Annotated in this window: 49 protein-coding genes, 1 tRNA gene and 2 pseudogenes (1 of these 52 only partly in view); 25 read left to right on the top strand and 27 right to left on the bottom strand. The window is 62.8% G+C overall.

Annotated features, from left to right (window positions below):
• From FEV53_RS11465 to mmsB, 7 genes are all read left to right on the top strand, one after another.
• A protein-coding gene (locus FEV53_RS11465; RefSeq protein ID WP_142834940.1) for a CoA-acylating methylmalonate-semialdehyde dehydrogenase crosses the window boundary here: on the top strand, positions 1–1,468 show its 3' portion. 32 nt of this gene lie to the left of the window's left edge; only the last 1,468 of its 1,500 coding nucleotides appear in the window; its start codon lies beyond the left edge, outside the window; the stop codon is at positions 1,466–1,468.
• Between the two features lie 3 nt (positions 1,469–1,471).
• A complete protein-coding gene (locus FEV53_RS11460; protein WP_246100792.1) occupies positions 1,472–2,257 on the top strand; it encodes an esterase/lipase family protein in 786 nt (261 codons plus the stop codon).
• A gap of 70 nt (positions 2,258–2,327) precedes the next feature.
• Entirely contained in the window at positions 2,328–3,467 is a 1,140-nt protein-coding gene (locus FEV53_RS11455) for a glycosyltransferase (protein WP_246100791.1), read from the top strand.
• 97 nt (positions 3,468–3,564) lie between these two features.
• A complete protein-coding gene (locus FEV53_RS11450) occupies positions 3,565–4,695 on the top strand; it encodes a carboxylate-amine ligase (RefSeq protein ID WP_142834938.1) in 1,131 nt (376 codons plus the stop codon).
• An 11-nt stretch (positions 4,696–4,706) separates the two neighbouring features.
• Positions 4,707–5,846 carry an acyl-CoA dehydrogenase family protein gene (locus tag FEV53_RS11445; RefSeq protein ID WP_142834937.1) on the top strand — a complete coding sequence of 380 codons (1,140 nt, stop codon included), beginning with the start codon at positions 4,707–4,709 and terminating at the stop codon, positions 5,844–5,846.
• Positions 5,843–6,871: an enoyl-CoA hydratase/isomerase family protein gene (locus FEV53_RS11440; protein ID WP_142834936.1), complete on the top strand. Its 1,029-nt coding sequence runs from the start codon at positions 5,843–5,845 to the stop codon at positions 6,869–6,871. Before FEV53_RS11445 ends, FEV53_RS11440 begins: the two co-directional genes overlap by 4 nt.
• Entirely contained in the window at positions 6,868–7,737 is an 870-nt protein-coding gene (gene mmsB / locus FEV53_RS11435) for a 3-hydroxyisobutyrate dehydrogenase (protein ID WP_142834935.1), read from the top strand. Before FEV53_RS11440 ends, mmsB begins: the two co-directional genes overlap by 4 nt.
• Here the strand turns inward: mmsB and FEV53_RS11430 are convergent, their stop codons facing one another.
• The gene (locus tag FEV53_RS11430) at positions 7,738–8,586 is read right to left on the bottom strand and encodes a metal ABC transporter substrate-binding protein (protein ID WP_185962173.1); all 849 of its coding nucleotides are present in this window, start codon (positions 8,584–8,586) and stop codon (positions 7,738–7,740) included.
• 42 nt (positions 8,587–8,628) lie between these two features.
• Between FEV53_RS11430 and FEV53_RS11425 the strand changes: the two genes are divergently transcribed.
• Genes FEV53_RS11425 through FEV53_RS11415 form a run of 3 tightly spaced genes read left to right on the top strand, consistent with a single transcriptional unit; the run spans position 8,629 to position 10,602 of the window.
• A complete protein-coding gene (locus tag FEV53_RS11425; RefSeq protein ID WP_142834933.1) occupies positions 8,629–9,096 on the top strand; it encodes a transcriptional repressor in 468 nt (155 codons plus the stop codon).
• Complete coding sequence (locus FEV53_RS11420) at positions 9,093–9,824, top strand: metal ABC transporter ATP-binding protein (RefSeq protein ID WP_142834932.1); 732 nt, start codon at positions 9,093–9,095, stop codon at positions 9,822–9,824. The genes FEV53_RS11425 and FEV53_RS11420 overlap by 4 nt, the downstream gene beginning before the upstream one ends.
• The gene (locus tag FEV53_RS11415) at positions 9,817–10,602 is read left to right on the top strand and encodes a metal ABC transporter permease (RefSeq protein ID WP_142834931.1); all 786 of its coding nucleotides are present in this window, start codon (positions 9,817–9,819) and stop codon (positions 10,600–10,602) included. Before FEV53_RS11420 ends, FEV53_RS11415 begins: the two co-directional genes overlap by 8 nt.
• Positions 10,603–10,665: 63 nt before the next feature.
• Here FEV53_RS11415 and FEV53_RS11410 read toward each other — a convergent pair whose 3' ends face one another.
• Together FEV53_RS11410 and FEV53_RS11405 are read right to left on the bottom strand one after the other, a co-directional pair.
• Positions 10,666–11,970: a DEAD/DEAH box helicase gene (locus FEV53_RS11410; protein ID WP_142834930.1), complete on the bottom strand. Its 1,305-nt coding sequence runs from the start codon at positions 11,968–11,970 to the stop codon at positions 10,666–10,668.
• A 278-nt stretch (positions 11,971–12,248) separates the two neighbouring features.
• Positions 12,249–12,998 (bottom strand): M48 family metallopeptidase, encoded by a 750-nt coding sequence (locus FEV53_RS11405; RefSeq protein ID WP_142834929.1) that lies wholly within the window; start codon positions 12,996–12,998, stop codon positions 12,249–12,251.
• Positions 12,999–13,114: 116 nt separating this feature from the next.
• Here FEV53_RS11405 and FEV53_RS11400 point away from each other — a divergent pair, with 116 nt between their 5' ends.
• The gene (locus tag FEV53_RS11400; RefSeq protein WP_142834928.1) at positions 13,115–13,342 is read left to right on the top strand and encodes a hypothetical protein; all 228 of its coding nucleotides are present in this window, start codon (positions 13,115–13,117) and stop codon (positions 13,340–13,342) included.
• Between the two features lie 6 nt (positions 13,343–13,348).
• On the opposite strand, the gene FEV53_RS11395 is transcribed toward FEV53_RS11400, so the two are convergent.
• The gene (locus FEV53_RS11395) at positions 13,349–14,506 is read right to left on the bottom strand and encodes a deoxyguanosinetriphosphate triphosphohydrolase (RefSeq protein ID WP_142834927.1); all 1,158 of its coding nucleotides are present in this window, start codon (positions 14,504–14,506) and stop codon (positions 13,349–13,351) included.
• Between the two features lie 78 nt (positions 14,507–14,584).
• Between FEV53_RS11395 and FEV53_RS11390 the strand changes: the two genes are divergently transcribed.
• Complete coding sequence (locus FEV53_RS11390) at positions 14,585–14,908, top strand: HesB/IscA family protein (protein ID WP_142834926.1); 324 nt, start codon at positions 14,585–14,587, stop codon at positions 14,906–14,908.
• A gap of 12 nt (positions 14,909–14,920) precedes the next feature.
• Here FEV53_RS11390 and FEV53_RS11385 read toward each other — a convergent pair whose 3' ends face one another.
• The 10 genes from FEV53_RS11385 to FEV53_RS11340 all read right to left on the bottom strand — a co-directional run bounded on the left by FEV53_RS11385 (position 14,921) and on the right by FEV53_RS11340 (position 29,525).
• Complete coding sequence (locus tag FEV53_RS11385; RefSeq protein WP_142834925.1) at positions 14,921–15,967, bottom strand: ornithine cyclodeaminase; 1,047 nt, start codon at positions 15,965–15,967, stop codon at positions 14,921–14,923.
• 112 nt (positions 15,968–16,079) lie between these two features.
• Positions 16,080–18,986, bottom strand: coding sequence for an isoleucine--tRNA ligase (gene ileS, locus FEV53_RS11380; RefSeq protein ID WP_142834924.1), 2,907 nt, complete (start codon positions 18,984–18,986; stop codon positions 16,080–16,082).
• Between the two features lie 157 nt (positions 18,987–19,143).
• Positions 19,144–20,313: an AI-2E family transporter gene (locus tag FEV53_RS11375; RefSeq protein WP_142834923.1), complete on the bottom strand. Its 1,170-nt coding sequence runs from the start codon at positions 20,311–20,313 to the stop codon at positions 19,144–19,146.
• A gap of 85 nt (positions 20,314–20,398) precedes the next feature.
• On the bottom strand, positions 20,399–21,421 hold the full coding sequence (locus tag FEV53_RS11370; RefSeq protein ID WP_142834922.1) for a YcjF family protein: 1,023 nt from the start codon (positions 21,419–21,421) through the stop codon (positions 20,399–20,401).
• A gap of 28 nt (positions 21,422–21,449) precedes the next feature.
• Entirely contained in the window at positions 21,450–22,853 is a 1,404-nt protein-coding gene (locus FEV53_RS11365; protein ID WP_425465484.1) for a YcjX family GTP-binding protein, read from the bottom strand.
• 130 nt (positions 22,854–22,983) lie between these two features.
• Positions 22,984–23,724, bottom strand: coding sequence for a squalene/phytoene synthase family protein (locus FEV53_RS11360; RefSeq protein ID WP_142834921.1), 741 nt, complete (start codon positions 23,722–23,724; stop codon positions 22,984–22,986).
• A complete protein-coding gene (gene cimA / locus FEV53_RS11355) occupies positions 23,721–25,337 on the bottom strand; it encodes a citramalate synthase (protein WP_142834920.1) in 1,617 nt (538 codons plus the stop codon). The genes FEV53_RS11360 and cimA overlap by 4 nt, the downstream gene beginning before the upstream one ends.
• Before the next feature lie 74 nt (positions 25,338–25,411).
• Entirely contained in the window at positions 25,412–26,863 is a 1,452-nt protein-coding gene (cysS, locus tag FEV53_RS11350) for a cysteine--tRNA ligase (RefSeq protein ID WP_142834919.1), read from the bottom strand.
• 77 nt (positions 26,864–26,940) lie between these two features.
• On the bottom strand, positions 26,941–28,758 hold the full coding sequence (locus FEV53_RS11345; protein ID WP_142834918.1) for an ABC-F family ATP-binding cassette domain-containing protein: 1,818 nt from the start codon (positions 28,756–28,758) through the stop codon (positions 26,941–26,943).
• A 38-nt stretch (positions 28,759–28,796) separates the two neighbouring features.
• Positions 28,797–29,525 (bottom strand): GNAT family N-acetyltransferase, encoded by a 729-nt coding sequence (locus tag FEV53_RS11340; RefSeq protein ID WP_142834946.1) that lies wholly within the window; start codon positions 29,523–29,525, stop codon positions 28,797–28,799.
• Between the two features lie 119 nt (positions 29,526–29,644).
• Here FEV53_RS11340 and msrB point away from each other — a divergent pair, with 119 nt between their 5' ends.
• Complete coding sequence (msrB, locus tag FEV53_RS11335; RefSeq protein WP_142834917.1) at positions 29,645–30,037, top strand: peptide-methionine (R)-S-oxide reductase MsrB; 393 nt, start codon at positions 29,645–29,647, stop codon at positions 30,035–30,037.
• A gap of 3 nt (positions 30,038–30,040) precedes the next feature.
• Here the strand turns inward: msrB and FEV53_RS11330 are convergent, their stop codons facing one another.
• Positions 30,041–30,490 (bottom strand): outer membrane protein assembly factor BamE, encoded by a 450-nt coding sequence (locus tag FEV53_RS11330; protein WP_142834916.1) that lies wholly within the window; start codon positions 30,488–30,490, stop codon positions 30,041–30,043.
• 96 nt (positions 30,491–30,586) lie between these two features.
• Between FEV53_RS11330 and FEV53_RS11325 the strand changes: the two genes are divergently transcribed.
• The gene (locus FEV53_RS11325; RefSeq protein WP_142834915.1) at positions 30,587–31,135 is read left to right on the top strand and encodes a YceD family protein; all 549 of its coding nucleotides are present in this window, start codon (positions 30,587–30,589) and stop codon (positions 31,133–31,135) included.
• Between the two features lie 6 nt (positions 31,136–31,141).
• Here the strand turns inward: FEV53_RS11325 and FEV53_RS11320 are convergent, their stop codons facing one another.
• Both FEV53_RS11320 and FEV53_RS11315 read right to left on the bottom strand, forming a co-directional pair.
• Entirely contained in the window at positions 31,142–32,194 is a 1,053-nt protein-coding gene (locus FEV53_RS11320; RefSeq protein ID WP_142834914.1) for a dipeptidase, read from the bottom strand.
• A gap of 83 nt (positions 32,195–32,277) precedes the next feature.
• Positions 32,278–32,353: transfer RNA gene (locus FEV53_RS11315), tRNA-Ala, on the bottom strand.
• Between the two features lie 76 nt (positions 32,354–32,429).
• Between FEV53_RS11315 and FEV53_RS11310 the strand changes: the two genes are divergently transcribed.
• Positions 32,430–33,686, top strand: coding sequence for a DUF2254 domain-containing protein (locus FEV53_RS11310; protein WP_142834913.1), 1,257 nt, complete (start codon positions 32,430–32,432; stop codon positions 33,684–33,686).
• 50 nt (positions 33,687–33,736) lie between these two features.
• Here the strand turns inward: FEV53_RS11310 and gcvP are convergent, their stop codons facing one another.
• The 7 genes from gcvP to ugpB all read right to left on the bottom strand — a co-directional run bounded on the left by gcvP (position 33,737) and on the right by ugpB (position 42,625).
• Positions 33,737–36,571 carry an aminomethyl-transferring glycine dehydrogenase gene (gene gcvP / locus FEV53_RS11305; protein ID WP_142834912.1) on the bottom strand — a complete coding sequence of 945 codons (2,835 nt, stop codon included), beginning with the start codon at positions 36,569–36,571 and terminating at the stop codon, positions 33,737–33,739.
• A 93-nt stretch (positions 36,572–36,664) separates the two neighbouring features.
• Positions 36,665–37,030, bottom strand: a complete 366-nt coding sequence (gcvH, locus tag FEV53_RS11300) for a glycine cleavage system protein GcvH (protein WP_142834911.1) — start codon at positions 37,028–37,030, stop codon at positions 36,665–36,667.
• Positions 37,031–37,042: 12 nt separating this feature from the next.
• The gene (gene gcvT / locus FEV53_RS11295; protein ID WP_142834910.1) at positions 37,043–38,155 is read right to left on the bottom strand and encodes a glycine cleavage system aminomethyltransferase GcvT; all 1,113 of its coding nucleotides are present in this window, start codon (positions 38,153–38,155) and stop codon (positions 37,043–37,045) included.
• A 305-nt stretch (positions 38,156–38,460) separates the two neighbouring features.
• Entirely contained in the window at positions 38,461–39,504 is a 1,044-nt protein-coding gene (locus FEV53_RS11290) for a sn-glycerol-3-phosphate import ATP-binding protein UgpC (RefSeq protein ID WP_142834909.1), read from the bottom strand.
• A 3-nt stretch (positions 39,505–39,507) separates the two neighbouring features.
• Positions 39,508–40,344 (bottom strand): sn-glycerol-3-phosphate ABC transporter permease UgpE, encoded by an 837-nt coding sequence (ugpE, locus tag FEV53_RS11285; protein ID WP_142834945.1) that lies wholly within the window; start codon positions 40,342–40,344, stop codon positions 39,508–39,510.
• Positions 40,345–40,364: 20 nt separating this feature from the next.
• On the bottom strand, positions 40,365–41,246 hold the full coding sequence (gene ugpA / locus FEV53_RS11280; protein ID WP_142834908.1) for a sn-glycerol-3-phosphate ABC transporter permease UgpA: 882 nt from the start codon (positions 41,244–41,246) through the stop codon (positions 40,365–40,367).
• 74 nt (positions 41,247–41,320) lie between these two features.
• Positions 41,321–42,625, bottom strand: coding sequence for a sn-glycerol-3-phosphate ABC transporter substrate-binding protein UgpB (gene ugpB, locus FEV53_RS11275; protein ID WP_142834907.1), 1,305 nt, complete (start codon positions 42,623–42,625; stop codon positions 41,321–41,323).
• A gap of 149 nt (positions 42,626–42,774) precedes the next feature.
• Here ugpB and FEV53_RS11270 point away from each other — a divergent pair, with 149 nt between their 5' ends.
• The 4 genes from FEV53_RS11270 to FEV53_RS11255 all read left to right on the top strand — a co-directional run bounded on the left by FEV53_RS11270 (position 42,775) and on the right by FEV53_RS11255 (position 49,145).
• A complete protein-coding gene (locus FEV53_RS11270) occupies positions 42,775–43,674 on the top strand; it encodes a LysR substrate-binding domain-containing protein (protein ID WP_142834906.1) in 900 nt (299 codons plus the stop codon).
• A 266-nt stretch (positions 43,675–43,940) separates the two neighbouring features.
• Positions 43,941–45,839: a hybrid sensor histidine kinase/response regulator gene (locus tag FEV53_RS11265; protein ID WP_185962172.1), complete on the top strand. Its 1,899-nt coding sequence runs from the start codon at positions 43,941–43,943 to the stop codon at positions 45,837–45,839.
• Positions 45,840–45,897: 58 nt separating this feature from the next.
• The gene (locus tag FEV53_RS11260) at positions 45,898–47,217 is read left to right on the top strand and encodes an ABC transporter substrate-binding protein (RefSeq protein ID WP_185962171.1); all 1,320 of its coding nucleotides are present in this window, start codon (positions 45,898–45,900) and stop codon (positions 47,215–47,217) included.
• Positions 47,214–49,145: a hypothetical protein gene (locus tag FEV53_RS11255; RefSeq protein WP_142834903.1), complete on the top strand. Its 1,932-nt coding sequence runs from the start codon at positions 47,214–47,216 to the stop codon at positions 49,143–49,145. Before FEV53_RS11260 ends, FEV53_RS11255 begins: the two co-directional genes overlap by 4 nt.
• Before the next feature lie 5 nt (positions 49,146–49,150).
• Here the strand turns inward: FEV53_RS11255 and FEV53_RS11250 are convergent, their stop codons facing one another.
• Entirely contained in the window at positions 49,151–49,750 is a 600-nt protein-coding gene (locus FEV53_RS11250; protein ID WP_142834902.1) for a DUF1190 domain-containing protein, read from the bottom strand.
• Position 49,751: 1 nt separating this feature from the next.
• On the bottom strand, positions 49,752–50,909 hold the full coding sequence (locus tag FEV53_RS11245; protein WP_142834901.1) for a glutathionylspermidine synthase family protein: 1,158 nt from the start codon (positions 50,907–50,909) through the stop codon (positions 49,752–49,754).
• A gap of 190 nt (positions 50,910–51,099) precedes the next feature.
• Here FEV53_RS11245 and FEV53_RS11240 point away from each other — a divergent pair, with 190 nt between their 5' ends.
• Positions 51,100–52,605 (top strand): fumarate hydratase, encoded by a 1,506-nt coding sequence (locus FEV53_RS11240; protein ID WP_142834900.1) that lies wholly within the window; start codon positions 51,100–51,102, stop codon positions 52,603–52,605.
• 84 nt (positions 52,606–52,689) lie between these two features.
• Positions 52,690–53,325: a CDGSH iron-sulfur domain-containing protein gene (locus FEV53_RS11235; RefSeq protein WP_142834899.1), complete on the top strand. Its 636-nt coding sequence runs from the start codon at positions 52,690–52,692 to the stop codon at positions 53,323–53,325.
• 225 nt (positions 53,326–53,550) lie between these two features.
• Here the strand turns inward: FEV53_RS11235 and FEV53_RS11230 are convergent.
• A pseudogene (locus FEV53_RS11230) lies at positions 53,551–53,742 on the bottom strand (transposase); the annotation flags it as partial.
• Between the two features lie 340 nt (positions 53,743–54,082).
• Here FEV53_RS11230 and FEV53_RS11225 point away from each other — a divergent pair.
• The 4 genes and pseudogenes from FEV53_RS11225 to FEV53_RS11210 all read left to right on the top strand — a co-directional run.
• Complete coding sequence (locus FEV53_RS11225; protein WP_142834898.1) at positions 54,083–55,276, top strand: N-acetyltransferase DgcN family protein; 1,194 nt, start codon at positions 54,083–54,085, stop codon at positions 55,274–55,276.
• On the top strand, positions 55,273–56,394 hold the full coding sequence (locus FEV53_RS11220; RefSeq protein WP_142834897.1) for an alanine/ornithine racemase family PLP-dependent enzyme: 1,122 nt from the start codon (positions 55,273–55,275) through the stop codon (positions 56,392–56,394). Before FEV53_RS11225 ends, FEV53_RS11220 begins: the two co-directional genes overlap by 4 nt.
• A gap of 49 nt (positions 56,395–56,443) precedes the next feature.
• Entirely contained in the window at positions 56,444–56,674 is a 231-nt protein-coding gene (locus tag FEV53_RS11215; protein WP_142834896.1) for a hypothetical protein, read from the top strand.
• Positions 56,675–56,903: 229 nt separating this feature from the next.
• A pseudogene (locus FEV53_RS11210) lies at positions 56,904–57,255 on the top strand (transposase); the annotation flags it as partial.

The raw sequence follows: 57,255 nt of genomic DNA, 5'->3' as shown, positions 1-57,255 counted from the left end.
TGCCGTCGAAGGCCGCTCGGGCCGACATTCCGACGTGTTCAACCCGGCCACGGGTGAGGTGCAGGCGCGGGTGCCGCTGGCCTCCACCGACGAGGTGAACGACGCCATCGCCCGCGCCGCCGCGGCCCAGCCCGCCTGGGCCGCCACCAACCCCCAGCGTCGCGCCCGGGTGATGATGAAGTTTGGCCAGCTCCTGAACGAGCGCATGGACGACCTCGCCGAGGCCATCAGCCGCGAGCATGGCAAGACCATTCCCGATGCGCGTGGCGATGTGCAGCGCGGCCTCGAAGTGGTCGAGGTCTGCATGGGCGCCCCCCATATGCTGAAGGGCGAATACACCAATGACGGCGGCCCCGGCATCGACCTTTATTCCATGCGCCAGCCGCTGGGCGTCGTCGCGGGAATCACGCCGTTCAACTTCCCGGCCATGATCCCCCTGTGGAAAATGGCCCCCGCGCTGGCCTGTGGGAACGCGATGATTCTCAAGCCCTCAGAGCGTACGCCCACCACTGCCAATATGCTGGCCGAGATCATCCAAGAGGCGGGCCTGCCCAACGGGCTGTTGCAGGTGGTCCATGGCGATAAGGAAGCGGTGGACGCGATCCTCGACAACGAGACAGTGCAGGCCGTGGGCTTCGTCGGCTCGACCCCGATTGCCCAGTATATCTACGGCCGGGCCTGCTCGAACGGGAAACGCGCCCAGTGCTTCGGCGGCGCCAAGAACCATATGATCATCATGCCCGACGCGGATCTGGACAAGGCCGCTGACGCGCTGGTGGGCGCGGGCTACGGCGCGGCAGGCGAGCGCTGCATGGCGATTTCCGTGGCCGTTCCCGTGGGTCAGGAAACCGCCGACCGGCTGGTGGATAAGCTCCTGCCCCGGATCGAAAAACTGAAGGTCGGCCCCTATACCGCAGGCGATGATGTGGATTTTGGCCCACTGGTCACCGCCGAGGCCCATCAGCGGGTCTCCGGCCTCATAGACAGCGGCGTCGAAGAAGGAGCCAAGCTGGTCGTGGACGGGCGCGGGTTCTCCATGCAGGGCTATGAGAACGGGTTCTTCATGGGCCCGAGCCTCTTTGACAATGTGACCCGCGATATGCGAATCTATCGCGAAGAGATCTTTGGCCCGGTGCTGAGCCAGGTCCGCGCCGAGAGCTATGACGAGGCGCTCGATCTGGTGATGAGCCACGAATATGGCAACGGCACCGCCATCTTCACCGCCGATGGCGACACGGCGCGTGATTTCGCCCATCGGGTGAATGTGGGCATGGTGGGGATCAACTTCCCGATCCCGGTGCCGCTCAGCTACCACACCTTTGGCGGCTGGAAAAAATCGAGCTTCGGCGATCTGAATCAGTTCGGCCCCGACGCCTTCCGGTTCTACACGAAGACAAAGACCGTCACCGCCCGCTGGTTCTCCGGCATTAAAGATCAGGCGGAGTTTAACTTCAAACCTATGGACTAAGGCATGAGATACAGCAGGACAGGCAAATCACCGGGTCATGGCGCGCGATGGCGTCTCCGGGGGCTGCTCGCCCTGCTGGCTCTTCTGCTGGGCACTCCAGCCGGGGCGATGCATTTCGCCCCGGCCTGTGTGATTCTCATCCACGGTCTGGCGCGCGGTCCGGCCTCCCTGTCGCAACTGGCCGACGCGCTGGATGAGAAGGGTTATACTGTGGTCCGTGCGCAGTATCCCTCGACCTCCGCCCCCGTCGCCGAGCTGAGCCGTCAGACCCTCCCGCCTCTCATCGCCCAATGCCCGGCACGGGCGCGAATCGATGTCGTCACTCATTCCATGGGCGGCATCCTCCTGCGGCACTGGCTATCGGAGAATCCTCTGCCCCGCTTGGGCCGCGTGGTCATGCTGGCACCACCCAATCATGGCAGTGAAATCGTTGATGACCTTGCCAATCTCGCAACGTTCCAGCAGATTTTTGGACCCGCAGGGCTCGAGCTCGGAACAGGGCCCGACGATTTGCCAGCGCGCCTGCCCCCGGTCACCTTTGAACTTGGGATCATCGCCGGGAACCGTTCGGTGAACCCACTGGGCTCCTCTCTGATCCCGGGGCCCGACGATGGGGCTGTGTCGATCGCCTCCACCAAGGTAGGTGGCATGAAGCAGCATCTCACGTTGCCCGTGACCCACACCTTCATGATGTACAACCCCCGCGTCATTGAGCAGACTCTCAACTTTTTGCAGGATGGCACCTTCGAAATTTCGTCCCAACCCGCGCGGCGGACGCGGCGGTACTAGGAATTGTCTCCACGACCCACGCTGGGCTAGACGGAAGGAAACGCCGTTGGCCCTCGAAAGGACATATTCCGTGAAAGCCGCCCTGATCCTTGGTCGCCACCCGGTTCCGGGTCAGACCTTCGTGAATCGCCACATCGAGCGGCTGTTCGACGGCAACACAATCCTCGCTTGTACTGGCCGGACGAAGACATCCCCTTATGGCAAGCCGGTCTTTGACCGGCGTCACGTCGCGATGCCGCTGACCGACAGCCTGCGCGCGCCGGTGGTGATGGGATGGAATGCGTGGCGCCATGGCACTTCGCGGATCACTTTCGGCGCGCGGCGGCAAGCGCTGCGAACCTTTCTCAAGGAGCATCGCCCCGATGTGGTTCTGGGCGAGTTCGGCACCGATACGCTGGCCTTTTACGATGTGCCTGTGGAAATGGGGCTGCCGGTGTTCACCTATTTTCGGGGCAAGGACGCGAGCACAGCACTCAGACGCCCGGCCCGCGTGCGTGGCTACGCGACAATGCTGCCCCGACTCTCCGGGATCATTGCGGTGAGCCAGTTCCTCGTGGACAACCTCGCCGCGTCGGGCCTCACCCACGCGAACACCCATGTCCTGCCCTCGGGCGTCGATACGGCGCGCTTCCTGCCCGGCGAGAAACGCCCGGGCCATTGCGTCGCCGTGGGAAGGATGGTGGAGAAGAAGGCCCCGCTCCTGACTCTTCGCGCCTTTGCCGAAGCCACCCGAGACCGTCCCGACGCGCATCTGACGATGGTCGGGGATGGGCCGCTCCTGCCGGAGCTAGAGGCGCTGGCCAGGGAACTCGGAGCAGCCGACCGGATCACCCTGCCCGGCGCCCTGCCCCATGACGAGGTCCGCGCCGCGCTGGCCGGGGCCGAGCTATTCCTGCAACACTCCGTCACTGCGGCCAATGGCGACACCGAGGGCCTGCCCAGCGCCATTCAGGAAGCCATGGCCACCGGATGTGTCGTGGTCTCCACCCGCCACGCCGGGATCCCTGAAGCTGTGATCGAGGACGAGACCGGCTACCTCGTCGAGGAACATGACGCTGACGGGTTTCGGGATCGCATCGCCAAAGCCCTCTCCGACGATACCGCGCAGATGGGACAGGCCGCCCGGGCAAGAGCGGTCGAACAGCTCGATACATGGCAGCTCATGGCCCGACTAGAGGACGTGCTGCGTGCCGCGGTCCCGCACAGCTAGAGGCTGCAAACGACGCGCCCCCAGGCATCCTCTCTTGGCAAGCCCGCGATCTGCCGCAATGATACCCGACAAAGGGATCATGCGAGGATAGAGCCATATGGCTGATGATATGTTCTCAATCGGGATCGAAGAGGAATATCTGCTCGTCAACGCAGAGACTCTGGAGCTGGCCGACACACCCGACGAGATGATCGACGACTGCCGCGGGATCATTGGAGATCAGGTCTCGCCCGAATTTCTCCGCTGCCAGATCGAGATCGGCACGAAGGTCTGCGCTAATGTGACTGAGGCCCGCGCCGAACTCCTGCATCTGCGCCGGACGATCTCCGACACGGCCGCAAAGCACGGGCTCCGCCCTATCGCCGCCGCCTGTCATCCCTTTGCTGAATGGGCGAAACAACATCGCAGTCCGAAGGATCGTTATGACCAGTTGCACCGCGATCTCGGCGGGGTCAGCGACCGTATGCTGATTTGCGGGATGCATGTGCATGTGGGCATCCCGGGCGAAGATGACCGCATCGACCTGATGGCGCAGCTCTCCTACTTCCTGCCGCATCTGCTGGCGCTGTCCACCTCGTCGCCCTTTTGGCAAGGGCGCGAGACGGGGCTCGCCTCCTACCGGCTCGGGGTGTTCGATAACCTGCCGCGCACGGGCCTGCCCGCGCGGTTCGGGTCGTGGTCCGAATACCGGCGCATGGTGGATCTGCTGGTGAAGACCGGCTCGCTCAAGGACGGCACGTTTATCTGGTGGGATCTGCGCCCGTCGGACCGCTTTCCAACGCTGGAGACCAGAATCTGCGATGCCTGCACCCAAGTGGATCATACGGTGGCGCTGGCTGCGGCCATTCAGGCAACATTGCGGATGCTCTGGCGGCTGAAGCAGTCAAACCAGCGCTGGCGGATCTATGACAACGTGATGATCCAGGAAAACCGCTGGCGGGCAAGGCGTTATGGGATCAACGAAGGTCTCGTCGATTTCGGTCGCGGCGAGATTGTGCCAATGGCCGAGCTGGTGCGGGAATGGACCGGCCTCATCGCCGAGGATGCCGAGGCGCTGGGCTCCACCGAAGCGCTGGGTGTCCTGCACGACATCATCGCCAACGGCACATCCGCTGATCGTCAGCGACGCATCCGTGAGGAGGCTCTGGCCGGCGGCGCCAGCAGTGAGGACGCCATGCGCGCGGTGGCTGCGGATCTGGCCGACCAGTTCCTGCCCGACGACGCCTGAGGAGCAGACCCATGGATTTTGCCCTGACCGAAGAACAGCAGGCCATCGCAGACATGGCGCGGGCCTTTGGCGAGGACCACATCGCCCCCCATGCCCGGCAATGGGAGGCCGAGGGCACCATCCCCCGCTCTCTCTGGGCCAAGGCGGCCGCGCTCGGATTCGGCGGGCTGAACGTCCCGGAAGATCTCGGCGGCACGGGTCTGTCACGGCTCGATTCGACGCTGATCTTCGAGGCCCTGTCGCGCTCCTGCGCCAGCGTCGCAGCGTTCCTGTCGATCCACAATATGTGCGCCACGATGCTCGCGCGCTATGGCTCGGACGAGATGCAAGCCGCGCGCCTCGTCCCCGCCTGCGGCATGGAGACCGTCTACTCCTACTGCCTGACCGAGCCCGGCTCCGGCTCCGACGCCGCCGCATTGAAGACCCGGGCAGAGCGGACCGGAACGGGCTACAGCCTGACGGGGACCAAGGCCTTTATCTCCGGGGGCGGCTATTCCGACGCCTATATCGTCATGGCCCGCACCGGCGAGGCTGGCCCGCGCGGCGTCTCCGCGCTGATCGTCGATGCGGGGACGGAGGGGCTGTCCTTCGGCGGGCTGGAGGACAAGATGGGCTGGAAATCCCAGCCCACGCGGCAGGTGCAGCTCGACGGCGCGGAGATCCCGGCTGGCTACCTGCTGGGCGAAGAAGGCCAAGGATTCCGCTACGCGATGGCCGGGCTCGATGGCGGGCGGCTGAACATCGCCGCCTGCTCGCTCGGCGCCGCGCAGTCCGCACTGGAGATGACCATCGCCTATATGAAGGAGCGCCACGCTTTCGGGCAGCCGCTGACGGAGTTTCAGGCGCTGACCTTCCGCCTCGCAGAGATGGAGATCGAATTGCAGGCCGCCCGAACCTTTCTGAGGCAGGCCGCGTGGATGGTGGATCAGGCCCACCCGGACGCCACCAAACACGCTGCCATGGCCAAGAAATTCGTCACCGAGGCCGGATCGAAGGTCGCCGACCAGTGCCTGCAACTCCACGGGGGCTATGGCTATCTCGCAGATTATGGCATCGAGAAAATCGTCCGCGATTTGCGCGTGCACCAGATCCTCGAAGGAACGAACGAGATCATGCGCCTGATCACCGCCCGGGCGCTCTTGTCCTCATGAGTGACCTGTCGATCCGAATTGAGGGCCGCGCCGGGCGCATCACCCTGACCCGTCCCAAGGCGCTCAACGCGCTGAGCCACGAGATGGCGCTGGAGATCCACGCGACCCTCGACCGCTGGCAGAGCGACAACCGCGTGGCGCTGATCCTGATCGATGCCGAGGGGGACAAGGCCTTTTGCGCCGGAGGCGACATCACCCGCATCCATGCGGAGGGGGTAGCAGGGAACTACGCGCCAACCCGCCAGTTCTGGCGCGACGAATACCGATTGAATGTGGCACTGGCCACGAGCGCGAAACCGGTCGTCACCCTGCTGCATGGCTTTACCATGGGCGGCGGCGTGGGCGTCGGATGTCACGCGCAGCTCCGGATCGCCGATGAGAGCACCCGCATCGCCATGCCCGAATGTGGCATCGGGCTGGTGCCCGACGCGGGCGGGTCCTTCATCCTGTCCCGCGCGCCGGGGCGGCGGGGGGAGTATCTCGGGATCACCGGCCACCGCATGGATGCTGCCGAGGCGATCCATGCGGGCTTTGCCGATCTCTTCATCCCTCGCGACGATTGGCCCGCCCTGACCGAGGCGCTCGTGTCCGAGGGACAGATCGAGATCGCCCGGAGATTCGCCCGCGATCCGGGAGCAAAGCCGCTGGCTGACGGGGCCGCGATGATTGACCGGGTCTTCTCAGCACGGACGATGACCGAACTTAACGAACGTCTGGACCGCGAAACAGACCCCCTGGCCGAGGCCGCGCGGAAGGCGTTGTCGCGCATCTCGCCCCTCTCGGGCGCCATTAGCCTGCGCCTGATCCGCGAGGTCCGGCAGGTCGCCACCCTGCGCGAGGCGGTCACGCTCGAATATCGCTGCACCCACCGCCTGATCGACGAAGGCGACCTGATTGAGGGCATCCGCGCGCAGGTCATCGACAAGGATCGTCAGCCCTGCTGGCGACACACAGGGTTTGACCAGATAACTGAGGCGGAGATCGACCGCTTTTTCCAGCCGCCGGACGGAGGAGACCTCACATGAAGATCGGATTTATCGGCCTTGGAAATATGGGCCTGCCCATGGCCCGCAATCTGCACGACGCCGGTCACGAGGTGACCGGGTTCGACACGGCTCAGGTCGAGGCACCGTTCCCGCTGGCCGGGTCGGCCTCGGCGGCGGCCGCTGGGGCCGAGGTCGTGATCACCATGCTCCCCAATGGCAAGATCCTGCGGATCGTGGCGGAAGAGGTCATCCCCGCCATGCCCGACGGCGCCGTGCTGCTCGACTGCTCAACCGTCGATGTGGAGAGCGCCCGCGCGGTGGCCGAAGACGCCGCCAAAGCGGGGCTCGGTGCGCTGGACGCGCCCGTCTCGGGCGGCATCGGCGGCGCGCAGGGGGGGACGCTGACCTTCATGGTGGGCGGGACGGAAGAAGCGTTTGCCCGCGCCAAACCGCTCTTTGACATCATGGGGCAAAAGGCGGTCCATTGCGGACCCTCCGGCAACGGGCAGGCCGCAAAGATCTGTAACAACATGATCCTCGGCGCGACGATGATCGTGACCTGCGAAGCCTTCGCCCTGGCCGACCGGCTGGGGCTCGACCGGCAAGCCTTGTTTGATGTAGTCTCAACATCGTCAGGCGCGTCGTGGTCGGTGAACAGCTACTGCCCCGCCCCCGGTATCGGCCCGGCAAGTCCCGCCGATAACGGCTACGCGCCGGGCTTTGCCGCCGAGCTGATGCTCAAAGATCTGGGGCTCGCCATGGAAGCCGCCGACAGCGTCACCGCCGACACGCCCATGGGCCGCGCGGCGTTTGAACTCTATCGGACCTTCGTAGACGAAGAGGACGGCAAGGGGCGGGATTTCTCCGCCATGCTGCCCCGGTTCGAGAGGCGGAACGGCGGCTGATCAGCCCGCCGCGCACTCTGCCGCCGCAGCGCCCAGCGCTTCGAGCAGGCCGGTATAGACTGCGACACCCTCGCCAGACACGCCCGTCAGGGGCACGGTGACAATGGGCAGGCTGAACTCCTCCGAGAGCCGGTCGGCCTGCCCCCGATCATCGCCGGGCGCAGCGAGGATGCAGGCGACGTCGCCCGCGCGCAGGGTCGCCTCGATCTCGCTGAGGCGACGGACACTGGGGCTGTGGGCTTCGCTATCGGAGATCGTCGCGACAACCGGCAGGCCAAAGGCTTCGACAGCCGCTCCCCAGGCGTCATGCACGGCGAGCATCCCGGCGGGGTACAGCCCCCCGACGGCAACCTCAACGGCGTCTGCGACCTCGGCAATCTCGTCGCGCGCAGCCTCGGCATTAGCTGCATAAGTCGGGCCGTTGATCTCATCGCGGGTACTCATCTCCGCTGCGAGGGTCTCAACCCAGCCCCGCACCACCTCCGGGTCGAGCCATGGATGCAGCGCCCCGTGGTTGTCGTGGTGATCCTCGTCATGGTGCTCCACCTCGCCCGCAAGGCTCAGGATCCGTCCCTCCGCCAGCGCGTCCAGCCCCGATTCGACCCCGGGCATAAGCCCGCCCCCGATGATCACCACCAGATCCGCGCGGGACAGGTCGCGCGCCTGACCGGGGCGCAGTGCCGCCCCGTGGGGATCGGTTTGCGCATCAAACACAGGCGTGACGGTCGCCAGATCTCCGGTCACGGCCGAGACCAGCCCTGCGGTCAGGGGCAGATCGGTGGCGATGACCATCTCCGCAGCGGCGGGCGTGGCGAGAAGGAGGGGCAGGATTAGGGTATGTCTGAGCATGGGGCGCTTGTTAAATGTTATGATATAACATATCAAGCATCTATGTCCTGCCCCAGCTTCGTCCCCCATGACCATGCCGCCTGTCGCCGCGATGCCCTGTCTCAGGCCGAAGCGCTCTGCGCCGCCGAGGGCGCCCGGCTGACGCCGATCCGGCGCAAGGTACTAGAGGTGCTTTTGAAACAGCCGAAATCGCTCGGCGCCTATGACATCCTGAATCAGTTCGCGGAATCGGGCGAGCCGAAGCAGCCCCCTGCGATCTATCGCGCTCTCGATTTCCTCGTGGAGCGCGGGCTGGTGCACCGGCTGGAGAAGCTCAACGCCTACGTGGCCTGCTCCTGTCAGGGGGACAGCCACGTCCCCGCCTTCCTGATCTGCCGCGCCTGTGACCGGGTGTCCGAAGCCCCGGACATCACGCCGCGCCGTCTCGACGCGGCCGCCCAAACGCAGGGGTTTCGGATCGAGCGAACGGTGGTCGAAGCGGTCGGTCTCTGCGAGGCCTGCGCGGAATGAACCTCCTGACCCTGTCGGATGTGACGGTGCGTGCGGGCGGATCGCTGATCCTCGACCGCATCAGCCTCTCCATCGACCCCGGCGAAATCGTCACCATTGTCGGCCCGAACGGCTCGGGCAAGACGACCCTGATGCGGACGATCCTCGGGGCCATGCCGGTCTCCGGCGGCACGATCACGACCCGGCCCGGTCTCACCATCGGCTATGTGCCGCAGAAGCTGCCGCTGGACGGGTCGCTGCCGCTGACCGTGGCGCGCTTCCTCGCCCTACCCCATCGTCACAGCCCGAAGAAAATCGCCGGCGCGCTGAAGCTTGCGGGTCTGCCAGATATCGGCGACCGCCAGCTCTCAGCGCTGTCGGGCGGGCAGATGCAACGGGCGCTTCTGGCCCGCGCCCTCCTGAGCGAGCCGGATCTGCTGATCCTCGACGAACCCACGACCGGACTCGACCAGCAGGGCGAAGCGGGGTTCTACCGGCGCATCGAAATGGTCCGGGACAAGCGCGGCTGCGCAGTCCTCATGGTCAGTCACGACCTGCATGTGGTCATGGCGGCCTCGGATAGGGTGATCTGCCTTAACGGCCATGTCTGCTGCCACGGCACGCCCGCCAGCGTCGCCTCGGCGCCGGAATACCGGGCGCTGTTCGGCCATGGCACTGGCGGCGCGCTGGCGCTTTACCGCCACGACCACGATCACGAGCATCACGGGCATAGTCACAGCCATGATTGACGGGTTTCTCATGCGCGCGGGCCTGGGCGGGCTCGGTCTGGTGCTGGCCACAGCGCCGCTTGGCTGCTTCGTCATCTGGCGGCGCATGGCCTATTTCGGCGACGCCCTGTCCCACGCCGCAATCCTCGGCGTGGCACTGGCGCTGGCGGTCCAGGCGCCAATCATGGCGGGTGTGCTGGTGGTGGCGCTCCTGTTCGGCCTCGCAGTGCTGCGGCTGATGCGGGCAGGCGACAGCGCGGATACGAGCCTCGGGGTGCTCAGCCACGGGGCACTGGCGACAGGTCTGGTGGCAGTGGCGCTATTGCCCAACGTCCGGGTGGACATGGAAGCGCTGCTGCTGGGCGACATCCTCACCGTGCGCTGGAGCGATCTGGTGCTGATCTGGGGCGGCGGGGCGCTGGTCGCCGGAGTGCTGCGCTGGCGATGGGACCGATTGCTGACCGCGAGCCTCGGCCCCGATCTCGCCCGCGCCTCCGGCATCGATCCGGACCGGGAATCGGTGATCCTGACGGTACTGCTCGCTCTGACCGTCGCGCTGGCGCTGAAGATCGTCGGCGCACTCCTCGTCTCGGCCCTGCTGATCCTGCCCGCCGCCACGGCCAGACACCTCAGCCGGTCGCCGGAGACGATGGCGATCATGGCGCTCGCTCTGGGTGCGGCGGCGGTGCTGGGGGGGCTGGGACTGTCCTACGGGCTCGACACCCCGGCGGGCCCGTCGATCATCACCGTGGCGACGGCCCTGTTCGCCCTGGCCCGGGTGTCGCGCAAAGCCGCCTGAACCCGAGGGCTGTAACGGAAACAGGCGCCACCGGGGGCGCCTGCATTTCTCATTGTGCCCGGATCAGGCCGCGCGACGCCGACGCCGGGGCCGCTTGGCGCCTTGCCCGCCGCCCTCATGCGATTTGAAGGACGGCTTGCCGCCCTTGCCCTGACCGCCAGCACCACCGCCGCCGCCGCGACGACGGGGACCACCTCGGGAGCCGCGCGAGGGGCGGCTGGCCTCGGAGTAATCGTCCAGCGTGCTTTTGCCGGAGGCCACGGGGACCTCCATCTTCATCACCTTCTGGATCTGGCGGAGCAGATCGGATTCGTCGGGCGCACAGAAGGCGATGGCCTCGCCCTCCCGACCCGCACGGGCGGTGCGGCCGATCCGGTGCACGTAGTTGTCAGGCACATCGGGCAGATCGTAGTTGATCACATAGGCCACGCCGGGGATGTCGATACCGCGCGCGGCCACATCCGTCGCCACGAGGACATTAATGGTGCCTTCGCGGAACGCCTTAATGGCGCGGTCACGCTGGCCCTGGCTCTTGTTGCCGTGAATCGAGGCGGCATTGAAGCCATCGGCCACGAGCCCCTTCATCAGCTTTTCCGCGCCATGCTTCGTGCGGGAAAAGACCAGCGTCAGCGCGTCCATGTCCCGCGAGAGGATCTCACGCAGCTTGGCAGGCTTGTCAGCCTTGGGGAGGAAATGCACCGACTGGGTGATCTTGTCCGCGGCCTTGCCCGGAGGCGAGACCTGAATCCGCAGCGGATCGGTCAGGTAGGTGCGGGAAATCTCCTCCATCTGCTTCGGCATGGTGGCCGAGAACAGCATGGTCTGGCGCGGCGTGCCCAGATGCGGAGCAATCCGGCGCAGGGCATGGATGAAGCCCAGATCCAGCATTTGGTCGGCCTCGTCCAGCACCAGATGGCGGACCTCCGCGAGGCTCACCGCACGGCGATCCATCAGGTCGATCAAGCGTCCGGGCGTGGCCACAAGAATGTCGGTGCCCCGGGCCAGAAAGGTGATCTGGCGGTTGATGGACTGGCCGCCCACGACTGTCGCAACCCGCAGCTTCGTGCCGTTGGTCAGGGTGCGCAGGCTGTCGGCGATCTGGTTCACCAGCTCGCGGGTGGGGGCGAGGATCAGCGCCTTGGCGGTTTTCGGATCCGGCTTGCCGGGTTCGGCCAGCAGGTGGTCGATGAGCGGCAGGCCAAAGGCCAGCGTCTTGCCGGTGCCGGTCTGGGCGAGGCCCATGACGTCACGACCCTCAAGCGCCGGCGGAATCGCCTGGTTCTGGATCGGCGTCGGCTCGGTGAACCCGGCCTCTTTCACGGCCCGTTGCAGTTCGGGCGCCAGACCCAGCATATCGAAATCAAACATAGTTGTCCTTTGATCGGACGGAGGTCACCCCCGCCCTGTGGCAGTCGGGCCGCATCGCGCAGGCCCATAGGGTTCGCAGGACCTCAGGACGCGCGGGCGTCTCCCGCTGCATCCGGTCATTGCGTCAGGAACCCTGCGTGATGGGGAACTGAAGTCGGTTTGCGCTGATGGCCCTCTCAAACGGGGCACGGCTTGCTCACGCGGCAGCGCAGCGTCTCGCCGCAAATGGGCGATGCGCGGCGATCTGTCAAGGGCAAGGGCCCCGGAGAGCCGCCAGGTCAGAGCCCGGCTGCGACGCGCCGCACGGTGGCGATGCGGTCCGCGTTGGGCGGGTGAGTGCCGAGGAACACGTTGCCGGGATCGGGCACCCGGCGGAAGAACTCGGCCCCGCGGATCGGGTCATAGCCCGCGCGTTTGGCCAGCACGGTGCCCAGCGCATCTGCCTCGATCTCAAAGGATTTGGCGAAGGTGCGAGATCCCACGAAGGCGCCGGCATTCTGCACATCGCGGATCACCCGGTCGCTGGCACCGCCTGCGGCTGCCGCTGCCCCCGCGAGGATCGCCCCAAGCTGCGCCGAAGAGCGCCCACGGGCGATGTGACCCTCGATATGATGGGCCGCCTCATGGGCGAGCACGAAGGCCAGCTCGTCCTCATTCCGGGTTTCCATGATCAGCGGCAGGGTAAAGCCCACGATGGGCTGGCCGTTTTTACCCAGAGTCTGGAACGCGTTGGCAGGCACGCCCTTCCGGTCATCAACGACGATCCTGTAGTCGCAGCGCGTCCGGACCGTGCGGGCTTCGCACGCGGCACGGGCCACAGGCATCACCCTATTGACCACATTGGTGAACTGCCGCGCCTTCCCCTCAACGCTGCGCGACACCTGCGGAGGGGCGCTGCGTTTCGGCGCGGGCGCCGGCGCTGTGCGGGTGGGAGCGCCGGACGTATCGACCGTCACGACAGGACCACTGACACAGGCCGATAGAACACCGGCGGCCAGAACCAAGGCAACAAGACGTAACGCAGGCATAGACCCCTCCCCGAGAACTTTCGCACGAACATAGCCGCAGTGCAGCGCATGTGCCAGCCTTTCACGGGGCGGCAGAGGCGGTTAGGCTGGAGAAAATGCAGACCAGTTGAGGCGCCATGTTTACTATCGAGCACGATTTCGACGCTACCGTGATCACGCTGATCGACGACCCCGCTACGAGTCGTCAGGAGGATATCACGGTGAATGCCTTTGACGATTGCGTGACCATCGAACAGCTTGACCCGCGCTCGGGCGACGTGATGCGGGTCACTTTGTCGGCGGAGCAGCTTGCGGACCTCTCCGCCGCTCTGAACCTGCCCGAAGGGATCTATCGCCGCCCCTGACGCCACTCACCCGGTCGAGAGGTCCACACCACCGATCAGATCCGCATGGGTCGCGATGGCGAAGCGGTCGGTCATCCCCGCAATATAGTCGAGCACGATCCGCGCAAGGTCGGTCGCGGACGCAGCCTCCTCCACGTCCTTGCGCCATTGCTTTGGCAGAAGGTCGGTCCGGTCCATGAGCAGCGGGAACAGCTCATGGATGACCCGCGACGCCTTGACCCGCATCTCGACCACGTTCGGGGCGCGGTACATGCGACGGAAGAGGAAGGCGCGGATGACTTTGAGCCGTTCCCAGACATCCGGCGAAAAGCGGATCATCGCCTGCCCCGCCAGACGGACATCCGTGGCCGAGCGGGGACCGATCTCCGCCACGCGGGCATGGGCCTGATCAATCACATCCTCGACCAGCAAGCCGAAGAAGCGCCGCAGCGCCTCGTGGCGGCGGCGGTAATAGTTCAGGCCGGGAAACACCCGGTCCACCTCGGCAAAGCAGGCGTCGAGCAGGGGCAGCTCCGCCAGCTCATCGGTTGAGAACAACTCCGCCCGGAGCCCGTCATGGAGGTCATGGTGATTGTACGCGATGTCATCGGCCAGCGCCGCCACCTGCGCCTCGGCGCTGGCATGGGTGCTAAGTTCCAGATCCTGCCGGTCGTTATAGGCGGCCAGCGCGTATGGGATCGGCTCGGAGACCGGGCCGTTATGCTTGGCGATGCCTTCCAGCGTCTCCCACGTGAGGTTCAGCCCGTCAAACTCGGCATAATGTCGCTCCAGCGAGGTTACGATGCGGATCGCCTGGGCATTGTGGTCGAACCCGCCATAAGGGGCCATCAGCTCGGCCAGCGCGTCCTCGCCCGTGTGGCCAAAGGGCGGGTGGCCGAGGTCATGGGCCAGCGCCACCGCCTCGGCCAGATCGACGTTCAGGCCCAGCGTGCCCGCTATGGTGCGCGCCACCTGCGCCACCTCGATGGAATGCGTGAGCCGGGTGCGGAAATAGTCACCCTCATGCTCGATGAAGACCTGCGTCTTGTGCTTCAGCCGCCGAAAGGCGCTGGCATGGATGATCCGGTCCCGGTCGCGCTGATAGCAAGAGCGAAAGGTCGACAGACCCTCCGCATGGAGACGGCCACGGCTGTCTTCGGGGCGCGAGGCATAGGGGGCGGACATACGGGCGGGCCTCTTCTTGTTGTCGCGGCACGGCGTGCGTATATCTGACGGACAGAGAGAAGACATGCGGATCAAACCATGAACCTGCCTCCAAACGTCACTGATCGTGCCTTTGAACGCCTCGCCGAGATCGGCGCCGCCGCTCAGGGCCAAGCCCTCCGCGTGGCCGTCGAAGGCGGCGGTTGTTCGGGATTTCAGTATGAGATTACCCTCGACACCCCCGCCGAGGACGATCTTGTGCTGGAAAAGGACGGGGAAAAGGTTCTGGTGGACCCGGTCTCCCTGCCCTTCCTCTCCGGCGCGACAATCACCTTTTCCGACGAGTTGATCGGCGCACGCTTCACCATCGACAACCCGAACGCTACGTCTTCCTGCGGCTGCGGAACATCCTTCTCGATTTGAAGGCGCGCGGAGTTATTGCGACCGGGCAAGCATCCCAAAGAGATCGCGCGGGTCGTCAGGATCGGCGATCATGTCGAGCATGACATAGTGCCCGGTATCCCGAACCTTCTGGTGGACATATTTCAGTGCACTGAAATCTTCGATGGCAAAGCCTACCGAGTCAAACAGGGTGATCTGACGGTCGCCCGTCCGGCCCGGAACCTGACCGGTGATGACCTGCCACAGCTCGGTGACCTCGTGGTCAGGGTCAAGCTGCTGGATCTCGCCCTCGATCCGGGTCTGGGGCGGGTATTCCACGAAGATGTCGGAGCGGGTAAGGATGTCGCGGTGCAGTTCGGTCTTGCCCGGGCAGTCTCCGCCAATGGCGTTGATGTGAACCCCTGAGCCGATCATGTTGTCGGTCAGGATCGTCGCATATTGCTTATCCGCCGTGCAGGTGGTGATGATCCCGGCTCCCTCCATGGCCTCCTCGCCGGAACGGCAGGAGACGACGCTGAGACCCCGCCCGGCAAGATTGCGTGCGGCTTTGTCGGTCGCGGCAGGGTCGATGTCGTAGAGCCGGACGGTATCAACACCGCAAATGGCCTTGAAAGCGAGGCACTGGAACTCGGCTTGCGCGCCATTGCCGATCATCGCCATGGTGCGCGCGTCTTTGGGCATCAGATGCCGGGCGGCCATGGCAGAGGTGGCAGCGGTCCGCAAGGCGGTCAGCAACGTCATCTCGGTCAGGAGCAGCGGGTAGCCCGTATCAACCTCCGCCAGCACGCCGAAGGCGGTGACGGTCTGAAGACCCTCCTTCGTATTTTTGGGGTGACCGTTGACGTATTTGAAGCCGTATTTGTCGCCATCCGATGTGGGCATCAGCTCGATCACGCCCACATCGGAATGGGACGCGACCCGGGGGGTTTTATCAAACAGCTCCCAGCGGCGGAAATCTTCCTCAATGACGTCGGCCAGTTCGCAGAGCATACGCTCGACGCCCAGATGATGGACGAGCGCCATCATGTTTTCGACGGAGACGAAGGGCACATAGGCCAGGTCGGAGGGAAGCGTGGTCATGGGCACCTCGGCGGGGACTGGAACCGGGAGTGTGTCTGGCGCCGCGCCGGCTGGCAAGCTGTTCTTAAACGGAAACGCGCCCCAAAGGGGCGCGTTACGACATTTCTGGCGCTCAGCTCAGGGCGTCGTCGCAGCGCCCGCAGACAGCATCATGTCCGTGGGTCCCCACATCCGGTAGCACTTTCCAGCAACGCTGGCATTTGGCGCCCTCTGCCTTGGCGAAGACGACGGCCACCCCCTCGGTCTCGGGCAGGGTGAAGGCGTGCTCAGGAGCCGGATCAGTGCTGACGATCAAGTCTGATGTGATACAGATATCTGCGAAGTCCACGCTGGCCAGCGCCGCAGCCAGGTCGGTATCGGCCACGTGGACCACCGGGGCGGCCTCCAGCGAGGCACCGATGGTCTTGTCCCGGCGCTGGACCTCCAGCGCGGCGGTCACGACTCGACGGACCTTGCGGATTTGTGCCCATTTCGCCGCCAGCGCTTCGTCACGCCAGCTCTGGGGCGTATCCGGCATGTCCTGCAAATGCACCGAGCTGTCCTCACCGGGGAACCGGTCGAGCCAGACGTCCTCCATGGTGAATACCAGCACCGGGGCCAGCCATGTGACCAGACGGTGGAACAGCAGGTCCAGCACAGCTTCGGCCGAGCGGCGGCGCGGGCTGTCGGGGCCGTCGCAATAGAGCGCGTCCTTGCGGATGTCGAAATAGACCGAGGACAGGTCCACCGTGGCGAAGGTGAAGACCGCCTGAAATACCCCCTGGAAGTCATAGGCCGCGTAGCCTTTGCGCACGGTCTCGTCGAGTTCGGCCAGCCGGTGCAGCACCCAGCGCTCCAGCTCCGGCATGTCCGACGGGTCCACCTGCGGAACCTCGGCGGGCAGATTGCCGAGGATGAAGCGCAGCGTGTTGCGCAAGCGCCGGTAGCTGTCGGCCACGCCCTTGAGGATCTCCGGGCCGATCCGCAGGTCGGCAGTGTAGTCCGCCTGCGCCACCCAAAGACGCAGGATGTCGGCGCCGTATTGCTTCGTCACGTCCTCGGGCGAGACCGTGTTGCCGAGCGATTTGGACATCTTGTTGCCCTTCTCGTCCAGCGTGAAGCCGTGGGTCAGCACACCGCGATAGGGCGCACGGCCCCGGGTGCCGCAGCTCTGGAGCATGGAGGAGTGGAACCATCCGCGATGCTGGTCGGTGCCCTCCAGATAGAGATCCGCCAGCCCGTCCTCGGAGCCGTCCTCCCGGTCACGCAGCACGAAGGCGTGGGTCGAGCCGCTGTCAAACCACACGTCGAGAATGTCGAAGACCTGCTCCCACTCTTCGGGGTCGTAGTCGGTGCCGAGGAACCGCGCCTTGGCGCCGTCCTTGTACCATGCGTCCGCCCCTTCGGTCTCGAAGGCCTCAAGGATGCGGGCGTTCACGGCCTCGTCCCGGAGCAGGAAGTCCGGGTCGGTGGGCAGCGCGCCTTTCTTCGTGAAACAGGTCAGCGGCACACCCCACGCGCGCTGGCGGGACAGCACCCAGTCCGGGCGCGCCTCGATCATCGAATAGAGCCGGTTGCGTCCGGTCTGGGGCGTCCAGGTCACAAGCTCGTCGATGGAGGTCAGCGCGCGCTGGCGGATGGTCTTGCCGTAGGTATCGTCGCCGCCGATCTCGCGGTCGATGGCCGCGAACCACTGGGGCGTGTTGCGGTAGATCACCGGGGCCTTCGACCGCCAGCTGTGAGGATAGCTATGGGTCATACGGCCGCGCGCGATGAGTCCGTTCGCGGCGACGAGCTTTTCAATGACGGCTGCGTTGGCCTTGCCTTCCTTGCCCTTGTGATCGAACACGCGCAGCCCTGCGAAAAGGGGCACGTGGGGCAGGAATTCGGACTCTTCGCCCACGTTATGGGTCATCCGGTCGAGCCAGTTGCGGGCCACGAAGCACTCGTAATCCTCCTGACCATGGCTCGGTGCCGTATGAACAAAGCCCGTGCCCGCGTCGTCGGTGACGTGATCGCCGTCGATCATCGGCACATCGTAATCCCAGAAGCCCTCGGCCCAGTCCTGACCGCGGAACGGGTGAGCGAGGGTGAGCTGGCTCAGCTCCGTTCCGGCGACATTCCGAACGCGTGACCACTGCCCGGCTTCCAGCCGTGCCTGCGTCAAAACCTGCTCAGCCAGCGCATCGGCCAGCACGTAGCGGTCGCCCACCTGCACCCATGACTCATCTGGCGTGCCCGTGACCTCATAGAGACCGTAGGCAATGCCCGGACCATAGGCGACGGCCTTGTTGGAGGGGATTGTCCAGGGGGTGGTGGTCCAGATCACCACCCGCGCCGCGCCCAGATCGTCACCGCCGGACACGATCTCAAATGGCACCCAGATCGTGTGCGACTTGTGGTCGTGATACTCGACCTCGGCCTCGGCCAGAGCGGTTTTCTCCACCGGCGACCACATCACGGGCTTTGAGCCCTGATAGAGCGCGCCGTTCATCAGGAATTTCTGGAATTCGCCCGCGATCACCGCTTCGGCGTGGAAATCCATGGTCAGATAGGGGCGCTCCCAGGTGCCGGTGATGCCGAGGCGCTTGAATTCCTTGCGCTGCACATCAATCCAGCCTTCGGCAAATTTGCGGCATTCCTGACGGAAGTCGATCACATCGACCTCGTCCTTGTTGCGGCCCTTCTTGCGGTACTGCTCCTCGATCTTCCACTCGATAGGCAGCCCGTGGCAGTCCCAGCCGGGGATGTAGCGCGCATCGCGGCCCATCATCTGCTGGGAGCGCACGACCATATCCTTGAGGATCTTGTTCAGCGCGTGGCCGATATGGAGATGCCCGTTGGCGTAGGGAGGGCCGTCATGGAGCGTGAAGGGCTGACGCGACCCGTCCGCAGCCTTGTCGCGCAGGCGGTCATAGATGCCGATTTTCTCCCAGCGGGAGAGCCATTCCGGCTCGCGCTTGGGCAGGCCCGCGCGCATGGGAAAATCGGTTTCGGGGAGGTTCAGCGTGGCTTTGTAGTCGGGGGTCTCGGCGCACATGGGTCAGGCGTTCCGTTTCACAGTGAAATCATGGGGGGTCGCACGAAAAAATCCCGGCGGACAAGGTCAGTCCGCCGGGCCGGTAATTCGCTGATCTCTGAGCAACCGGTCCATCTTGCGCTCCCTTTGCCAGAGTGCGCGCCGGACGACAAGCCGCTCAGGTCGCCGCTTTGCGTGCAGGTGGCGCGTCCGGATCGTGTATCGCGGTGTCTGCCGAGCCGAGGAAGTGGCCGACGACCCGGAGGCTCTGGACGTTGTCGCAAATGACCTTAATCCCGACGAGGAACGGCACGGCGAGGAGCGCGCCCGCAATGCCCCAGATCCAGCCCCAGAACACCACCGTCAGGAAGACCGACACGGTATTCAGCTTCAGCCTGCGCCCGACGATGGTTGGCGTGACGAACTGACCTTCGACGGCGGTCGCACCCCAGTAGAGCAGCGGCGCGAGCATCGCCTGGCCAAGTGTATCGTAGGTGATCACGGCCACTCCCGCTACCAGCGCCGCCCCGGCCAGGGCGCCGATGATTGGCAGGTAGTTGAAGGAAAAGGCCACGAGCCCCCAGATCACCGGGTTTGGCATCCCAATCATCCACATGAGCAGCCCGGTCACAACACCCAGCCCCGCGTTGATCAGGGTGATGGTAAACAGATAGCGCGAGATGGAGCGTTCGACCCCGTTCACAATCTTCAGCGCGCGCTTCTTATCCGAGAGCGTGGGCAGCGACTCCACCAGCTTGGCCGAGAACATGTCGCGCGAGGTCAGCAGGAACAGCGCCAGCACCAGCGCCACGGCAATCGTGGTCATGGTACGCGCGGCATAGCTTGCCGCAGAGTTCAGGATGCTGGGCGTCTCCACCGCGACACGCTCGACCTCTTTGTCGTCGGCCTGCCCGGTAATCTCCTCGACCTGTTCCGACGCCTCTTTGACCTGAGAAATCGAATCGATAACGCCGGAGAGCTTTCGCTCGATTTCGCGGCCCATCCGGGGCGCGTCGTCGACCCACTCCGCCACCGGTGCGCTCAGGGCGTAAACCCCGATCCCCATGGAAACGGTCATGGTGACGATCAGAGCTACGGCGGTGGCGGCGGGCGGCACCCCGAGCCGGTCGAAAAAGCGCACCACCGGGCTGAAGGTCAACGCGATCAGGAGGCCAAGGATCACGGGCATCACCAGATCCTTGGCGAAGAACAGGATGACCGGGAGACCCGCGAGCACGATCACCGTCAGTATGATCCTGACGCGGCGGAGTTCCAGCAGTTGCAGCCGCCGGATCTCGTCTGTCTCGGCATCCGGGGTCGAGGTCGTCGCGTCTGTTGGCGCGGTCATGGGGGCGGCTCCAGATCTGGCAAAGCGGGGGTCTGACACACCAAGCCGCTGCAAGCCTCAGGGTTCCACCCGCAGGGGGCGAAATTCAGTCTTTCGCGTCCCCATCACGGCCCATTTTCGGCACCAACCCGCCCAATGCGCGGGCGACCAGCGCATGAACCTGCGGACGGGTGGACCGGCGGAACGGCAGCGGACGGCAGACCTCCATGGCAGCGACACCGACACGGGCGGTGAGCGCGCCATTCACGATGCCCTCGCCAAAGCGGCGGCTGACCCGCGACAGGACCGAGCCCCCCGCGACCGAGCCCAGCAGATCGTCGCCCACCGCAACGGCCCCCGTGGCCACCAGATGGCCAAACACCGCGCGCAGAAGCCGCCACGCTCCCAGCGTCCCGGCCCGCCCGCCATAGATCTCGGCAATGCGGCGGATCATCCGCACGTTGGACAGGAGCGCCGCCAGCACGTCGGCCAGCGCCAGCGGCACCAGCGCCGTGACCGTTGCAACCTGACGGGCGGCGGCCTCGATCTCGATCCGCGCGGCCGCGTCGAGCGGTACCAGCAGTTCGGTCTCGGCCAGCTCCAGCAGCGCATCGGCATCGAACTGGTCTTCTCGCCGATCGGCGAAGCTCTGGCGGTGCAGATCCAGCTCAGGACGCCCGTGATAGAGCCGCTCCATCCCGTCAGCCACCTTGCGGGCGGAGGCAAGATCCTCATCGGCCAGCGCCTGCGTGGCGTCCTTTTGCAGCACCGCCACCGCCTTCAGCCGGGACAAGGCCGTCAGCTCGCGCAGGATCACCGCCAGCACCACCAGTGCAAAAAGGCCCACAAGCCCCATGGCGATCAGCCCAAGGATCTCGCTGCGGGCCAGCATCGACTCAATCGCCGCCCATGTGGAGACGGACAAAAAGAACAGCACGACCGCACCCAGAAGCCGCCAGAACCAGCGCCCCAACGCAGAGCTCTTGCGAGCGGTCAGGGCCGCGATGGTGCGCATGGCCTCGGGTTGCGGGATCTCGCCGTCATCGGTCACTGGCGGCACCTCTGCGGGCGAGGGCCGCGCCTCGACAGCCTCGTCTTCGATCAGGATCGGTCCCCTGCGCTCGCTCATGGCCTGTCCTTTCCGATGTCGCGACGGATCAAAGCTTGTCGCCGATGAGAAACTCCGCCGCGCGGTCGAGGCGGATATGGGGCGGACCTTCGCCCGGGGCGAGGGTCAGGGGCTGAGGCAGGATGTCCATGACCTCGTAATCTCCGCCGAGCCAGTCCTCCTGTCCCTGCCGTCCCTGCGCCAGAAGCTGCCGGGGATCTTCGGGCAGCTCCCCGGGCGAAAACGCCGCCCGCCGCCCGTCCCGCAGGATGCCACGCACCACATTCGCCATCTCGCCATTCACCTCGATCTGGTCCTCGGTCGTGGCGCGGAGCGAGGCCATGGCGATGGCCGCCGTCTGGGCACCCGCGTAATCGGCGCGGGCTTTCGCGTCGGTGACCAGCGCCTCCATGATCCGGGTCAGCCGCCCGTGCTGGGTGTGGTGAAGATGATCGGCCTTCGTCGCGGCAAAGAGAATCTTTTCCACCCGCTTACCCCGCAGGATTTCGGTCAGGAACGCGTTGCGCCCGGGCCGGAAGGCGCCCAACACATCGGCCATGGCGCGACGCAGATCCTCGACCGCCTGCGGCCCCGCATGAATCGCCCCCAGCGCGTCCACCAGAACGATCTGCCGGTCGATCCGGGCGAAATGATCGCGGAAAAACGGTCGCACGATCTCCCGCTTATAGGCCTCGTAGCGGCGGCGAAACTCGGCACGCAGCGAGCCCTTCGGCGCCTCGCCGGGGGGCAATGGAGCGAAGGTCAGCGCAGGCGAGCCCTCCATGGGCCCGGGCAGCAGGAACCGCCCCGGCGAACAGTCGGAATAGCCCGCCGCTTTGGCCGCGTGCAGATATTGCGTCCAGCCCTCGGCCAGCGCCGTCGCCTGCCGGATGTCAAAGGGGGCCTCGGGGTCGGCCCCCTCCAGCGCCTCCCGGAACGCGGTGGCCTCCGAGCGGCGGGAGGCACGTTCCAGCGCATCGGCGGACCAGTCGTCGAACTCCTTTTCCAAGAGCGAGAGATCGAGAAGCCATTCTCCGGGATAATCGACGATATCCAGATGCAGGGTCTTCGGCCCCCGCACCCCCGCAAGCAGCCCACCCGGCTCAACCCTGAAGGACAGGCGCAACTCGGACACCGCGCGGGTGCTGTCGGGCCAGTCGGGGGCCGGGCCGGTCATGGTCTCCAGATTGGTCTCGTAATCAAAGCGCGGCAGCGTATCGCTCGGCTGAGGTTGCAGCCAGACGGCCTTGATCGCTCCGTCCGTGACAGAGCGCATCCCCGGCATCCGCCCGCGCTCCAGCAAATTAGCGACGAGCGAGGTGATAAAGACGGTCTTGCCCGCGCGGCTGAGCCCCGTGACGCCGAGCCTGAGGGTCGGCTCAAAGCCCCCCGTCAGCCGCCGCCCTGCCCGCCCGAGCCCGGTCAGGATCCCGTCCTTCATCTCACCAATCATCCCGCGCCTCCTGTCTGGCTCCGAACAGATAGGCTCGGATGTCGCCGAGTTCTACCTGTCAGCGCAACCGCGCGCTGAACACCGCCCGAACCGTGATCGGACATGGGGTCCCGGATCAACGTCGCGAGTCTCAGCGTCCGATCATCGCCAGGCGCAACAATCGCGCTGAACGCACAGCCTGGGGTCTCTCCAGCGCGGCGCCTGCGACCAGACCCGGATCCCGAATGGCCCGTTGCAGAACCGGCTGCGCCTCCGATGCAGACAGAGCGGCGATCCGTCCCGGTCCGCGGACACGGCTCAGCAGCTTTTGCCCTTCGCGTGCCAGCGCAACGATCCCGGAGTCACTCTCATCAGGCAGTGGTTGCAGCCCATGCGCTTTCAGAGAGGGAACCGAGACCAGCCAGTTCGCGACGCCCCCCGCTGTACCAATCTTGCGCAGCGGCGCTTCCTGATCGGACCCCAAGGCCCGGCCCGCGACCCACATGAGCGTGCCCGCCGTGGCCTCCAGATGCCGGATCAGCGCCGCTGTATCAACAAAAGGCTCGCGCGCAATGTCCCAGCGCCGCGCCACTACAACGCCGTCCAGCAGCCGCGCGCCCTCGGCGTCAAGAACCTCAGTCAGTGGCGTCACCACCTCGTGCCGCCGGACAGGACCGCCCGAGGCGATCTCATCCAGTGCGTCACGCCACCACTGCAGCCGCATCTCGGCGATCAACGGCTCCTGCGTGACCCAAGGCGCGCGCGACACCTCCACATTCATGGCATAGATCGGAAAGAGTTTTTCCCGGGCAGCCGGTGGGGCAGCCATCACAGCACGGAACCGATCCGGGTCGCCCTTGCGGACAAACTCGGCACAAGCCTGAAGCGTCATGCCCCCTGCCCGTCCCGCATCAGCTTCCACGTCACCGCGTCGATCAGCGCCTCGAAGGACGCGTCGACGATATTCGCCGACACGCCCACGGTGGACCAGCGCCGCCCTTCGCCATCCTCGCTGTCGATGATAACCCGGGTCACGGCCTCCGTGCCGCCCTGGGTGATGCGCACCTTGAAATCCACCAGATGCATGTCGTCGATAGCGTCCTGATAGGGCCCGAGATCCTTCGCCAGCGCGCGCGCCAGCGCGTTCACCGGCCCCCGGTCCGAGCCTGTCTCATCCATGCTCTCGGACACGGAGAGGCGCTTTTCCTCGCCGATCTTCACCACCACCACAGCCTCGGAGAGCGACACCATGCGGTTATACTTATTCTTGCGACGCTCGACGGTCACCCGGTAGCGCTTCACCTCAAAGAACTGGGGAAGCAAGCCCAGCTCGCGTCGCGCCACAAGTTCGAAACTGGCCTGCGCGGTGTCGTAGGAGTAGCCGCGATCCTCGCGATCCTTGATCTCCTCAAGGATCCGGGACAGGCGCGGATCGGCCTTTTCCACCCCAATCCCCATCTCCGACAGCCGCTGCCGCAGGTTCGACTGGCCCGCCTGATTGGACATGGGAATGACCCGCGCATTGCCGACCGTCGAGGGATCCACATGCTCGTAGGTCGACGGATCCTTCAGGATCGCAGATGCGTGCAGCCCCGCCTTATGGGCAAAGGCCGACGCGCCCACATAAGGCGCATTATTGCGCGGCACCCGGTTCAGGATGTCATCAAGCTGGCGCGAAATCCGCGTCAGCGCTTTCATTCCCTCCACCGTCACCCCGGTATCAAACCGGCTGGCATAGGGCTCTTTCAGCAGCAAGGTCGGGATCAGCGAAATCAGGTTGGCGTTACCGCAGCGCTCGCCCAGCCCGTTCAGCGTCCCCTGAATCTGGCGCGCACCCGCCTCGACGGCGGCCAGAGACCCCGCCACCGCCATCCCGGCATCATCGTGACAATGAATGCCCAGCCGGTCGCCGGGAATGCCTGCCGCAATCACCTCCGAGACAATCCGGCCGATTTCCGCAGGCAAGGTCCCGCCATTGGTGTCGCACAAAACCACCCAGCGCGCGCCCGCCTCATGGGCCGCCCTCAGGCACTCCAGCGCATAACCCGGATCGGAATAATAACCGTCAAAAAAGTGCTCCGCATCGAACAGAGCTTCCCGCCCCTCTGCCACACAATGGGCGACGGAGGCGCGTATATTCTCCACATTCTCTTCGCGTGAAATCCCAAGCGCCGCTTCCACATGGTAGTCATGGGACTTGCCAACCAGACAGACCGCGGAGGTCCCCGCGTTCAGCACTGCCGCCAGCACATCATCGTTCTGCGCCGACCGCCCCGACCGCTTGGTCATGCCAAACGCCGCCATCGTGGCCCGTGTCTCGCCCACCGCCTCGAAGTAAGCGCTGTCGGTCGGGTTCGCGCCGGGCCAGCCGCCCTCGATATAGTCAATCCCCAGCCGGTCCAGCATCACCGTCAGCGCCTGCTTCTCGGCCACCGAGAACTGCACCCCCTGGGTCTGCTGCCCATCGCGCAAGGTCGTGTCGTAGAGATAGAGACGCTCTGCCATGACGGCCCCTTCACCTGTCTTCAAATATCCCGGGGGCTGCCCGGCAGGGCAGCGGGGCGGCGCCCCTCCCAAGTTCAGTCAAAGTTGTCCGGTCCCGGTAACTTTGAGGAGTCGAAATCTCTGGTGAGTTCGTACCCAGAACCGCCACGAGAATCTTTGACCACCACACCAGCATTGATCAGCGAATCGCGGATGCGGTCCGCAAGATCGTAATTCCTCTGGGCCTTTGCATCTTCCCGATAGAGCAAGAGTTCCTGCACCAATACTTCTCCGGGACGATCCCCTTCCCCAGTGTGAGACACTCCGCCTCGCAGGAAGTGGTGAAAAGTATCCCAGTCATTGATCAAACCGATCAACTCAAGACTGGCCGCGAAAGACGCCATCTGGACGGCTTGCCCCGGTCTGAAAATCTCGTGAAGACGGGCTATCGCCCCGGGTAGGTTCAGATCGTCCGCGAGGCAGTCGACGACTTTCTCGTCAGGCTGCCAAACTCCCCCGTTGATGAGGACCTGTTTCATGCTCTCGGAAAAGCTTGCCACATTGAGAGCAAAAAACCATCGATCAAGAACCGCTGTTGCTTCTTTAACTTTTTGCTCTGTCCAGTCCATCGGCTTGCGGTAATGGGCCGAGAGCAGCACAAAGCGCATAACCTCGCCTGGCAAGCCACTGTCGAGCTTGTCTCGAACTGTAAAGAAATTGCCGAGGGATTTTGACATCTTGCGCCCCTCGACCTGCAACATCTCGTTATGCAGCCAGTAGCGCGCCATCGGCGCGCCGCCATGGGCGCAGACCGATTGGGCGATCTCGTTTTCATGGTGCGGGAATTGCAGATCCCCTCCGCCGCCATGGATATCAAAGGTCTCACCAAGGAAGGCTTCCGACATCACAGAGCACTCGATATGCCAACCCGGACGCCCGACACCCCACGGACTCTCCCATCCGGGCAAGCCCGCCTCGGAGGGCTTCCAAAGGACGAAATCCATCGGATCACGCTTATAGGGCGCGACCTCGACCCGGGCGCCCGCGATCATGTCATCGACCGACCGCCCCGACAAAGCCCCATAAGCCTCGTAGCTCGAAACCGAGAACAGAACATGCCCCTCGGCTTCATAAGCGTGACCTTTGGCGATCAGGTCGGAGATCATCTCGATCATGCCGCCGATATGGGCCGTCGCGCGCGGGTTTTCGTCGGGCGTCAGGCAACCCAGCGCGCCCATATCGTCGAAATACCAGCCGGAGGTCTCAGCGGTGATGTCGCTGATCGACCGCCCGCTCTCGGCGGCACGGGCGTTGATCTTGTCATCCACGTCGGTGATGTTGCGCACATAGGTGACGTGTTTGGCCCCGTAGACCTGCCGCAACAGCCGGTAGAGCGTATCAAACACCACAGCCGACCGCGCATTCCCCATATGCGCACGGTCATAGACCGTAGGTCCGCAGACATACATCCGCACCCGCTCCGGATCGAGCGGGACGAAATCTTCCTTCGATCTCGTGGCGGAGTTGGTCAGGCGGATCTGGGTCATCTCGGGTCCTGCTGCAAAGGGTTGCGGGCGGGGTGTCGCAAGAACAGGCCGTGCGCGCAAGTCCCCCGCGTGCGCGATTACCCTCCCGCCTTTTCCTCCAGCGTCAGCCACTCCTCCTCCAAAGCCTCGAGCCGGGTCTGCCGTTCGGTCAACGCTTCAGTCGCCTTGGCGAATTTTACCGGTTCGCGGGTGTAGAGCTCGGGATCGGACATCAGCTCATGCAGCTTACCGATCTCCGCCTCCACCCGCGCGATCTCGGCGGGCAAGGCTTTGAGCCGGTGGCTCTCGGTGAAGCTGAGGCCAGTCTGCGGTGCTTGCTCCCGCGCCGGAGATCCTGAGGATTTCGCCTTCGCGCTTCCGGGCCTTGCTCCGGCGGCCGTTTCCTCTTTGGGCTTTTGGGCCTGATAATCGGACCAGCCACCCGCATAGACGGTCGCCCGCCCGTCTCCCTCGAAGGCTACAGTCTGCGTCGCCACCCGGTCGAGGAAATCCCGGTCGTGACTGACCAGCAGAACCGTGCCGTCATATTCGCCCAGCAGATCCTGCAACAGATCCAGCGTTTCGATATCGAGATCGTTGGTCGGCTCGTCGAGCACCAGCAGGTTCGAGGGCTGCGCCATCAGCTTGGCGAGGAGCAGACGTGCCTTCTCACCACCGGACAGGGACCGGACCGGCGCACGGGCCTGCGCTTCTGAGAACAGGAAGTCCTTGAGGTAGCCCACCACATGGCGCGGAGTGCCCCGGACCATCACCTGATCGGCGTTGCCGGAGACGCGCATCTCGGGGCTGCCGGTCAGGCTCTCCCAAAGGTTCATGTCAGGATCCAGCGCGGCGCGGGATTGATCGAAGACCGCGATCTCCAGATTGGTGCCGAGCTTCACCGTGCCCTCGTCAGGGGTCAGCTCACCGGTGAGCGTCTTCAGAAGCGTCGTCTTACCCACGCCGTTCGGGCCAACCAACGCCACCCTGTCACCCCGGCCGATCTTGATCGAAAAGGGACGCAGGATCCGGCGGTCACCGTAGGTTTTGGCAATGCCTTCGGCCTCGATCACCTTCTTGCCACTCTGGGGTCCCGCATCGAGTTCCAGCGCCGCGGTACCCTGGCGGCGGATCTGCTCGGAGCGGGTCTTGCGCAGCTCCTGCAAGGCGCGCACCCGGCCCTGATTGCGCTTGCGGCGGGCCGAGATCCCCTCGACGGCCCAGCGTCCCTCGGACTTGATCTTGCGGTCCAGCTTATGCCGGGCGAGGTCTTCTTCTTCCCAGACCTTGTCGCGCCAGTCCTCGAAATGCTCAAATCCCTTTTCCTGACGCCGCACCGCGCCGCGATCCACCCAAAGGGTCGCGCGGGTCAGGTTGCGGAGAAAGGCGCGATCGTGGGAAATCAGCACAAAGGCCGAGCGCGTGGCCTTGAGCTGTTCCTCCAGCCACGCAATCGCGCGGATGTCGAGGTGGTTCGTCGGCTCGTCCAGCAACATCAGCGCCGGATCCTCGGCCAGCAATTTCGCCAGCGCCGCCCGGCGCCGCTCACCCCCAGATGCCGTTGCAGGGTCCGCATCCGGATCAAAGGTCAAACCCTCGGCGACCATATCCACCTTATAGCGCTCGGACGAATCGAGACCGGAGCCCGCGAAATCGCCCAGCGTGGCGAACCCCGCCATCTCCGGCTCCTGCTCCATATAGCCGACGGTGGTGCCCGGTGACAGGACGCGGGCGCCGCGGTCCGCCTCAACGAGCCCACCCATGACTTTCATCAGGGTGGATTTACCCGAGCCGTTGCGCCCCACCAGCGCCACCCGGTCGCCCGGCTGGATGACCAGATCAAGCCCGTCAAACACGGGATTGCCGCCAAAGGTCAGAGAAATGTCGGAGAGCTGGAGAAGAGGTGCGCGTGCCATGAAATGCGCAGTAGCGCGTGCCCCCCGCCGGGGCAAGATCAGACGGCGACGGCCCTCAGGAGCCGCTGACGTGCGGGTGGGATCGCGCGGATCTCGACGCCGGTGAAGACATGCATGGTGCCCATCTCTTCGTCCACCACCGCGTGATCCGACACCCAGCCCCCCATGGTCAGGTAGGTCCGCAGAAGCGGCGGCATGGCGGCCATGGCACGCCGCGGATCGAGCGGCCCCCGTAATGCGCTGGCCAGTTGAAAGATTCGCGGCGCCTTGACGCGGGGCCGCCAGCGCACGGGCGCCTCATGGCGGGCGTGCAGCAAGGCAAAGGCGTCCGCATGTTGGGCCGCGTCCGTTCCCTGGAAGGACGCGCAACCAAACAACATGCCGACCCCGTCACGGTCCACGATCCGCGTCAGCGCCCCCCATGCGACCCGGAGAATATCGCCGTCGCACCGGTCCGGATCGATACAGAAGCGCCCAAGCTCGACCATCGGTGCGTTGAAGCGCCGCAAGGCTCCGAGCCCGTAATAGCGCGCAGAATAGGTGTCATCGACTTCGCCGGCGGTGTGCACGGTTCGCAGACGGTAGGTGCACACGACCTCACCCGTAGCGATGTCTTCGATCAGAATGTGACGGCATTGCTGGTCGTAGGGGTCGGGTCCGGCCGCATCCACGGGAAAGATCCGCAGTCGCAGCGCCATCGCATGCGCGATCTGATCGGCTGTCTCCGCCTCGATCACCCGGTATCGGCCTTTGCTCAACAGCACCATCACGCCCCAGTTCCCGCCTCTTTTTTCGAAGCCTAACGGATCCTACATCACAGGGGAGCCGCTGACTGTCTGTTAGCATGATTTTCTAATGGCAGTGTGACACTGCCGGAAAGGACGAAATGGATAAGATCACCAAGACCGATGCAGAATGGCGCGCCCAGCTTTCCGATCTGGCCTATAAGGTCACCCGCCAGCACGGCACCGAGCGGGCCGGAACCCATGAAGATTTTCCCGAAGGTCCCGGCACCTTTACCTGCGTGGGCTGTGGCCTGCCGGTATTTGACAAGGCGCATAAGTTCGACAGCGGCACGGGCTGGCCGTCTTTCTACCAGCCGATGGACCCCGATCACGTCGGCACGTCCGAGGATCGCCGCCTGTTCATGCGCCGCACCGAGGTGCACTGCGCCCGCTGCGACAGCCATCTGGGACACGTCTTCCCGGACGGACCCGCGCCCACAGGATTGCGCTATTGCATCAACGGGGTGGCGCTGGGGTTTGACCCCGAGACCTAGGTCTCACTCCCCGGCCAGATCCGCAGGATTGAAATTGCCGATGGACTGGAAGAGCTGACGCAGGAAGGACACGCCCTGCACGTTGGCTTCGGTGACGCGGCGCGAAATTGGGACCACGCGCCCGTCTTTGAGACCAAACCGCTCTACGTTGGAGACGACGCCCGCCTCACTGAAGGAGATCGCCACAACCTGTCGGTAGATCTCCTCACCCCGGCGGTAGTCATCGCGGCGGAACAGGCTCTCCACATAGTACCAGCCGCGATCGTCTATGATGCCTTCCGTCGTCGGCCTGCCAACCAGTTCGGCAACGTCGGTCTGGGTCGAGCGCCCGACTTCGATAGCCGCCAGCTCATTGGCTGGTGGCGCATAGCCATGGGTCTGATAGACAGTGGCGCAGGCCGCGAGGATCAGCGCCGCACCGGCGAGAACGAGAAGTCGCAGCTGTCGTGTCATAACTCTAGGCCCTGTTGTTGCGTGCAGGCCAAGTGATCTGGCCTTGTCGCTGCCTACATCATAGAGGGCAGCGGCATCAAGAATGGAGACCACGCCATGTCCAGCTCTTCTGACGAAACCCGCCTGCGTCTGACGACCGGCTCCGAGCGCGCGGACCGGCCATTCCTGTTAACACCTGATTCAGACGCGCGCGGCGCGATTGCGGAGGAGCTCGGCCTGACGAGCCTGCGCAAGCTGCGGTTCGAGGGTGCGCTGCGTCCCTCCGGCGGGCGCGACTGGGTGCTGGACGGCCAGATCGGGGCGACCGTCGTGCAGCCGTGCAGCGTCACGCTCGCGCCTGTGACCACCCGCATCGACGAGCCCGTAACCCGGCGGTATCTCGCCAACTGGCAGGCCCAGGACCTGCCGTTGGAACAGGAAATGCCGGAAGAGGTTGAGGACGAGCCAATGCCCGCCGTGCTGGACCTCGAAGCGGTGATGATCGAAGCTCTGTCCCTCGCCGTCCCGGCCTTTCCCCGTGCTGAAGGGGTAGAGTTGGGCACACTATCCGCCCGCCCAAAAGGCGCCGCACCGATCACGGAGACAGAGACGAAGCCGCTTGGTGGCCTCGCCGATCTTCTGAAAGATGCGAAAAAGGACAGCTAGGCCGCTTCAGGCCCAGCTTTTCTCCAGCACCCGGAACCAGTTCCGGTGGCAGAGCTTCTCCATGAGCGCGTCATCATAACCGTGGTCTTTCAACGCCCGGCGGAGGCGCGTCAAATGGGCGATGTTGTCCAGCCAATAGGGCACAAGCGCCCCATCGAAATCGGAGCCAAACCCAACCCGGTCTTCGCCGAGCCGCGTAATCAGGTGATCAAGGTGGCGCAGAATCGTGTCGGGCACCACGTCTGGGCGCATCTTTCCATCGGGCCGAAGAAATGCGCAGGCAAAGGCGAGACCAACCATGCCATCCGTCTCTGCAATCGCATCGAGCTGGGCGTCTGTGAGGTTACGTGCATGGGGGCACACCGCGTGCGCCGCCGAATGGGTCGCCACCAACGGACGATGGGACAGCCGCGCCACCTCCCAGAACCCGGCCTCGTTCAGATGGCTCAGGTCGAGCATGATTCCCAGCCGGTCACATTCGGTCACCAGCCGCTGCCCGGCCTCTGTCAGACCCGGCCCGATATCAGGGCCGGAGGGATAGCGAAACGGCACGCCATGGCCGAACCGCGTGGGGCGACTCCAAACCGGGCCAAGGGAGCGCAGCCCCCGGGCGTAGAGATCCCCCAACCCGCTCATGTCGGTGCCAATCGCCTCCGCGCCCTCCATGTGGCAGATGGCGGCCATGGCCGAACTTCCCAAGGTATCACGAAGCTCGTTGACGTTGCGGCACACCCGAACCAGCCCGTGCTCTTCCAGGGCCGTGAGAATCGCCATCTGTGTCTCGACCACCCGGCGGGCGGGCTCCATGGGGACTTCTGGCAGGAGCGGCATGTCATAGCCGTCATCCCCCTGCATCGCCGCCGTGTTGGCGCTGGCGTCGATCTCGGACGGCACCCAGATGGCAAAGAACCCGCCCCCGAATCCCCCGGCCTCGGCACCGGGCATGTCGATCGCCCCGTCACTGGATTGCAGCAGAGTGTCGATGGCCCCAACGCCTCCGGCCTGCATCAGCCGGGTCAAGAGATCGTTATGGCCGTCGAAGATCAGCGGATATTGCACGGTCACCCCTCCTGTCAGCGCGACACAGGATGGCGTAAATAATCCCTGCGCGCAAAGGCAAACGAAGCATTGGAGGTAGGCTTTGGTGGAGCCGATCGGGATCGAACCGACGACCTCGTCATTGCGAACGACGCGCTCTCCCAACTGAGCTACGGCCCCACTGCGGCGCTAATTGGCGAAGCAGATCGCGCTTGTCAAGCGGGGAACCGGCGGGAAATCGGGGCGTTAACGGCCCATGATCAGAAATCTCATGTGGCGCTTGCGCATCTTCTCCCGAAAGCTCTGGATCAGAGCCTCGCTCATCTCCCTCCTGGCGGTTGCGGGCAGCCTCTTGGCGCCGCTCAGCAACTATCTGCCGTTCAAGCTGACCTCCGGCATGAACATGTCGACCCTCGAAAACCTCTTGGGGATCATCACCAGCACCATGCTGTCCGTTGCGACATTCTCCCTGTCCATCATGGTGTCTTCCCATTTGGCCGCCGACACTTCGGCCACCCCCCGTGCTTATCGGCTGCTACAGCAGGACGGCCGCACGCAAACTGTGATCGCCACCTTTATCGGGGCCTTCGTCTACGCCCTGACCCTGACCATCATGCTCGACCTCGGATTCGTGCAGGATAACGAGGTGGCCCTAGTCTATATCCTGACGATCGTCGTCATCATCGCCATCGTCATCGCGTTGTTACGCTGGGTCGCCCACCTTGACGGGTTGGGATCGGTGGAACGGACCCTGCGCCAGACCGAGGACCGGATCACAGAGGCCATCACCGAGCAGGGGCGAAACCCGTTTCTCGGCGGGCTCCCCGCGCTGGGCCACGCGGTCAGCGACGCAGTGGCGGTGCGGGCGGAGAAGTCAGGCTTTGTCCAGCAGGTGAACATGCGCGATCTACAGGAGGTCGCTAAAGAGAATGGCGTGCAGATCCACCTCGAAGACCGGCCGGGCAATTGGGTCACGCGCGGCGATATTCTCGCGCGGATCGTGGGCGGTGAGCTGGGAGACGAGGCGCAGAAGAAGATCTTCAAAGCCATTGCCATCAATGACCGGCGGGAGCCCGATCAGGATGTGGGCCACGCGCTGATGATCATGAGCGAGATCGGCGACCGGGCCCTGTCGCCCGGCACGAACGATCCGCAGACCGGGGTGAACGCGATTTCGCGGATCACCCGGCTGATCATGGAGATCCCGGTCGAGGAACAGATGGACGAGCCTGTGGCGCCTGATGTGTATGCCCCGCCCCTCGACATGCGCGCGCTGGTGAGGGAGAGCCTCTACCCCCTCGCCCGCGACGGGGCGGGATTTGTCGAAGTTGTGGTGTCTGTGCAGCGGGCGTGTGCGGTCCTGACCCGGCATCCCAACAATGCCGTGGCAACCGCTGCCCGGCAACTGAGCGCCGACAGTCTGGCGCTGGCGCGCGACGCCATGCGGCTTGCGGGGGATGTGGCTCGGATCGAAGAAATAGCTGTCGCCTCATCTCCGTCCGAGATCATCTGAAACAGGCGGCGCCCCACAAGAGGGCGCCGGCTTCTCTTGCTGAGTCCGCCTTATTCGGCAGCGTCCTGATAGGCCTCCAGAGGCGGGCAGGTACACACGAGATGCCGGTCGCCATAGACGTTGTCCACGCGATTGACCGGCGCCCAGTATTTGTCAACGCGGAACGAGCCCTTGGGGAAGCAACCCTGTTCGCGGCTATAGGGCCGGTCCCAATCGCCTACGAGGTCCTCGACCGTATGCGGCGCGTGTTTCAGCGGATTACTGTCGCGATCCGCCCGGCCTTCCTCGATGTCCCGGATCTCATCGCGGATCGCCAGCATGGCGTCGCAGAAGCGGTCGAGCTCGGCCTTGGTTTCGCTCTCTGTCGGCTCCACCATCAGCGTCCCGGCCACCGGCCAACTCATGGTCGGCGCGTGGAAGCCATTGTCGATCAGGCGCTTGGCGATGTCATCCACGGTCACTCCCGCCGATTTCTCGAACGGACGCACATCGAGGATGCACTCGTGGGCCACCCGGCCATTCGTCCCCCTATAGAGAATGTCATAGGCGCCTTCGAGCCGATCGGCGATGTAGTTGGCGTTCAGGATCGCGACCTTGGTGGCTTGCGTCAGTCCTTCGCCACCCATGAGCCGGCAATAAGACCACGAGATCGGCAGGATTGAGGCGGAGCCAAAGGGTGAACCCGAGACCGCCCCGGACTCATCACCAAATCCCGGTAGATAGGGCGCCAAATGGCCGCGCACGCCGATAGGCCCCATGCCCGGACCGCCCCCCCCGTGGGGAATGCAGAAAGTCTTATGGAGGTTCAGGTGGCTCACATCGGCACCGATCTTACCCGGCTGGGAAAGACCCACCATGGCGTTCAGGTTGGCCCCGTCCAGATAGACCTGCCCCCCATGCTGGTGGGTGATCTCGCAGACCTCGCGCACCGTTTCCTCAAACACGCCGTGGGTCGAGGGGTAGGTGATCATGCAGGCGGCCAGATCCTTGCCCGCCGCCTCGGCCTTGGCGCGGAAATCTTCCACGTCGATATCGCCGCGCTCGGTGCATTTCACCACAACGACAGTCATCCCCGCCATCTGCGCAGAAGCCGGGTTGGTGCCGTGGGCGTTGACCGGAATGAGGCAGACATGGCGGTGGCTGTCGCCATTGGCCGCGTGATAGGCGCGGATGGTCAGAAGCCCCGCATATTCTCCCTGTGCCCCGGAGTTGGGCTGCATCGACATGGCGTCATAGCCGGTGATCTCACAAAGCTGCCGGGACAGGTCGGAGATCATTTCGGCATAACCCTCGGCCTGCTCAGCGGGGGCAAATGGGTGCAGCGATGAAAATTCCGGCCAAGTGATCGCGGCCATCTCGGCAGCGGCGTTGAGCTTCATGGTGCAGGAGCCGAGCGGAATCATCGCGCGATCAAGCGCCAGATCCCGGTCCGCCAGACGCCGCATGTAGCGCATCATCTCGGTCTCGGCCCGGTTCATGTGGAACACGGGATGCTCCAGATAACTGGTCTGGCGGGCGAGATCATCAGGCAACCGGTAAGTCGTCTCCGGCGCGCCCATCTCGACGCCAAACGCGCCAAGAAGACGTCCAACCGTCTCGTCGCGGGTGGTCTCGTCGAGGGCGATGCCCAGCCGGGTCTTGCCTACCTTGCGCAGGTTGACCCGCGCTTCGGCGGCAGCCCGGAAGATGACGTTCCGCAGCGCGCCGCACTCCACGGTGATCGTGTCAAAGAAGTGATGCGGAGCAACCTCGTACCCCGCACCCTCCAGGGCTCGCGCGACCCGCGCTGCCTTCAGGTGGATGCGCTGGGCAATGGCTTTCAGCCCCTCCGGCCCGTGGAACACGGCGTAGAAACCCGCCATCACCGCCAAAAGCGCCTGCGCCGTACAGACATTCGAGGTCGCCTTTTCACGGCGGATATGCTGTTCGCGGGTCTGGAGCGACAGGCGGTAGGCCTGATTGCCGCGTGCGTCGATGCTAACCCCGACGATACGCCCCGGCATGGACCGCTTCATGGAGTCCTTGCAGGCCATATAGGCGGCATGGGGACCGCCATAGCCCATGGGCACGCCGAACCGCTGGGTCGAGCCCACGGCGATATCCGCGCCCATGGCACCCGGCTCCTTCAGGAGCGTCAGGGCGAGCGGGTCGGCGATGACGATGCCCAGCGCCTTTTCGGCGTGGAGCGCCTCGATCTCCGGGGTGAAGTCCCGCACGTCGCCATAGGTGCCCGGATACTGGAAGATCCCGGCAAACACCTCCGACGCCACCATGTCGTCCGGCGCCCCGACGACAACTTCGATCCCGAGCGGCTCGCAGCGGGTGCGGATCACGTCGATATTCTGCGGATGGCAGTTCTCATCCACAAAAACCGCGCGGGCCTTGGATTTCGCAACCCGGCCCGCCATGGTCACCGCCTCGGCCGCCGCGGTCGCCTCGTCCAGCAATGACGCATTGGCCACGTCAAGACCGGTCAGATCGGTGATCATCGTCTGGAAGTTCAGCAGCGCTTCAAGCCGTCCCTGCGAAATCTCCGGCTGATACGGCGTATAAGCCGTGTACCAGGCCGGGTTCTCCAGAATATTGCGCTGGATCGCAGGCGGCGTCACCGTACCGTAGAACCCCTGCCCGATCATCGAGGAAAACACAGTGTTCTTCTTGGCGAGCTGACGAAGCTCCCACATCAGCTCGCGCTCAGTCACCGCAGCACCGAGATCCAGCGGCGCCCCCTGCCGGATCGCGGCAGGCACCGTTTCGTCGATCAGCGCATCAAGCGACGAGACGCCCAACACATCATACATCTCCGCCATCTCGGCCGGTGAGGGTCCGATATGGCGGCGATTGGCAAAGTCAAAGGGTTCGTAATCCGTCGGCTGAAACGGCATCTCATTCTCCCGAGGAGCCGTCCCGGCCCCTTCATCTTTCCCCAAATACCCCCGCCGGAGGCCCGATTCTTCACAGAAGAGTCGTCGCTCCGATCAGATGAACTTCTTGTAGGCGGCCTCGTCCATGAGTTCATCGAGAACCGACATGTCCTCAAGCCGCATCTTGAAGAACCAGCCCCCGCCCAGCGGATCCTCGTTCACCAGAGCCGGATTTTCGACCAGAGCCGAGTTCACCTCGACGATCTCTCCGTCAACCGGGGCAAGGATCTCGGAAGCGGCCTTGACGCTCTCGATCACCGCGACCTCGTCCTCTTTGGCCACGGTCTGACCTTCTTCGGGGAGTTCCACGAAAACCAGCTCGCCCAGCTGTTCCTGTGCGTGGTCGGTGATTCCCACCACCACCACGTTCTCCTCACCGTCCTCAGGGCGCAGCCATTCGTGCTCTTCGGTAAATTTCATCGCTCTCTCCTGTCAGCGTTTGTAGGTGGCCGGGCGGAAAGGCAGATCAACGACCTGTACCGGGAGCCGCTTGCCGCGCACCTCGCCGGTCAGTGTTGTGCCAATCGCGGCATAGTCAATATCCACGTAACCCATGGCGATGGGATGGCCGACCGTGGGGCCAAAGCCCCCGGAAGTGATCTCACCCACCTTCTGGTCACCGTCGAACAGCTCCACGCCCTCGCGCATGGGCGCACGGCCCTCGGGCTTCAGGCCAACGCGCTTGCGCGTGGCACCCTCCGCGATCTGCGCAAGAACGGTCTCTGCTCCAGGGAAGCCGCCTTCGCGGGTGCCACCTGACCGACGGGTCTTCTGGATCGCCCAAAGCAGATCGGCCTCAACCGGCGTCGTCTCGGTCGACAGATCATGCCCATAAAGACACAGCCCAGCCTCAAGGCGGAGCGAATCGCGGGCGCCCAGGCCAACGGGCTCAACCCCATCGGCCGAGAGCAGCTTGCGGACCAGCGAAACCGCCTGATCGGGCGCGACCGAAATCTCATAGCCATCCTCGCCGGTATAGCCAGACCGCGAGATCCACAGCTCGCCAAACTCCGATCCGGCGCTGAGCACATCCATAAAGGCCATCTCCGCAGCCGCAGGAACGATCCCGGACAGAACAGCCTCGGCACGCGGTCCCTGCAGGGCGATGAGCGCCCGGTCAATGACCTCAACCTCGCAATCGGGCAGGCCGGACTTGAGCAGCGCCACGTCCTGTTCCTTGCACGCCGCATTCACCACGAGAAACAGGTCGTCCTCACGGCGCGCAATCATCAGGTCGTCAAGAATGCCGCCTGCATTGTTCAAAAACAGACCATAGCGCTGGCGTCCGGGCTTCAGGTCGATCACGTTCTGAGGCACGAGCCGTTCCAGCGCCGCCGCCGCGGCCTCTGGTCCCTCCGGATGGCGAATCACCACCTGTCCCATGTGGGACACGTCAAAGAGGCCAGCTCCCTCGCGGCAGGCAAGATGTTCCTTCAGCACGCCGGGTTTGTATTGCACCGGCATCTCATAGCCCGCGAATTCCACCATCCGCGCGCCGAGCTCCTGATGGAGATCGAACAGCGGCGTCCGCAACAGATCGGTCATGGCCCCTCCCGGCATCCGCGCGCATAACTGCACGCTGTAGACAATGCTGACCGTTATCTTTGCTAAGCGACCTCGCTGCAAGCGTGGACATCCACACGATCCGATTTAGCTGCCAGACCCGCCAACTGAACGGAAGCGGTCGGCCCCCGTCGGATCATCCGGACAAGCTAAACCGGCGCGCGCGGCCCATGACTTTTTGAGGTCAGCACGGTGAGCCCGGTACCACGCTCACCGTTCCTGCCATACGGGATCTCTCCCCCGCCGCGATCCGAATTTGAGCACGCACATTCGCCTGCTGAAAGATGTCAGATCCTCTTGCCGGTCTTCGGGTCGAAAAGATGCAGATTTTCCGATGCGAAGTTGAGCGACATGTCCCGGTCATTTCCGGGCATACGATGCACCCCCGGCAAGCTCGCGGTGAACGCTTTGCCTTCCAGCGTGCCGTGCAAGAGCGTGTTCGCCCCCAGCGGTTCGGATTGGTGGACGTTGAGCCGCAAGACGCCAGCACTATCAGCGAAGACATGCTCGGGCCGCAGGCCAACCGTTACGTCGCCCTCACGGGTATCCACTGGCCCAAGGCTCACATCGTTCACCTTCAACTGGCCGCCGTCGATCCGACCGTCCATCAGGTTCATCGAAGGGGACCCGATGAACTGCGCGGCAAAGATCGTTTGGGGGCGCTCATACACATCGAGCGGCGTGCCGATCTGCTCAGCCACGCCCCCGTTCATCACGATCATCCGGTCCGCCATGGTCATGGCTTCGACCTGATCGTGGGTCACGTAGAGCGATGTGATGCCAAGCTTTGCCTGAAGGTCCTTGATCTCCAGTCGCATCTGCACCCGCAATTTCGCGTCGAGGTTCGACAAAGGCTCGTCGAAGAGGAACACCGAAGGCTCGCGTACGATGGCACGGCCCATGGCGACCCGCTGACGCTGACCGCCCGAGAGCTCGCGGGGTTTGCGGTCCAGAAGGTGGTCGAGTTGCAGAAGCTTGGCAGCCTCTTGCACCTTCGCCTTGATCTGGTCCTTGGGCATACCGGCGATTTTCAGACCGTAGGCCATGTTATCCGCGACGGTCATATGCGGGTAGAGCGCGTAGTTCTGGAACACCATGGCAATGTCCCGGTCCATAGGCTCGGTGTCATTGGCGCGCTTGCCGCCGATCAGAAGCTCGCCAGAGGTTATCGTCTCCAACCCCGCAACCATGCGCAGGAGCGTGGACTTGCCACAGCCCGATGGGCCGACGATGACGATGAACTCGCCATCGGCAATTTCCATATCGACCCCGTGGATCACGTCCACCTTGCCGAAGCTTTTCTTGATATCTTTCAGATCAACAGTCGCCATCGGTTATTTCTCGCTGTCCACAAGGCCACGGATAAAGAGTTTCTGCATCGAGATGACCACAACAACCGGCGGGATCATCGCCAGGATCGAGGTCGCCATGATCACCGGCCAGTTGGCCGTGTCATCGCCCGAGGGGAACATCTGCTTGATGCCCATGACGATGGTGTTCATCGACGGATCAGTGGTGATCAGCAGCGGCCAGAGATACTGGTTCCAGCCATAGATGAAGAGGATCACGAAGAGCGCGGCGATGTTCGTCCGGCTCATGGGCACCACAATATCCCAGAAGAACCGCATGGGGCGGGCGCCATCGACGCGGGCCGCTTCCGCCAGTTCGTCCGGGATCGTCAGGAAGAACTGCCGGAACAGGAAGGTGGCCGTCGCCGAGGCGATGAGCGGCAGGATGAGGCCCTGATAGGTGTTCAGCATCCCGAAGCCCGCCACGACCTCGAAGGTCGGCACGATCCGTACTTCGACGGGGAGCATCAGGGTGATGAAGATGGCCCAGAAGAAGAATTTCCGTCCGGGAAACTTGAAGTAGACAATCGCAAAGGCCGACAGGAGCGAGATTGCGATTTTGCCTATGGCGATGCCGAGCGCCATGATCAGCGAGTTGCCGAGCATGACCGAGACCGGCACATTCACGCCCGAGAACAGCGCCGCTTTGTAGTTTTCCCAGAAATGAGGGCCGGGCAGGACCGGCATGGGTGGGCGAACGATATCGGCCTGAGTCACCGTCGAAGCGACGAAGGCCAGCCAGATCGGGAAGAAGATGAACAGCACGCCCAGGATCATGATCGCGTGCGAAATCCAGCGGCTGGCACCGCTCTTCTCGACCATTCCGTCTGATTGATAGGCCATCAGTAATGCACCTTCTTTTCGACGAATTTGAACTGGATGATGGTCAGGAGGCCGACAACAACCAGCAGGATCACCGACTGAGCCGAGGAGGACCCGAGATCCTGACCGACGAAGCCGTCCGAGAAGACCTTGTAGACGAGGATCGTCGTGGCCTGTTGCGGACCGCCTGAGGTGATCGTGTGGATGACGCCGAAGGTCTCGAAGAACGCGTAGACCACGTTCACCACCAACAGGAAGAACGTCGTCGGCGACAGGAGCGGCAGCACGATGGTGAAGAACCGCTTCCAGAATCGGGCCCCGTCAATCGCTGCGGCTTCGATCAGGGATTTCGGAATGGCCTGAAGACCCGCAAAGAAAAACAGGAAGTTATAGCTAATGCGCCCCCAGGCGGACGCGGCGACCACGAGACCCATGGCCTCGCCATCGTTCAGCACGTGGTTCCAGTCATAGCCGAGCTGACCCAGATACCACGCCACCACGCCCACGCGCGGATTGAACATGAACAGCCACAGCACACCGGCCACCGCAGGGGCCACGGCGTAGGGCCAGATCAGCATGGTGCGGTAGGCGCCTGCGCCCTTGATCAGCCGGTCCGCGACCACGGCGAGGAACAGCGCCGGTATCATCGCCGCCAGCGTGACGAGGGTCGAGAAGATCGCCGTCGTGACAAAGGACGACCGATAATAGGGGTCCTTCAACAGAAATTCGAAGTTGCCCAGCCCCACGAACTGGGAGGACAGGCCGAACGGATCAGGGATGAAGAGCGATTGCCAAACCGCCTGAGCCGCCGGGTAAAAGAAGAAAATCAGGGAGATCAGCGCCTGTGGCGCGATCAGGGCGACGGGCAGCAGCCACCCTTTGAACGTGACGCGTTTTTCCATGGGTCAGGGTCCATCTGGGGAGGGCCCCGCCTTGCGGCGAGGCCCTCATGCGCGTTGGAACAGAAGTCTGCGACTTAGTTGCTGGCCTGCTCAAACCGGCGCAGCAGCTGGTTGCCACGCTCGACGGCGTTATCCAGCGCGTCCTGAGCCGACTTGTCACCGGACCACACGGCCTCAAGCTCTTCGTCGATGATACCGCGGATCTGGTCAAAAGAGCCCAGACGCAGACCCTTGGAGTTCGCGGTCGGCTCTTTGCGGGTCATCTGGATCACCGCCACGTCCGTGCCCGGGTTCTCTTCGTAGAAGCCTTGCTCACGGGTCAGCTCCGCCGCCGCCGAGGTGATCGGCAGGTAGCCGGTGTCCTGATGCCACTGAGCCTGCACCTCAGGCGAGGACAGGAACGACAGGAACTCGGCCACACCGGCGTATTCCTCATCGGACTGGCCCGCCATCACCCAGAGGGAGGCGCCGCCGATGATGGTGTTCTGAGGATCGGTGGTCAGAGCTTCCCAGTAGGGCAGCGGACGCACGTCGAACTCGAATCCGGCCTCGGACTTGATCCCGGCATAGCCCGCGGAGCTTTCCGTGAAGAGAGCACACTCACCGCCCCGGAAGTTCGCGCCACCCTCGTTGCGGCGACCGGCATAGATGAACTTGCCGTCCTGCGCCCACTCGCCCATGGCTGAGATGTGCGCAACCTGCGCGTCGCTGTTGAACGCCAGCTCGGTGTCGGTTCCACCAAAGCCGTTATCCTTCGTGGCAAAAGGCACGTCGTGATAGGCGGAGAAGTTCTCGAGGTGGATCCAACTCTGCCAGGCCGTGGTCATCGGGCAATCCACACCCGCGTCTTTCAGCTGGCCCAGCACGTCGCCAACCTTTTCCCAGGTGGAGAGATCGGTGTCGGGGTCGATGCCAGCCTCGGACAGCTTGTCCCGGTTCACCCACAAAACGGGGGTCGAAGAGTTAAAGGGCAGCGACAGCATGTTGCCGTCGGCAGTGGTGTAATAGCCCTTCACGGCGCCGATATAGGCGTCCTGATCGAAACCATCGCCCATGACTTCAAAGACTGGGTTGATGGCCCCCTTGGCGCCCATCATCGTCGCGGTCCCCACTTCGAAGACCATCAGGATGTCGGGCTGCTCACCCGCGCGGAAGGCAGCGATGCCTGCGTTCAGCGTCTCGGAATAGTTGCCCTTGTGGCTGGCGACGACCTTATAGGCGTCCTGACTGCCGTTGAAGGTTTCGACCTGCGCATCGACCAGCTCACCGAGGCGACCGGTGAAAGCGTGCCAGAACTGGACTTCGGTCTCGGCGCTCGCGGCCAGAGTCGACAGGGCAGTCGTCAGAGCGGCCGTGGCCGCGATCGAAAACTTGGTCATGTGTCCTCCCAAAATGACTGTGCGGACTTGGTCTTGGTCGTCTCGCACTCGACGCCGTTAAATTGCCCACCCTTTCGTATAATGCAAGGACATTTTTTTGCTGGCATTCATAACCTGATAGTATATGAAAACCGGCCAGGAGGAGGAATATGTCGGAACCAGTTCGTCTGAGGCAACTTGAGGCCCTCAATGCCCTGTCCACGAGTGGAAGTGTGACCAAGGCCGCCGAGCAGCTTGGCGTGTCCCAACCCGCTGTCAGCCGGCTTTTGTCGGATCTGTCGCGGGATTTCGGCTTTCCACTTTACCAGCGGCGCGACGGACGGATTCACTTGACTCAGGAGGCCAATTTCCTGCTCCCGGAGATCCGCCGCGTGCTGGATTCCATGGCCTACATCACTGAAGCAGGACGCAACCTCACCCAGCGCAAAGCGGGCCATCTGCGGATTGCCTGCCTGCCGGGCTTCGCCACCAGCCACCTGCCGCGTGTCGTGTCCGGGTTTTTGGAAAATCGCCCCGGTGTCACCCTGACGATAGAGCCTGACCGGCCGGAACGGATCCTCGAATGGATCATCGGCCAGCAATATGACTGCGGCATCACTGACGGATTCGACGAACACCCAGCCATCGAGAGCCAGAGCGTCGAACTTCGAACCGTTTGTGTCTTTCCCACAGGACATCGACTGGCTGCTAAATCCACCATCGGCCCCGAAGACTTGCAGAACGAATCGATCATCCATCCCCGTCGGGACAGTGATTTTTCCCGTGCTCTCAACGACATCTTTGTCTCGCAAGGTGTGACGATGCAGTCCGTCATCGAGATCCGTCAGTTCACCGGCGCCTGCGAACTGGTGCGCCAGGGCACCGGCGTTGCAGTGGTCAGCGAGCTCGATGCGACAAGTTACCTTGACCGTGGGCTGGATTTCCGCCCGTTCGAGCCTGCTGTTCCCCACAGATTGTCCATCCTGCGGCCAATCCATCGTCAGACCTCGTTGCTGACGCTTGAGTTTATTTCGGCGTTTGCTGAGAGCCTGAAGCCTTATCATCACTGACAGGGACGGACGCTCGCTGAATTCTTAAACGTATTCTTAACGTCCTTAATATTAGGCTGGTGTGAAGCATGCAGTAGCGAATTTCGGGCGTCACCATGACCTATGGACAAGACGGCATGACGGGCGCAGGCCAGCAGGCATCGTCAGTCTGTTTGAGCGGGCAAGAACCGATTGTCCTTCCCAAGATGCAGACCTCCCACAGGACTCCGGTCAGCGGACAAAGCCCGATCTACAATTGCGTCCAAACTCCGTCTCCGCAATTTCTGATGCTGTTCCTGATAGGCCTTGCGACACTTTTTGCCGTCATCGCTACGCGCTACAGCCTTAGGGACGCGGCACTCTTGGCGCTACTGGTCCCGGTATGGTGGGGACTGCGGCAACTGTCTGCCCGGGATTTCCAGAGGGCGCTCTTTCTGCTCTGCCTGAGCTTTGCCGTTTATCAGATCTATATTCTCGACATCAATCGCGGCACGCCAAATGTGGGGGTGGTCTGGTTCATTCTCCTGATCACAACTGCCAGCCTGACAGGACGGGTCGCGCCGATCCTGTTCTGGGGAGCGGTCGCGATCGGGGCCATCCTGTTCACCGCCTGGCGCGCGCCTGCCGATGACCCGCTATGGGCGCATCCGATGAGCCTCCCTAACCTGCTCGGCACGTATTTTGTCATGACCGCGACCTGCGCACTGCTCCAGTGGCTGCGGCAGAAACACGAGAGCCAACTGACCGCGCAAATCGCCCATAGCGAAAAGCTGTCGGAACAGCTCAGCGCCGCGAACGCAGATCTCGCGCTTTCAAAGGAAGCGAAATCTCGACTCCTGGCGATGATAGGCCACGAGCTGCGTACTCCGATGATGACCATTGTTGCCGCAGCGGAACAGCTGGAGACAAGCAACGGTGACGCCTCGCCCCACACGGCAGAGGGTCTCACAAGTGTGGCTATCATCAGGAAATCCGCCGAGAATATTGCGGATCTGATGACAGACGTGCTGACGCTTGAGACCTTGGGCGCAGGAGTGGCAAAGACCGAGCCCAAGCCGTTCGACCTGTTCGATCTCGCCCAGAATGCGTGCGAACTGACGTGCATGGAGGCGCCGGATGCGCTGATTGTTCTCGATCCTGATCCGGATCTGCCGCAAATGGTGTGCGGGGACGCAACGCGGCTACGTCAAATCCTGACAAATCTGCTGCGCAACGCCATCAATCACTCCGGGACGCTCGAAGCCTGCCTTCGGATCACGGCACCCAAAGCCGGGCATCTCTGCTTTTCGGTGATTGACCGTGGCATCGGTCTCGATCCCGATGCGATCACACGTATATTCGACCCCTACGTGCAGATCGGCGCCAACCCTCACGGCTCGGGCCTCGGCCTCGCCATCACAAAGGAGTTCGTGAACCTTCTTTCCGGACAGGTAGAGGTGCGCTCGGAAAGTGGCGCAGGGACAAGATTCAATGTCAATCTGCCTCTGCGCTCTGATGGGACGAAAACATTGGCCGACCGCTTTTCAACGCCGCAGCCCGCGACTCTGGCTTATACAGAGGCCACCCCTGCGCCGGTCGTACAGGCCGCCAAGCGCTGGGAACTTCGAGGAAACCGACAGCCGATTGTCGAAACCCGAATGGATCTCGACGAGTTGCTGCAGCGCCAGCAACATCGTGTCTTCTCGATCCAGACTCTCCAACGCGGCGCCTCAGAGCAGAGACACAGTTCAGTTGAGCTGCCGTCGGGAAAGCGCCACAGCTACAGCTGCCTGATCGGCGAGGATGACCCGCTGCTCAGCCAGCTGCTGTCGCAGTATTTCTCAGCAGCAGGTTTTGAGGTTGCGCTGGCCCATGACGGTCCTGCCGCAAACGATCTCATTGGACACAATCATTTCGACCTTCTGGTTCTCGATATGACAATGCCCGGTCCTCAAACCGGACTGGATCTCGTCCGTCGTGCGCGGTCCTCTGCCATTCCGCCGGTAATCTGCGCTCTGAGCGGCTTTCCCGAGTATCAGAGCCTCGCAGAGGCAGCTGGTGTTGACCGCTTCATGGTCAAGCCTGTGCGGATGCAAGTACTTAGGGACACCGCTCTCGAATTGCTGAATGCGCGCGCCGCGCAGGACGTCCCACCGACCGGATTATTGCGGCGTGCGCCACAGCACGCCCGACAAGACCCCGGTTAGCCACGTCCGTCGGCTTATACGCAATGTCAGCCTGCTATATCCGTGGAATTTAATAGTCATGCCTCAGTTTTTCCGAAGGAAGTCCAATAACGTTAAGCGGCCACGGCGCTCGCCCAACTTTATGGTGCCGCGTCTCTACCTTGTCTGGATTCTGGCCGTTGGGTTGTTGATCTGTGGTCCGGCCCGTGGACAGGCAGAACGACTGCGGATCCTGACTTCGTTTTCTCCTGAGATTACCAGTAGCTTCGAGTCTCTGTGGGCGCAGGAACACTCCAGCATCCCGACCGATATCCTGAGTAAGAATACGGTCTCGGCCATCGAGGAGATCCAGCGCGGGAATGCCCGGTCTTTCGACCTTTTCTGGTCCTCTTCACCGGAAGCCTTTGTAATGTTGAACCGTCAGGGCGCCTTTGTCGCCGAAGACAATTGTGGCCCCGATGGACCGGTCCCCGTCGAAGTTATTGCCATCTCCTCTATCGGATGGGCACAGAGACGTGACAGCATGATCATGATGCCCAATACTTGGGACGATCTGTTGCATCCCATCCACCGCGGCAAGATTGCCATGGCCAGACCTGCAAGATCAGGATCTGTCCACTTTATCATCGAGAGCCTGCTGCAAGACCGGGGCTGGCACGCAGGCTGGTCCTATGTTTTGGGTCTCACCGGCAATCTGTCCACCCTGACCGCTCGCAGCCTCGGCGTGATCGATGGACTCGCGAATGAGCGCTTCGACATCGGAATCACGACAGATGTACTGACCCGGTCTCGCTCTTCCGAGATCCTCTTTCGGTACGGCCAGCCCGCCTATCTTATGCAAGCCCACATCGGAATTCTTAAGGGGGGGCAATCGGTTGATGCGGCATGTGAGTTTGTTCGCATGCTTCTGTCGCAAGATGACCAGAGCCAATTACTGAAACCGAATACGACGCAAATTCCGATAGACGCGTCGCTCAGGTCTATCGCCCTGTCCGACGATGCACCGACCACCGCAGAGCAAATCATAGAGGCGAGGATAGACTTCGACGCAGAGGTCTCTGCAGATCGCTATTGGATCGTGAACTCCATATTTGATCTGGCGATCTCAGATCACCTCGACCAGCGCAGAACTCAATGGCAGCGATATGATCGACTTAAGATTCTGTTGCCCGAACAAGATCTGACCGAGATTTACAACCTGCTTACAGATCTTCCGATTTCCGAACGAGACGCTGCTGAAACCGCCCTTCGCTTCCGGGCCGGGCTCAGACCAGACACGACGCAATCGATGACGCCCACCGAGCGGCTGGTGTTGGACAGCTGGCGAGATCGTCTGATCACGCAGCTTGAAGCAACCGACGCCGCACTCAGCGCTCTAGAAGAAGATGTACCTCGATGATCAAGACACATCATCGGTGGCACAACAGAATTTGGTCTCTGCTGTCTGTCATTGCAACGGCACTGATAGTCGTCGTCTGGATGCTTGTAGCGCTGGCCGTCTTTGCGCTCGACAATGCCCGAAGCACCGTGACCGAAATGACCGAAACCGTAGTGCCCGATCTGTCGCAGGCGTCTCGGCTGGCATCTCAGGCGGCAGATCTGGCAATTCTGAGCAACCGGATACTCTTTCTTGATACGTTGACCGGCGCATCGCTCACGACAGCGGCAGACAACCTGAACTATTATCTGACCGACAATCTTAATCATCCCCGACTTCAACAGGAAAAAAACGAGATCCTAAGCGAGATGGATCGGGTTTTACTCCGACTGTCCCGCGGGCAGCAACTCGAAGACGAGACAAGGGCTCTCGTCACCCAGTTGCGCTGGGTCGACATAGAAATCGAAGAAGAAATCGCCGCATTAATCGCCGATTTCAGCTACAATATCGGCGCTCGGATGGATTCGCTCGTCTCAGCGACGAGCCTGAGCGAGCGCGACGCGCGCGCCCGGTCAATCGACTCAGAGTTGGCGCTAAGGGACGCGCTGTATGCCCTCTCGGATTCCTTCGGGACCGCTTTTTCCCTCGGGGTGCAAACGTCAACCACATCCTCGCAAGATCAACTCAGGCAACTCAAGGCGATTCAGTCCGATGAGCTGGCTCGTGCGAAAACACTCCTCGACCAACTGCCCGAGACGGCAGAATACGTCACTCTTCGCCAGTCCGCCCGCTTGATGAATGAACTGGTTCAGGGTCCGGACGGAATTACTCTGAAACGAGAAGAGTGGCACCACGAGCGCGCGTCTTTGCATCGGGGGCTTGAACGATTGCTGTCGCAGCTGCTGACTCTTCAGCGCGGACTACAGTCGGACGTGACTGCCGAAGAAATACGACTGGTCTCTATGGCGCTGGAACTTCAGGAGCTGACCCAAACAGAAATCTTTGCGCTATCCTTAGCGACTGGCATATCAGTCATCGCGGCAGCGGCCATCCTGCTGTTTTACATCCGACCGAAAATCGTGCATCCCGTGCAGCAAATAAGCGGCGATCTCCGCGCCCTTGTTCAAGGGCAGCGTATTGAACCTACGCCACCGCCTACCAAACCGGGCGAGATTACAGACCTCTTTGAAGCGGTTCAGGGTTTCGCCAATGCCCTACGCGAGCGGGACATGGTGCTCGCTGATTTACAACGGACCAGCGACCATCTTTTGACGGCGAGCAAAATGGCCGCTCTTGGGACGATCTCCATAAGCATCGGCCGAGAATTAAGCCCGCCTCTGACCACGATGCAGAAGCGATTGGAATTACTGCGTGACGTCTGTGACTCAGGCGATCGGGTCGGACAGGATCAGCAATTGCGCAAACTCGACGAACTGGTGGGGCGACTGTGGCACACTGTGACTGACCTCACCCGGATAGCACAACGCCGTGAGCTGGTCTTCGAGGCGGTGCCACTCTTGCCTGTGGCCGTTTCGGCGCGCGCATTCGTTGAGAACCATCGAAGCCATCACCGCGTGCCCTGCAGCATCGATCCAACCCTCGAGAACGTGGTTTTTACAGGAGATAAGCTGCTGGTAGAGCAGTTAATTGCAACGTTGCTTCAGGTCTCAGCTGCCACTATCGAGGCGAGCGGCGCACCAGGTCGCATCAAGATACATCGCGATCCCGCGCCAGAAGGCTACGCCGCGTTCTCGGTTCAGACGATCGGTACAAATCTGCAAGAGCCTATCGCGTATTCCTCTGATCACGTCCCGGCGACAGCCGATGTCGGAGATCGACGGAGTCTCGCTCTGGCAGAAACCATTATCGGCTGCCTCGATGGAAACGTCGTTCAAATTAAGGAAAGCAACGGCAACATTTACACCAGCATCACCCTGCCGCGGGGTTGATTGGCCTAGCCACCAAAGCTGCGGCTCCCCCCCGTGCTGGTCCTGGCCGCACCAAAGCCGCCGCGGCTCTGGACAGCTGAGCGATTCAGCGGAGCCGCCGTGCGGGTGTTCGGCGACGCGGCGAAGGACTTTGAATTTAGGTTGGTCTTGCCCCGGAGGCCCGACAGGGTCGTCCCGCCGCCCGGCGTGGAAAAGCGACCGCTGGCAGTCTTATAAAGGGGCTTTGACGCAAATCCCCGCCCCCCCAGCATGTTGCCAATCATGTATCCCGCCAGCAGCGGCAGAAAGATCGAGGTGCCATCGCTGCGCTTTTCAACCACGCATTCGCCGCCATGCTGCTCTTCGCACAATGCTTCGCTGTCGTAGCGCGGCGCGCTTTCGGCGTGGACCTTTTGCGCTTCGGCAAATCCGTTGGCGCAATCGTCGGCGGTAAAGTCATTGCCCGGCAGACCGGCCACCGCCTGACACTCCTCGACCGAGGGGAAGACATCCGCTTCGACCTGTTCATCCTGCTGGCAGGCGGCCAGACCAAAGGCCGCACTCCCGAGGAGGATCACGTGTGCGGTGCGGGAGCGCTTGCGGGGGCGGGGTGTCAGGTCGGTCATGTCAGGGCTCAATATAATGCGGGCGGAAACGGCTGGTGTCCTGCGTAATACGAGACCGGTCCTCACGCAAACCCAGACCCTGCGCCTCGGTGCCGATGAGCCAGACCCCGCACACGGTGTGATCCTCGCCGAAACGCGGCAGCGGCGCGTAGGCCTGCAGGATTTTCGGGTGGTCGTCATAGGTGGTGTCGGAGGATTCCTCCGAAACGCCCCCCCGGATCCGAACACCGGCCCCCTCACGGGAGAAGATTGGTTTTTCCACAACCGTGTCGCCCAGATCGGACGCATCCTGATCGGCGAACACAGCGGGCAACAGGTTTGGGTGACCCGGAAAGAGCTGCCAAAGGACCGGCAAAATCCCCTTATTCGAAATCACCGCCTTCCAGGCGGGCTCAAGGATCCGGCAGCGGGCGCTGGCGATGGCCTCGGCGAAATCGTCGCGCAGCATATCTTCCCACGGATAGAGCTTGAACAGCGTGCCGATCACCCGGTCCTCACTGTCGGCAAACTGTCCTGTTTCCGTGATCCCGATCTGACGCATATCGGTGAAATGCGCGCCCATCCCGGCTTCACGCGCGGCCCAGCCAATCGTCTCGACGGTGGCGTAATCCTCCACTGCGTCCTCGAAGGCGGCAAAGTGGATCTCGGTCCCCTGCTCAAAGATCTCGCCGATCCGCGCCACCAGCGCTTCGTGCAGACCATTGAACTGGTCGGCCCCTTCAGGTAGCCGATCGGCGGCGATCATGTCCTCCAGCCAGTGCCACTGGAAGCCGCTGGTCTCATAGAGAGTCGTCGGCGTATCAGCATTGTATTCCAAGAGCTTGGCCGGGCCAGATCCATCAAAGGAGAAATCCATCCGCCCGTAGAGCTCGGGTTCCCCCTGACGCCAGCTTTCGGCCACCAGATCCCAATGGGCCTCGGGTATGCAGAGCTTGCGCATCAGCTCTTCGGAGCGGATGATCCAGTCGGCGGCTTCGCCACACATGCCGTGCAGCTCCTCCGCCGGAGCCTCAAGGCCGGTCTCGATCTCCTCCAGCGTAAAGGCATAGGCCGCGCTCTCGTCCCAATAGAGCTCGCCGCCGATATGGTGGAACGCAAACCCCGCCTCCTCCGCTTTTTTCTCCCAATCGGGCCTTGCGCCCAGATCCACGCGCCGCATGGGCTCTCCTGTCTTCGCACTCTGTCACGGAGCTTGCCCGATTTCGCCGCCGGGGGAAATGCCCTCCGCGCGAACGTCTCCGTTACCGATAAAATTGCCTCTGAAAGGTCGCAGGCGGTTGTCGCCGGCCACAAATGTGACGATGTTTCCAAAGGACGGACACGATCCGCCGACTAGGATGAGACCTGATATGACCGTAATCCGCGAAGACGATCTGATCGCCTCCATTGCCGAAGCCTTTCAGTACATCTCCTATTTCCATCCGCCCGATTTCGTCGAGGCCATGGCCAGCGCCTATGAGCGCGAGGAGAACCCGGGCGCGAAACAGGCGATGGCGCAGATTCTGGTCAACAGCCGCATGAGCGCCATTGGCCGCCGTCCGATCTGTCAGGATACCGGAGCCGCAAATATACACGTAAAGGTTGGTGTAGAGGCAAAGACAGATTTCAAACGGTCCTTGCAGGAGATCTGCGACGAGGGCACGCGGCAGGGCTATCTGCGCGACACCAACCCGCTGCGTGCGTCGATCGTGGTGGACCCGTTTAACGAGCGGAAAAATTCCGGCGACAACACGCCGTGTATGCTCACGGTCGAGATGGTTGCGGGCGATAAAATCGATGTGGAACTCGCGGCCAAGGGCGGTGGCTCCGAAAACAAGGCCAAATTCACCACACTAAATCCATCGGGCTCAGTGGCGGACTGGGTCGTGGAAACGGTGGAAACGCTGGGCGCGGGCTGGTGCCCGCCTGGCATTCTCGGGATTGGTGTCGGCGGCAACGCGGATAAGGCGATGGCGCTGGCGAAGCAGGCCATGAACGAACGGATCGATATGGCCGACTTGTTGCGCCGTGGTCCCTCGAACAAGGTCGAAGAGCTGCGGCTGGAGATCTATGAGCGCGTGAACGCATTGGGCATCGGCGCGCAGGGTCTGGGCGGCGTCACGACGGTTCTGGACGTAAAGATCAAGAGCTTCCCGACCCACGCAGCCTCCTTGCCGGTTGGGCTGATCCCCAACTGCGCGGCGACGCGGCACATCCATTTCACCCTCGACGGCTCCGGCCCCGCTGAGTTCACGCCGCCCGACCTGTCGCTCTGGCCCGAGATCCTGCTCGATCAGGCCAGCGCCCATGCGCGGAAGATCAACCTGGACGACCTGAATGACGAGGTCGTCACGTCGCTGGAACCGGGTCAGACTTTGCTCCTGTCGGGCACGCTCTACACGGGACGGGACGCGGCGCATAAGCGGATGATCGACATGCTCGACCGGGGCGAAGAGCTGCCCGTCGACCTGAAGGATCGCGCGATCTACTATGTGGGTCCGGTCGATGCGGTGGGCGACGAGGCCATCGGCCCGGCAGGCCCGACTACGGCAACCCGGATGGACAAATTCACGGACCGGATCCTTGGCGAGACGGGCCTTCGGGTGATGATCGGTAAGGCTGAGCGCGGCCCGACGGGTCTCGAGGCCATTGCCAAGCACAAGGCGGCCTATCTGATCGCCGTGGGTGGCGCCGCCTATCTGGTGTCCAAGGCGATCAAAGAGGCAAAGCCTGTGGCCTTCGAGGATCTCGGCATGGAGGCCATCTACGAGCTGAAGGTCGAGGACATGCCGGTGACGGTCGCAGTGGACACAGAGGGCAACTCGATCCACAAGACGGGCCCTGCCCAGTGGCGCAGGGCGCCCGCGTTGACCTGACCAGTGCATACAGCCCCCGGGTGTTTCCCCGGGGGCACGTCGCCCTATAGTTATGGAGACTACGTCAGGACGAGGGAGAGACAGATGGCGACGATCAAACCGGCGAAAGACGGCCCATTAATGGTAAAGGACGTTCCGATCCTGCGGGACGCGGACGGCCAGAACATCACGCCCGACACACCCTCCATTGCGCTTTGCCGCTGCGGTGCTTCGAAGAACAAGCCTTTCTGTGATGGCTCACACAAAGATGCGGGCTTTTCGTCCGAGAACCCAGATACCGAACTGCGCACCAGTGCAATCAGCTACGTGGGCGAGGTCGAAGGTCACGTGGTGACCGTCTCCTACACCCCTGCCCTCTGCGGCCATGTCGCGGAATGCGTGCGGATGCAGGGGATCGTGTTCGATCCCGATCGTAAACCCTGGATCCAGCCTGAAAACGGCACCATCGAGGGGATTTGCGAGGCGGTTGCCGCTTGTCCCTCGGGGGCGCTTCGCGTGGGTCTCGGCCAAGCCACGCCGAAGCATATCGAGAAGAACGACACGTTGATCGCGGTGGTCGAGAACGGCCCCTACGTGGTCAACCACGTCAAGATCGACGCGGATCCGGGAGCAGAAGGCGCCAGCAAGAATGAATATATCCTGTGTCGCTGCGGCCAGTCGAAGAACAAGCCATTCTGCGACGGAACCCATCACGACACAGGCTGGAAGGACACACCGTAACGAGGCATTTTCCGACCAGCGGATGCGGGCAGTTGCGCGTACTGCCATCAGTCGAAGAGATCTCGGCTGCGCTCGCGGCATAGTTAGGCCTGCTTACGCCGATCATCTGACAGGGAGAGCACATCCCGCCAACTTGGTCTGGCAAAGGCTCGTAATTTTTGGGCTGAGCGCTTCGAAGATCTGAATACGGAGAAATTATTAAACAGCGAATTTCACAGTGAACGACTACCGGCTGGCGCTGGTAGCGTGGCGTCTGGAGTGTAAATCCGGATACTGAAGTATGATATCGTCTGTGACATTTCCGGACGTGGTCGAGAAGTATCCCCGGGCCCAAAATCGCCTGCCCCGGTACCGTTTGCGCACCTCCGGAAACTCCATTTGGATGCGACGCGACGAGCGGCCCTTGATCCGCTGCATGGTAACCCCCCGATTTTAAGGAGATGTACGACGCAACTTTGAAGGGGATCGGTTGTCTTGAACGTCGCTTTTTTTTGCGCCAGCCTTGTAATTCGAAATTTCAGCGCCACCTCTATAACGGTACCGCTATAGCTGTTTGCCGCTTGGGCTCTTTGCCTGCAAACGGCCGCTCTTCTCAATAAATCAAAGCTTTCAGGTCCGGATACCGCTGCGAGACGTTTGGCGACTCAGTCGATGTATTCGCACTCGGTCAAGTCGCAGGCGGAATTGCTCTTCCCTCCGTCCACGCGTCCGGGCCGGGGTGTGTCGCTGCATTTGCTGACCTCGAATAGGAGACACCATGGAAACCGAACCAAAAGCGGCAAACGCAGCTTTCTTGTCCGTCAGGGGGGCACAGGCGCCACCGTCAGTCGGCGATAAACACACGAAAACGATCGCTCCGCTCAGCCTTCCGCCCACGGCGATTGTCTATTGCGACGGGAACTTCGCCAAGATCGACGGAAAAACCGCCAATGGTCTTGTGCGTCATTCGCAGGCCTACCGCATTCTGTCCGTCATCGACAGCAATCACGGCGGAGAGGACAGCGGCATGGTTCTCGACAATTTGGCAAACCGTGTACCGATCTTTGAAGATCTGGAAGCTGCCGTTGGTCATGAACCCGTTACCCCGGATACGCTCATCTACGGGATGGCACCGTCGACGGGGAGGTTGTCACCGGCGGATCGCGGTGTGATTTTGCAGGCGATCGCACTGGGTATGAACATCGTCAGTGGCTTGCATGAGTACCTGAGCGATGATCCGGAGATTGCTGGCGCTGCGTCAGCTCGCGACGTCTCAATCCGCGACATACGCAAGCCCAAACTCAGCAAAGACATGCGTCTGTTCGATGGCAGTGTGGCAGGCGTCGCCGCACTCCGGATCGCCGTTCTTGGGACCGACTGCGCGATTGGAAAGCGGACCACCGCGACTATTCTGGCTCGTGCCCTGAACGCCGAAGGGATTAAGACGATCCTCGTGGGGACAGGCCAGACCGGTCTGATGCAGGGGGCCAAGTACGGTGTGGCCATGGATGCCATCCCGCCACAATTCTGCTGTGGTGAGCTTGAAGGCGCCATTGTTGCCGCCTCGGAGGCCGAACACCCCGATGTCATTTTGATCGAGGGTCAGGGTGCGCTCAGTCATCCTGCGTTTTGCACATCTGCCTTTATCCTCCGAGGGAGCCAGCCGGATGCCGTGATCCTCCAACACGCGCCCAAACGTGCGCATCGCTGCGATTTCCCGAATATGCCGATGCCGACGCCTGCAAGCGAGATTGCCCTCATCGAAGCGTTTGCCAATACAAAGGTCATTGGCATCACCCTCAATCATGAGGAGATGTCCGAGGCCGGCGTTGCTCAGACGATCGCGGCAGACTCGCAAAGTCTCGGGCTGCCCGTTACCGATGCTCTGACCCGACCAGCCACGGAGTTGCTGGCCATGGTTACCACCGCCTATCCCGGTTTGCTGCAAGGATCGCCCGTGGCCGCACGATGAGCGCGCCGCGCGTCGAGATCGACCTGAGCAAGATCCGCCAGAACACAGAGACCCTTGTCGGTCGCTTGAAAACACGGGGCATCGGCGTCACAGGCGTCACTAAGGCCGTTTGCGGGCTTCCGGCGGTCGCCCAGGCGATGCTGGACGGAGGCGCTGTCGGTCTGGCCGATGCACGTCTCGGCAATGTGATCAGGCTTCGCAACGCGGGCGTCAGTCGCCACATCACTTTGATCCGCACCCCGCTGCTGAGCCAAACCGATCAGGTCGTCCGGGTCTGCGACGCGAGCTATAATACCGAGATGGTCGTGATAACGGCCTTGGCCGCTGCGGCCATCCGGCAAGGCACGGTTCACGGTATCAACCTGATGATCGAATTGGGGGATCTGCGTGAAGGCATTCTGCCCGAAGACCTCAGCGCTATTGCAGAGCAGGTGCTGGACATGCCCGGTGTCAGTCTGACAGGTATCGGGGCGAACTTCGGATGCCTCGGTAAGATTGCCCCCGACGCCGCAAAGATGGCGATACTGACGAGCCTTGCAGAAGAAATCGAAAACCTCTGCTGCACGTGCCTTCAGACGGTATCTGGCGGCAACTCCGCAAACCTGACCTTGGCCTTCAGGGGACAGCAGCCATCGCGTATCAATGATTTGAGGCTGGGGGAGTCTATCCTGCTCGGGGTCGATCCCCTTTCAAGAGCTCACATCGTCGGGATGCACAGGGATGCCTTTGCGCTGGTCGCCGAGATTATCGAGACGGATACAAAGCCTGATTCCGCGCAAATTTGCGCTGCCGATACCGCCCTTTCGGGACGTGGCCTGAACCCAACAGAGAAAGTCGGCAATCGCCTGATCCTCGCCCTAGGGCATCAGGATACTGACATTTTCGGGCTTTCAATGCCCCCCGGCTATAGCTTGGTCGGCGCGACGAGCGATCATCTTGTCATCGGAACAAACCGCGAGGTGCCTCGTGTGGGCTCCGAGGTGAGATTTCAGATGGCCTATAGCGCGTTGATGCGCGCCATGGCCGCACCTGACATCGAAAAAAAGGCACACCATAACCGGGGCGCGACACATGCGCAAACCACTCAAAGCGAAGACGAAGGGCTCGCCTTGGCTTAAAAGATGTCGTTCAGACAGGCGCAGACAAAATAAATCAGGATGATGACAATTGGCAAAGCTAACAAAAACAACCGTCTTTAAAGCGCAGGCCTCCAGAGCAGAAACGCCGATGGAAAAGACGACCCGCATCGTCAGGAAAATAGTCGATGAAGAGGCGGGACAAAGACAAGTTAAGACTGACCGGCTCCGAATTGCCCGACTTGAAAGGGAGGCAAACACACCCCGCAGGGCTGCTGCGGACGCAGGCAAGGAAGGTCAAGCAGGATGCAAAGCAAAGTGATGACTCCGTGGCGGTTCGCGGCTTTCAAGGAGTTGAATAGATGACCGTGATCAGCCCCACTTGAGTGGTCCAATTTGATTGTGAGTGCATGACGGGCCTCCGGTCCATCGTGACGACGGTTTCCGGAGCCGGTGGGCGGTAGTATCCGTCTTGGTCAAGCGGAGCGTTCATCCTGGTCTTCCCCCACTGAAGTGGTCCTCCGCTATGTTCAGGAAAACGGAGGAAACACATGGCAAACAAGCGACCAAAGCCGGAAGAGATTGTTACGAAGTTACGGCAGGTTGAGGTTCTGACGGGGCAAGGGATGCCGCGTCTGGATGCGATCCGCCAGATCGGCGTGACTGAACAGACGTTCTACCGCTGGAAGAAAAAGTACGGTGGAATGGGCACGGACCAATTGAAGGAACTAAAGCGTCTTCAGAAAGAGAATGAGCGGCTACGCAAGGCTGTTTCGGATCTGACCCTGGACAAGCTGATCCTGGCGGAGGCCGCAAAGGGAAACTTCTGAGCCCCGCTCGTCGCCGTACCTGCATTGATCGTGTTCGTGCAGAACTGAACGTTTCGGAACGTCGCGCGTGTCG

This window comes from Palleronia caenipelagi, assembly GCF_007004065.1.
Classification (GTDB): domain Bacteria; phylum Pseudomonadota; class Alphaproteobacteria; order Rhodobacterales; family Rhodobacteraceae; genus Palleronia; species Palleronia caenipelagi.
The sequence above is the reverse complement of the archived record's forward strand: the minus strand, read 5'-3'. Positions and strand labels throughout refer to the sequence as shown.

Excerpts from the sequence above, each read along its gene's own strand:
- FEV53_RS11460 (WP_246100792.1), top strand. The coding sequence starts at position 1,472 with ATGAGATACAGCAGGACAGGCAAATCACCGGGTCATGGCGCGCGATGG.
- FEV53_RS11450 (WP_142834938.1), top strand. The coding sequence starts at position 3,565 with ATGGCTGATGATATGTTCTCAATCGGGATCGAAGAGGAATATCTGCTC.
- FEV53_RS11445 (WP_142834937.1), top strand. The coding sequence starts at position 4,707 with ATGGATTTTGCCCTGACCGAAGAACAGCAGGCCATCGCAGACATGGCG.
- FEV53_RS11440 (WP_142834936.1), top strand. The coding sequence starts at position 5,843 with ATGAGTGACCTGTCGATCCGAATTGAGGGCCGCGCCGGGCGCATCACC.
- mmsB (WP_142834935.1), top strand. The coding sequence starts at position 6,868 with ATGAAGATCGGATTTATCGGCCTTGGAAATATGGGCCTGCCCATGGCC.
- FEV53_RS11430 (WP_185962173.1), bottom strand. The coding sequence starts at position 8,586 with ATGCTCAGACATACCCTAATCCTGCCCCTCCTTCTCGCCACGCCCGCC.
- FEV53_RS11425 (WP_142834933.1), top strand. The coding sequence starts at position 8,629 with ATGTCCTGCCCCAGCTTCGTCCCCCATGACCATGCCGCCTGTCGCCGC.
- FEV53_RS11420 (WP_142834932.1), top strand. The coding sequence starts at position 9,093 with ATGAACCTCCTGACCCTGTCGGATGTGACGGTGCGTGCGGGCGGATCG.
- FEV53_RS11415 (WP_142834931.1), top strand. The coding sequence starts at position 9,817 with ATGATTGACGGGTTTCTCATGCGCGCGGGCCTGGGCGGGCTCGGTCTG.
- FEV53_RS11410 (WP_142834930.1), bottom strand. The coding sequence starts at position 11,970 with ATGTTTGATTTCGATATGCTGGGTCTGGCGCCCGAACTGCAACGGGCC.
- FEV53_RS11405 (WP_142834929.1), bottom strand. The coding sequence starts at position 12,998 with ATGCCTGCGTTACGTCTTGTTGCCTTGGTTCTGGCCGCCGGTGTTCTA.
- FEV53_RS11400 (WP_142834928.1), top strand. The coding sequence starts at position 13,115 with ATGTTTACTATCGAGCACGATTTCGACGCTACCGTGATCACGCTGATC.
- FEV53_RS11395 (WP_142834927.1), bottom strand. The coding sequence starts at position 14,506 with ATGTCCGCCCCCTATGCCTCGCGCCCCGAAGACAGCCGTGGCCGTCTC.
- FEV53_RS11390 (WP_142834926.1), top strand. The coding sequence starts at position 14,585 with ATGAACCTGCCTCCAAACGTCACTGATCGTGCCTTTGAACGCCTCGCC.
- FEV53_RS11385 (WP_142834925.1), bottom strand. The coding sequence starts at position 15,967 with ATGACCACGCTTCCCTCCGACCTGGCCTATGTGCCCTTCGTCTCCGTC.
- ileS (WP_142834924.1), bottom strand. The coding sequence starts at position 18,986 with ATGTGCGCCGAGACCCCCGACTACAAAGCCACGCTGAACCTCCCCGAA.
- FEV53_RS11375 (WP_142834923.1), bottom strand. The coding sequence starts at position 20,313 with ATGACCGCGCCAACAGACGCGACGACCTCGACCCCGGATGCCGAGACA.
- FEV53_RS11370 (WP_142834922.1), bottom strand. The coding sequence starts at position 21,421 with ATGAGCGAGCGCAGGGGACCGATCCTGATCGAAGACGAGGCTGTCGAG.
- FEV53_RS11365 (WP_425465484.1), bottom strand. The coding sequence starts at position 22,853 with ATGATTGGTGAGATGAAGGACGGGATCCTGACCGGGCTCGGGCGGGCA.
- FEV53_RS11360 (WP_142834921.1), bottom strand. The coding sequence starts at position 23,724 with ATGACGCTTCAGGCTTGTGCCGAGTTTGTCCGCAAGGGCGACCCGGAT.
- cimA (WP_142834920.1), bottom strand. The coding sequence starts at position 25,337 with ATGGCAGAGCGTCTCTATCTCTACGACACGACCTTGCGCGATGGGCAG.
- cysS (WP_142834919.1), bottom strand. The coding sequence starts at position 26,863 with ATGACCCAGATCCGCCTGACCAACTCCGCCACGAGATCGAAGGAAGAT.
- FEV53_RS11345 (WP_142834918.1), bottom strand. The coding sequence starts at position 28,758 with ATGGCACGCGCACCTCTTCTCCAGCTCTCCGACATTTCTCTGACCTTT.
- FEV53_RS11340 (WP_142834946.1), bottom strand. The coding sequence starts at position 29,525 with ATGGTGCTGTTGAGCAAAGGCCGATACCGGGTGATCGAGGCGGAGACA.
- msrB (WP_142834917.1), top strand. The coding sequence starts at position 29,645 with ATGGATAAGATCACCAAGACCGATGCAGAATGGCGCGCCCAGCTTTCC.
- FEV53_RS11330 (WP_142834916.1), bottom strand. The coding sequence starts at position 30,490 with ATGACACGACAGCTGCGACTTCTCGTTCTCGCCGGTGCGGCGCTGATC.
- FEV53_RS11325 (WP_142834915.1), top strand. The coding sequence starts at position 30,587 with ATGTCCAGCTCTTCTGACGAAACCCGCCTGCGTCTGACGACCGGCTCC.
- FEV53_RS11310 (WP_142834913.1), top strand. The coding sequence starts at position 32,430 with ATGATCAGAAATCTCATGTGGCGCTTGCGCATCTTCTCCCGAAAGCTC.
- gcvP (WP_142834912.1), bottom strand. The coding sequence starts at position 36,571 with ATGCCGTTTCAGCCGACGGATTACGAACCCTTTGACTTTGCCAATCGC.
- gcvH (WP_142834911.1), bottom strand. The coding sequence starts at position 37,030 with ATGAAATTTACCGAAGAGCACGAATGGCTGCGCCCTGAGGACGGTGAG.
- gcvT (WP_142834910.1), bottom strand. The coding sequence starts at position 38,155 with ATGACCGATCTGTTGCGGACGCCGCTGTTCGATCTCCATCAGGAGCTC.
- FEV53_RS11290 (WP_142834909.1), bottom strand. The coding sequence starts at position 39,504 with ATGGCGACTGTTGATCTGAAAGATATCAAGAAAAGCTTCGGCAAGGTG.
- ugpE (WP_142834945.1), bottom strand. The coding sequence starts at position 40,344 with ATGGTCGAGAAGAGCGGTGCCAGCCGCTGGATTTCGCACGCGATCATG.
- ugpA (WP_142834908.1), bottom strand. The coding sequence starts at position 41,246 with ATGGAAAAACGCGTCACGTTCAAAGGGTGGCTGCTGCCCGTCGCCCTG.
- ugpB (WP_142834907.1), bottom strand. The coding sequence starts at position 42,625 with ATGACCAAGTTTTCGATCGCGGCCACGGCCGCTCTGACGACTGCCCTG.
- FEV53_RS11270 (WP_142834906.1), top strand. The coding sequence starts at position 42,775 with ATGTCGGAACCAGTTCGTCTGAGGCAACTTGAGGCCCTCAATGCCCTG.
- FEV53_RS11265 (WP_185962172.1), top strand. The coding sequence starts at position 43,941 with ATGCTGTTCCTGATAGGCCTTGCGACACTTTTTGCCGTCATCGCTACG.
- FEV53_RS11260 (WP_185962171.1), top strand. The coding sequence starts at position 45,898 with ATGCCTCAGTTTTTCCGAAGGAAGTCCAATAACGTTAAGCGGCCACGG.
- FEV53_RS11255 (WP_142834903.1), top strand. The coding sequence starts at position 47,214 with ATGATCAAGACACATCATCGGTGGCACAACAGAATTTGGTCTCTGCTG.
- FEV53_RS11250 (WP_142834902.1), bottom strand. The coding sequence starts at position 49,750 with ATGACCGACCTGACACCCCGCCCCCGCAAGCGCTCCCGCACCGCACAC.
- FEV53_RS11245 (WP_142834901.1), bottom strand. The coding sequence starts at position 50,909 with ATGCGGCGCGTGGATCTGGGCGCAAGGCCCGATTGGGAGAAAAAAGCG.
- FEV53_RS11240 (WP_142834900.1), top strand. The coding sequence starts at position 51,100 with ATGACCGTAATCCGCGAAGACGATCTGATCGCCTCCATTGCCGAAGCC.
- FEV53_RS11235 (WP_142834899.1), top strand. The coding sequence starts at position 52,690 with ATGGCGACGATCAAACCGGCGAAAGACGGCCCATTAATGGTAAAGGAC.
- FEV53_RS11225 (WP_142834898.1), top strand. The coding sequence starts at position 54,083 with ATGGAAACCGAACCAAAAGCGGCAAACGCAGCTTTCTTGTCCGTCAGG.
- FEV53_RS11220 (WP_142834897.1), top strand. The coding sequence starts at position 55,273 with ATGAGCGCGCCGCGCGTCGAGATCGACCTGAGCAAGATCCGCCAGAAC.